General features: G+C 59.4%; 52 protein-coding genes, 1 tRNA gene and 1 pseudogene (2 of these 54 only partly in view). 24 read left to right on the top strand and 30 right to left on the bottom strand.

What is annotated here, in order from left to right:
* The 13 genes and pseudogenes from ACN0TS_RS08815 to ACN0TS_RS08755 form a co-directional block, all read left to right on the top strand.
* Window positions 1–447: the end of a sensor histidine kinase gene (locus ACN0TS_RS08815; RefSeq protein WP_417258979.1), read on the top strand. Its footprint begins 1,368 nt before the window's first position; 447 of the gene's 1,815 nt are visible here — the last part of the coding sequence; the start codon falls outside the window, past its left edge; the stop codon is at window positions 445–447.
* Between the two features lie 50 nt (window positions 448–497).
* Window positions 498–1,835 carry a sigma-54-dependent transcriptional regulator gene (locus ACN0TS_RS08810; RefSeq protein ID WP_417258978.1) on the top strand — a complete coding sequence of 446 codons (1,338 nt, stop codon included), beginning with the start codon at window positions 498–500 and terminating at the stop codon, window positions 1,833–1,835.
* 588 nt (window positions 1,836–2,423) lie between these two features.
* Complete coding sequence (locus ACN0TS_RS08805; protein WP_417258977.1) at window positions 2,424–5,396, top strand: Rne/Rng family ribonuclease; 2,973 nt, start codon at window positions 2,424–2,426, stop codon at window positions 5,394–5,396.
* 150 nt (window positions 5,397–5,546) lie between these two features.
* Window positions 5,547–6,296, top strand: coding sequence for a cytochrome c biogenesis CcdA family protein (locus tag ACN0TS_RS08800; protein WP_417258976.1), 750 nt, complete (start codon window positions 5,547–5,549; stop codon window positions 6,294–6,296).
* A 72-nt stretch (window positions 6,297–6,368) separates the two neighbouring features.
* Entirely contained in the window at window positions 6,369–7,637 is a 1,269-nt protein-coding gene (locus ACN0TS_RS08795; protein ID WP_417258975.1) for a hypothetical protein, read from the top strand.
* A 14-nt stretch (window positions 7,638–7,651) separates the two neighbouring features.
* Window positions 7,652–9,025: a cytochrome P450 gene (locus tag ACN0TS_RS08790; RefSeq protein WP_417259090.1), complete on the top strand. Its 1,374-nt coding sequence runs from the start codon at window positions 7,652–7,654 to the stop codon at window positions 9,023–9,025.
* A 123-nt stretch (window positions 9,026–9,148) separates the two neighbouring features.
* Window positions 9,149–10,180 (top strand): cysteine synthase A, encoded by a 1,032-nt coding sequence (locus ACN0TS_RS08785; RefSeq protein ID WP_417258974.1) that lies wholly within the window; start codon window positions 9,149–9,151, stop codon window positions 10,178–10,180.
* Window positions 10,180–12,663: a DUF3772 domain-containing protein gene (locus tag ACN0TS_RS08780; RefSeq protein ID WP_417258973.1), complete on the top strand. Its 2,484-nt coding sequence runs from the start codon at window positions 10,180–10,182 to the stop codon at window positions 12,661–12,663. Before ACN0TS_RS08785 ends, ACN0TS_RS08780 begins: the two co-directional genes overlap by 1 nt.
* Window positions 12,663–13,382, top strand: a complete 720-nt coding sequence (locus ACN0TS_RS08775) for an alanyl-tRNA editing protein (protein WP_417258972.1) — start codon at window positions 12,663–12,665, stop codon at window positions 13,380–13,382. Before ACN0TS_RS08780 ends, ACN0TS_RS08775 begins: the two co-directional genes overlap by 1 nt.
* Window positions 13,383–13,490: 108 nt before the next feature.
* Window positions 13,491–13,580, top strand: a tRNA-Ser gene (locus ACN0TS_RS08770).
* 260 nt (window positions 13,581–13,840) lie between these two features.
* A pseudogene (locus ACN0TS_RS08765) lies at window positions 13,841–14,513 on the top strand (ZinT family metal-binding protein).
* A gap of 77 nt (window positions 14,514–14,590) precedes the next feature.
* On the top strand, window positions 14,591–15,811 hold the full coding sequence (locus tag ACN0TS_RS08760; protein WP_417258971.1) for a GTP-binding protein: 1,221 nt from the start codon (window positions 14,591–14,593) through the stop codon (window positions 15,809–15,811).
* Window positions 15,811–16,104, top strand: a complete 294-nt coding sequence (locus ACN0TS_RS08755) for a DUF6525 family protein (protein WP_417258970.1) — start codon at window positions 15,811–15,813, stop codon at window positions 16,102–16,104. The genes ACN0TS_RS08760 and ACN0TS_RS08755 overlap by 1 nt, the downstream gene beginning before the upstream one ends.
* 34 nt (window positions 16,105–16,138) lie before the next feature.
* On the opposite strand, the gene ACN0TS_RS08750 is transcribed toward ACN0TS_RS08755, so the two are convergent.
* The 7 genes from ACN0TS_RS08750 to ACN0TS_RS08720 form a co-directional block, all read right to left on the bottom strand.
* Entirely contained in the window at window positions 16,139–16,639 is a 501-nt protein-coding gene (locus ACN0TS_RS08750) for a DUF3299 domain-containing protein (protein ID WP_417258969.1), read from the bottom strand.
* 21 nt (window positions 16,640–16,660) lie between these two features.
* The gene (locus tag ACN0TS_RS08745) at window positions 16,661–17,911 is read right to left on the bottom strand and encodes an ABC transporter permease (RefSeq protein ID WP_417258968.1); all 1,251 of its coding nucleotides are present in this window, start codon (window positions 17,909–17,911) and stop codon (window positions 16,661–16,663) included.
* A complete protein-coding gene (locus ACN0TS_RS08740; protein ID WP_417258967.1) occupies window positions 17,908–18,603 on the bottom strand; it encodes an ABC transporter ATP-binding protein in 696 nt (231 codons plus the stop codon). Before ACN0TS_RS08740 ends, ACN0TS_RS08745 begins: the two co-directional genes overlap by 4 nt.
* 6 nt (window positions 18,604–18,609) lie before the next feature.
* Window positions 18,610–19,272, bottom strand: a complete 663-nt coding sequence (gene zrgA / locus ACN0TS_RS08735) for a zinc uptake protein ZrgA (RefSeq protein WP_417258966.1) — start codon at window positions 19,270–19,272, stop codon at window positions 18,610–18,612.
* 35 nt (window positions 19,273–19,307) lie between these two features.
* Window positions 19,308–19,694 carry a Fur family transcriptional regulator gene (locus ACN0TS_RS08730; RefSeq protein WP_417258965.1) on the bottom strand — a complete coding sequence of 129 codons (387 nt, stop codon included), beginning with the start codon at window positions 19,692–19,694 and terminating at the stop codon, window positions 19,308–19,310.
* 216 nt (window positions 19,695–19,910) lie between these two features.
* The gene (locus ACN0TS_RS08725; RefSeq protein ID WP_417258964.1) at window positions 19,911–21,425 is read right to left on the bottom strand and encodes an acetyl-CoA hydrolase/transferase family protein; all 1,515 of its coding nucleotides are present in this window, start codon (window positions 21,423–21,425) and stop codon (window positions 19,911–19,913) included.
* Window positions 21,426–21,576: 151 nt separating this feature from the next.
* The gene (locus ACN0TS_RS08720; protein WP_417258963.1) at window positions 21,577–22,431 is read right to left on the bottom strand and encodes a 3-hydroxyacyl-CoA dehydrogenase; all 855 of its coding nucleotides are present in this window, start codon (window positions 22,429–22,431) and stop codon (window positions 21,577–21,579) included.
* A 380-nt stretch (window positions 22,432–22,811) separates the two neighbouring features.
* On the opposite strand from ACN0TS_RS08720, the gene ACN0TS_RS08715 reads away from it, so the two are divergent.
* From ACN0TS_RS08715 to ACN0TS_RS08700, 4 genes are all read left to right on the top strand, one after another.
* Window positions 22,812–23,954: a N(5)-(carboxyethyl)ornithine synthase gene (locus ACN0TS_RS08715; RefSeq protein WP_417258962.1), complete on the top strand. Its 1,143-nt coding sequence runs from the start codon at window positions 22,812–22,814 to the stop codon at window positions 23,952–23,954.
* Window positions 23,955–24,152: 198 nt separating this feature from the next.
* Window positions 24,153–24,701 carry a YaeQ family protein gene (locus ACN0TS_RS08710; RefSeq protein WP_417258961.1) on the top strand — a complete coding sequence of 183 codons (549 nt, stop codon included), beginning with the start codon at window positions 24,153–24,155 and terminating at the stop codon, window positions 24,699–24,701.
* Window positions 24,702–25,018: 317 nt separating this feature from the next.
* Entirely contained in the window at window positions 25,019–26,152 is a 1,134-nt protein-coding gene (locus ACN0TS_RS08705; RefSeq protein ID WP_417258960.1) for an efflux RND transporter periplasmic adaptor subunit, read from the top strand.
* Window positions 26,149–29,238: an efflux RND transporter permease subunit gene (locus ACN0TS_RS08700; protein ID WP_417258959.1), complete on the top strand. Its 3,090-nt coding sequence runs from the start codon at window positions 26,149–26,151 to the stop codon at window positions 29,236–29,238. Before ACN0TS_RS08705 ends, ACN0TS_RS08700 begins: the two co-directional genes overlap by 4 nt.
* A gap of 36 nt (window positions 29,239–29,274) precedes the next feature.
* Here ACN0TS_RS08700 and ACN0TS_RS08695 read toward each other — a convergent pair whose 3' ends face one another.
* From ACN0TS_RS08695 to ACN0TS_RS08675, 5 genes are read right to left on the bottom strand one after another with little or no spacing between them, the layout of a single operon-like run.
* Window positions 29,275–30,165, bottom strand: a complete 891-nt coding sequence (locus ACN0TS_RS08695; RefSeq protein WP_417258958.1) for a TonB family protein — start codon at window positions 30,163–30,165, stop codon at window positions 29,275–29,277.
* Window positions 30,162–30,545, bottom strand: coding sequence for an ExbD/TolR family protein (locus ACN0TS_RS08690; RefSeq protein ID WP_417258957.1), 384 nt, complete (start codon window positions 30,543–30,545; stop codon window positions 30,162–30,164). Before ACN0TS_RS08690 ends, ACN0TS_RS08695 begins: the two co-directional genes overlap by 4 nt.
* On the bottom strand, window positions 30,542–30,928 hold the full coding sequence (locus tag ACN0TS_RS08685) for an ExbD/TolR family protein (protein ID WP_417258956.1): 387 nt from the start codon (window positions 30,926–30,928) through the stop codon (window positions 30,542–30,544). Before ACN0TS_RS08685 ends, ACN0TS_RS08690 begins: the two co-directional genes overlap by 4 nt.
* A complete protein-coding gene (locus ACN0TS_RS08680) occupies window positions 30,921–31,544 on the bottom strand; it encodes a MotA/TolQ/ExbB proton channel family protein (protein ID WP_417258955.1) in 624 nt (207 codons plus the stop codon). Before ACN0TS_RS08680 ends, ACN0TS_RS08685 begins: the two co-directional genes overlap by 8 nt.
* A complete protein-coding gene (locus ACN0TS_RS08675) occupies window positions 31,541–31,957 on the bottom strand; it encodes a hypothetical protein (RefSeq protein WP_417258954.1) in 417 nt (138 codons plus the stop codon). Before ACN0TS_RS08675 ends, ACN0TS_RS08680 begins: the two co-directional genes overlap by 4 nt.
* Window positions 31,958–32,200: 243 nt before the next feature.
* On the opposite strand from ACN0TS_RS08675, the gene ACN0TS_RS08670 reads away from it, so the two are divergent.
* Window positions 32,201–32,368, top strand: a complete 168-nt coding sequence (locus ACN0TS_RS08670) for a hypothetical protein (RefSeq protein WP_417258953.1) — start codon at window positions 32,201–32,203, stop codon at window positions 32,366–32,368.
* A complete protein-coding gene (locus ACN0TS_RS08665) occupies window positions 32,365–32,523 on the top strand; it encodes a hemin uptake protein HemP (RefSeq protein WP_417258952.1) in 159 nt (52 codons plus the stop codon). Before ACN0TS_RS08670 ends, ACN0TS_RS08665 begins: the two co-directional genes overlap by 4 nt.
* 82 nt (window positions 32,524–32,605) lie before the next feature.
* On the opposite strand, the gene ACN0TS_RS08660 is transcribed toward ACN0TS_RS08665, so the two are convergent.
* The 5 genes from ACN0TS_RS08660 to ACN0TS_RS08640 all read right to left on the bottom strand — a co-directional run bounded on the left by ACN0TS_RS08660 (window position 32,606) and on the right by ACN0TS_RS08640 (window position 38,509).
* Entirely contained in the window at window positions 32,606–33,409 is an 804-nt protein-coding gene (locus ACN0TS_RS08660) for a heme ABC transporter ATP-binding protein (RefSeq protein WP_417258951.1), read from the bottom strand.
* Between the two features lie 2 nt (window positions 33,410–33,411).
* Window positions 33,412–34,494 carry a FecCD family ABC transporter permease gene (locus ACN0TS_RS08655; protein WP_417258950.1) on the bottom strand — a complete coding sequence of 361 codons (1,083 nt, stop codon included), beginning with the start codon at window positions 34,492–34,494 and terminating at the stop codon, window positions 33,412–33,414.
* Between the two features lie 2 nt (window positions 34,495–34,496).
* Window positions 34,497–35,354, bottom strand: coding sequence for a heme/hemin ABC transporter substrate-binding protein (locus ACN0TS_RS08650; protein WP_417258949.1), 858 nt, complete (start codon window positions 35,352–35,354; stop codon window positions 34,497–34,499).
* Window positions 35,351–36,397, bottom strand: coding sequence for a hemin-degrading factor (locus ACN0TS_RS08645; RefSeq protein ID WP_417258948.1), 1,047 nt, complete (start codon window positions 36,395–36,397; stop codon window positions 35,351–35,353). Before ACN0TS_RS08645 ends, ACN0TS_RS08650 begins: the two co-directional genes overlap by 4 nt.
* 72 nt (window positions 36,398–36,469) lie before the next feature.
* Window positions 36,470–38,509, bottom strand: coding sequence for a TonB-dependent receptor domain-containing protein (locus ACN0TS_RS08640; RefSeq protein ID WP_417258947.1), 2,040 nt, complete (start codon window positions 38,507–38,509; stop codon window positions 36,470–36,472).
* A 600-nt stretch (window positions 38,510–39,109) separates the two neighbouring features.
* On the opposite strand from ACN0TS_RS08640, the gene urtA reads away from it, so the two are divergent.
* The 5 genes from urtA (at window position 39,110) to urtE (ending at window position 45,042) form a co-directional block, all read left to right on the top strand.
* On the top strand, window positions 39,110–40,438 hold the full coding sequence (urtA, locus tag ACN0TS_RS08635; RefSeq protein WP_417259089.1) for an urea ABC transporter substrate-binding protein: 1,329 nt from the start codon (window positions 39,110–39,112) through the stop codon (window positions 40,436–40,438).
* A 64-nt stretch (window positions 40,439–40,502) separates the two neighbouring features.
* Entirely contained in the window at window positions 40,503–42,428 is a 1,926-nt protein-coding gene (urtB, locus tag ACN0TS_RS08630) for an urea ABC transporter permease subunit UrtB (protein ID WP_417258946.1), read from the top strand.
* A 2-nt stretch (window positions 42,429–42,430) separates the two neighbouring features.
* The gene (gene urtC, locus ACN0TS_RS08625) at window positions 42,431–43,606 is read left to right on the top strand and encodes an urea ABC transporter permease subunit UrtC (RefSeq protein ID WP_417258945.1); all 1,176 of its coding nucleotides are present in this window, start codon (window positions 42,431–42,433) and stop codon (window positions 43,604–43,606) included.
* Window positions 43,603–44,343 (top strand): urea ABC transporter ATP-binding protein UrtD, encoded by a 741-nt coding sequence (urtD, locus tag ACN0TS_RS08620; RefSeq protein WP_417258944.1) that lies wholly within the window; start codon window positions 43,603–43,605, stop codon window positions 44,341–44,343. The genes urtC and urtD overlap by 4 nt, the downstream gene beginning before the upstream one ends.
* A gap of 3 nt (window positions 44,344–44,346) precedes the next feature.
* Window positions 44,347–45,042 carry an urea ABC transporter ATP-binding subunit UrtE gene (gene urtE, locus ACN0TS_RS08615; RefSeq protein ID WP_417258943.1) on the top strand — a complete coding sequence of 232 codons (696 nt, stop codon included), beginning with the start codon at window positions 44,347–44,349 and terminating at the stop codon, window positions 45,040–45,042.
* A gap of 12 nt (window positions 45,043–45,054) precedes the next feature.
* On the opposite strand, the gene ureG is transcribed toward urtE, so the two are convergent.
* From ureG to trhA, 13 genes are all read right to left on the bottom strand, one after another.
* Window positions 45,055–45,681, bottom strand: coding sequence for an urease accessory protein UreG (ureG, locus tag ACN0TS_RS08610; protein ID WP_417258942.1), 627 nt, complete (start codon window positions 45,679–45,681; stop codon window positions 45,055–45,057).
* 11 nt (window positions 45,682–45,692) lie between these two features.
* The gene (locus ACN0TS_RS08605) at window positions 45,693–46,373 is read right to left on the bottom strand and encodes an urease accessory protein UreF (protein ID WP_417258941.1); all 681 of its coding nucleotides are present in this window, start codon (window positions 46,371–46,373) and stop codon (window positions 45,693–45,695) included.
* Complete coding sequence (locus ACN0TS_RS08600) at window positions 46,321–46,830, bottom strand: urease accessory protein UreE (protein WP_417258940.1); 510 nt, start codon at window positions 46,828–46,830, stop codon at window positions 46,321–46,323. Before ACN0TS_RS08600 ends, ACN0TS_RS08605 begins: the two co-directional genes overlap by 53 nt.
* On the bottom strand, window positions 46,830–48,569 hold the full coding sequence (gene ureC, locus ACN0TS_RS08595; protein WP_417258939.1) for an urease subunit alpha: 1,740 nt from the start codon (window positions 48,567–48,569) through the stop codon (window positions 46,830–46,832). Before ureC ends, ACN0TS_RS08600 begins: the two co-directional genes overlap by 1 nt.
* The gene (locus ACN0TS_RS08590) at window positions 48,569–48,874 is read right to left on the bottom strand and encodes an urease subunit beta (RefSeq protein WP_417258938.1); all 306 of its coding nucleotides are present in this window, start codon (window positions 48,872–48,874) and stop codon (window positions 48,569–48,571) included. The genes ureC and ACN0TS_RS08590 overlap by 1 nt, the downstream gene beginning before the upstream one ends.
* A gap of 11 nt (window positions 48,875–48,885) precedes the next feature.
* Entirely contained in the window at window positions 48,886–49,188 is a 303-nt protein-coding gene (locus ACN0TS_RS08585) for an urease subunit gamma (RefSeq protein ID WP_417258937.1), read from the bottom strand.
* A gap of 3 nt (window positions 49,189–49,191) precedes the next feature.
* A complete protein-coding gene (locus tag ACN0TS_RS08580; RefSeq protein ID WP_417258936.1) occupies window positions 49,192–50,025 on the bottom strand; it encodes an urease accessory protein UreD in 834 nt (277 codons plus the stop codon).
* A gap of 199 nt (window positions 50,026–50,224) precedes the next feature.
* The gene (locus ACN0TS_RS08575; protein ID WP_417258935.1) at window positions 50,225–50,803 is read right to left on the bottom strand and encodes a DUF1190 domain-containing protein; all 579 of its coding nucleotides are present in this window, start codon (window positions 50,801–50,803) and stop codon (window positions 50,225–50,227) included.
* A 36-nt stretch (window positions 50,804–50,839) separates the two neighbouring features.
* Window positions 50,840–52,069 carry a glutathionylspermidine synthase family protein gene (locus ACN0TS_RS08570; RefSeq protein WP_417258934.1) on the bottom strand — a complete coding sequence of 410 codons (1,230 nt, stop codon included), beginning with the start codon at window positions 52,067–52,069 and terminating at the stop codon, window positions 50,840–50,842.
* A 70-nt stretch (window positions 52,070–52,139) separates the two neighbouring features.
* Window positions 52,140–53,372 carry an efflux RND transporter periplasmic adaptor subunit gene (locus tag ACN0TS_RS08565; RefSeq protein WP_417258933.1) on the bottom strand — a complete coding sequence of 411 codons (1,233 nt, stop codon included), beginning with the start codon at window positions 53,370–53,372 and terminating at the stop codon, window positions 52,140–52,142.
* 5 nt (window positions 53,373–53,377) lie between these two features.
* Window positions 53,378–55,744, bottom strand: a complete 2,367-nt coding sequence (locus ACN0TS_RS08560) for an ABC transporter permease (protein ID WP_417258932.1) — start codon at window positions 55,742–55,744, stop codon at window positions 53,378–53,380.
* Complete coding sequence (locus ACN0TS_RS08555) at window positions 55,738–56,445, bottom strand: ABC transporter ATP-binding protein (protein WP_417258931.1); 708 nt, start codon at window positions 56,443–56,445, stop codon at window positions 55,738–55,740. Before ACN0TS_RS08555 ends, ACN0TS_RS08560 begins: the two co-directional genes overlap by 7 nt.
* Window positions 56,446–56,563: 118 nt before the next feature.
* Window positions 56,564–56,979, bottom strand: partial view of a PAQR family membrane homeostasis protein TrhA gene (gene trhA / locus ACN0TS_RS08550; RefSeq protein WP_417258930.1) — the 3' portion only. 232 nt of this gene lie beyond the right edge of the window; the window shows 416 of its 648 coding nt (coding positions 233–648); its start codon lies beyond the right edge, outside the window; it ends in the stop codon at window positions 56,564–56,566.

Raw genomic sequence — 56,979 nt, 5'->3', positions numbered from 1 at the left:
ATGCGTCAACGCGCAGTCGAGATCACCCGCACCCTGCCGCCCGAGCCGGTCTATGTGGACGGGGACCGGGTGCGGTTGGAGCAGGTGCTTGTGAACTTGTTGCGCAACGCCTTTGATGCGGGCAAGAATGCCCCTGACCCACAGATTGACATCATTGTTGCAGGCGGCGCTCATGCCTCTGTGTCGGTGCGCGATAACGGGACGGGCATCGAAGACCTCGATACGTTGTTCGAGCCGTTCTACACCACCAAAGCGCCGGGAGATGGGGTGGGGCTTGGCCTCGCGATCTCCTCGGGGATCGTCACCGAGCTTGGCGGACGTCTTACCGCGCACAACCGACCGTCGGGCGGGGCGGTGTTTGAAATGATCCTGCCGTTGTCACGGATACACGAAGAAGACCGTAAAGACGACGATGTGGGTGACACAGATATTCGTGCGGCGGAATAATCCGCTGCGTACCTTATAAAAGACCAAAGACCTCAAAGAGGAAGTGACCAATGGCCAGTGCTATGAAAATTGCAATCGTGGATGACGAGCAGGACATGCGTCAGTCGATCAGCCAATGGCTCGCCCTGTCGGGGTTCGACACCGAGACCTTTGCCAGCGCAGAAGATGCGATCAAGGGGCTTGGACCCGACTATCCGGGGGCGGTGATCACCGACATCAAAATGCCGGGGATGGACGGGATGCAGTTCCTCAAGAAGCTGATGAGCGTCGATAGCGGCTTGCCCGTTATTATGATCACGGGGCACGGCGATGTGCCGATGGCGGTGGAGGCTATGCGGATTGGCGCATTCGATTTCCTCGAAAAACCGTTTAACCCTGACCGCATGACCGAACTGGCCAAAAAGGCCACGAATGCACGGCGTCTGACGCTTGATAACCGCGCGTTGCGGCGTGAATTGTCGGGGGGTACGGGCATTATGAACAAGCTCATCGGCGCGTCCGATGTGATGGAGCGGCTGCGCGAGGATATTCTCGATCTGGGCCAAGCCGACAGCCATGTGTTGATCGACGGCGAGACGGGCACGGGCAAGACACTTGTGGCACATGCGCTGCACGCAGTCGGTGCACGGGCCTCGAAGAAGTTCGTGACCTTTTCCTGTGCGGGGCGCGAGGAGGCGGAATTGTCCAAGCGTCTGTTCGGACCTGACCCTGATGGAGCGGCGCAACCGCTCATTGAAGAGGCCCGTGGTGGCACTTTGGTGATCGAGGATATAGAAGCGCTGTCCGGAGGCTTGCAAGCGCGTTTGCTGACGTGGATCAACGAACAGGGCACGCCGCCCGAAACCCGTGTGATCGCGATTTGTAACCTCCAAGAGCAGGGGCGGACCTGCGAGAGCGCGCTGCGGCCCGATCTCTATTTCCGTCTCGCCGCGATGAAGATCACCACGCCGCCATTGCGCGCGCGCGGTGAGGACATCCTGTCGCTGTTCACGCAGCTCAGCCAGCAATTCGCCGAGGAATATGGCTGTGAGGCGCCCGAGATCGCCGCACAGGAGGCCGCGCAACTGCTGCAAGCGCCTTGGCCCGGTAATATCCGTCAGTTGATCAATGTGGCCGAGCGGGCCGTGCTACAAAGCCGTCGCGGATCGGGGTCGATTGCTTCGCTGCTTCTGGCCGAGGACGACTCGCCCGAGGCACAAACCATGACCACGGACGGCAAGCCGCTCAAGGAATATGTCGAGGCGTTCGAGCGGATGTTGATCGACAACACCATGCGTCGCCATAAGGGGTCGATTGTGTCGGTGATGGACGAATTATGCCTGCCGCGGCGCACCCTGAACGAGAAAATGGCCAAATACGGCCTGCAACGTTCTGACTATTTGGGCTAAAACTGTGTTCTGAATGTTTGATGAGGGCTCCCGTTCGGGGGCCCTTTTGTATGTCGGGACGGGGATGTTTTGTGCCTCTCTCGCATCAATTTCGCCACCGTGCCGCTGTGGATAAATGCGGGCGAATTCAATTTGCGTGTTGTGTTTGAGGGAACGGATCACTACTGATGAAGGACGCAGGTCTCGAATGAGCGCCACTACACGGTGCATTTTTTGGGAAACCGCGACGACAGATTCGCTGCTTACGTGTGCAGGAAGTGGCCTCGACCCGTGAACGAACGGGAAGGCCAGCCGCCCGTACCGCAGACCGATACCGCCACATGGCATGACAAAACCGTATGGCAATGAACGCCCTGACTCGATTTTTTAAACGGGAAGGGGATCTTAAACTGGGCGACGGATGACTTTGTGTCGACGATCGCCGGAGAAAAACGCGATGCAACGCGCAGAGGCAAATACAGAGCATATGACGGGCGCTTGCGCCTGCGCGCTCTCGCCCGCGCTGTTACTCGCCCCTAACAAACACCTGAGATCCGATCCGATTGCGCTCGCGCAAAACGGTCCCGTTTTGGGTGCCGAAAGACAACAATGGCTAAGAAAATGCTTATCGACGCCACCCACGCGGAAGAAACCCGCGTTGTGGTGGTTGACGGAAATAAGGTCGAGGAATTCGACTTTGAATCAGAAAATAAACGCCAGCTCGCTGGCAACATCTATCTCGCAAAAGTAACACGGGTCGAGCCGTCGCTTCAGGCGGCGTTTATCGACTATGGCGGAAATCGCCATGGTTTCCTCGCCTTCTCCGAGATTCACCCCGATTATTACCAGATCCCTGTGGCCGACCGTGAGGCGCTGCTTGCAGAGGAAATGGAATACGCCAAACAACAAGAGGAAGAAGAAGAGCGCGAGAAGCCAAAGCGGTCTCGTCGTCGTCGGTCTTCCTCGTCCCGCTCGCGCAGTCAGTCTGTCGCGGCAGATGCCACGTCGGATGACGCCGTAGAGACCAAAGAGGTCGATCCAGCAGCTCCGGAAGCCTCCGATGATGCCGCCGCAGGTGTCAGCGGTATGGATGTGGTCGAGCCCGAAGCTTCTGAGGCGGATGATTTGATCGCTGAGGGTCATGCCCCCGTGGAAGAGGGCACATCGCCCGCCTTCACCGTTGCTGAGACCCCAGTTGAGGAGCCTGCTGAGGACGAGGCGTCTGATGATGCAGACAACGCCGAGACTGACGCTGATGCGTCTGATGAGGACTCTAGCGAGGATGACGCCGACCAAGACAATGCGGATGATGACGACGGCGACGATGCCGAAACCGCATCCGAAAAAGACGACAGCATCGAAAGCGTTGCTGACGATGATACCGTTGAAGAGGTCCGTCCGCGCCGCAAACCGCGTCCGCGTCGCTACAAAATCCAAGAGGTGATCAAGGTCCGCCAGATCCTTCTGGTGCAGGTCGTTAAAGAAGAGCGCGGCAACAAAGGCGCGGCTCTCACCACCTACCTTTCGCTTGCAGGGCGCTACTGTGTCTTGATGCCAAATACGGCCCGTGGGGGCGGCATTTCGCGCAAGATCACCAACGCTGCCGACCGCAAGAAACTCAAAGAGATTGCCCAAGAGATCGACGTGCCACAGGGCGCAGGCCTGATTGTGCGCACCGCAGGGGCGCAGCGCACCAAGACCGAGATCAAACGTGACTATGACTATCTCAAACGGTTGTGGGAACAGATCCGTGCCTTGACGCTCAAATCCACGGCACCTGCGAAAATTTACGAAGAGGGCGACCTCATCAAACGCTCCATCCGTGATCTCTATTCCAAAGAGATCGACGAGGTGATTGTCGAGGGCGAGGGCGGATACCGCATTGCCAAAGACTTTATGCGGATGATCATGCCGACCCACGCCAAAAACGTGGTTCACTACAAAGAGCAACTGCCGCTCTTTGCGCGCTATCAGGTCGAAACCTACCTCGGGTCGATGTTCAATCCGACCGTTCAGTTGAAGTCCGGTGGTTACATCGTCATCGACTGGACCGAGGCGCTTGTCGCCGTGGACGTCAACTCGGGTCGGGCGACCAAAGAAGGCTCGATTGAGGAAACCGCGCTCAAGACCAACTTGGAAGCCGCAGAAGAAGTGGCCCGTCAGGCTCGTCTGCGTGACCTTGCTGGCCTGATCGTGATCGACTTCATCGACATGGAAGAACGCCGCAATAACGCCGCTGTCGAGAAACGCCTCAAGGACAAGCTGAAAACCGACCGCGCCCGCATTCAGGTGGGTCGCATTTCGGGCTTTGGTCTGTTGGAGATGAGCCGTCAGCGTCTGCGTCCTGGCATGTTGGAAGCCACCACACAGCCGTGCCCGCATTGTCACGGCACGGGTTTGATCCGCTCCGACGACAACATGGCGCTCACGATCCTGCGCCAGCTCGAAGAAGAGGGCACCCGCAAACGTTCGCGTGAAGTGCTGCTCAAAGCGCCAGTTGCGGTGATCAACTACCTCGTGAACTACAAACGCGAAGCCATTGCGCTGATCGAGAGCCGTTACGGTATGGCCGTGCGTCTTGAGGCCGATCCCTTCATGATCTCGCCTGACTTCACGGTGGAGAAATTCAAAACCGCGACCCGCGTGATCAAGCCTGAGACGAGTAATGTGATCTCTGCCTCGTCCGCGCTGATGTCCGAGATTGACGACGAAGCTGATGCGATTGAGGACGTGGCCGAAGTCGAAGACGCACAGGTTGAGGCCGTTGCCACCGATGAAAACGGTGAAGACGAGCAAAAACCGAAAAAACGTCGTCGTCGCCGTCGTCGTCGTCGGAAATCTGGCGATGAAGATGAGAACGGGACAAACAACGAGTCCGGTACAGAGGTCACTCAAGGCGACAGCCAGAACGCGGCTCCGAGCGAGGGTGACGCCGATCAGGCAACGTCTTCTGATGAGGCAACCACTGACGAGACGCCCAAGCCGAAGCGCAAGCGCACACGGTCGCGCACCCGCAAACCCGCCACAGCCGTTGATGCCGTGAGCGAAGATGCGACAGCAACGGCAGAGGCCTCAACGGAGGCGCAAGCCGAAGCGCCTGCCGAGGCAGCCGCAGAGACACCTGCCGAGACTGAGGAAAAGGCCGAGAAGCCCAAGCGCACACGGACGCGCTCGCGCAGCAAGAAAGCCGATACCGTAGCGGTTGAGGCGGCTCCCGAGGTGGCAGAGACTGTCACCGAAGAGGCTCCGAAGCCGAAGCGCAAACGCCGCACCAAGGCCGAGATCGAAGCTGCAAAGGCCGCGAAAGAGGCTGAAAAGGCGGCTGCGGCGGACGCACCCAAGCCGAAGCGCAAGCGCCGCACCAAGGCCGAGATCGAAGCTGACAAGGCTGCGAAAGAAGCGGCAAAGGCCGCGCCTGCACAGGTTGAGACGGTTGTCGAGACGGCTCCCGAAGCGCCCACGCCAAAGGTCGAAGAGACCGTCGTGGTCGCTGACCCTGCGCCAACGCAAGAGCCTGCACCTGCCGCTGAGGCAGAGGCCAAGCCAAAATCAAAGCGCAAGGGATGGTGGAGCCTCGGCTAAACCGACTGCGCGTAAAGACATCAGACGGCTCGCCCTTCGGAGCGGGCCGTTTTCTTTTGCGGGTAGGCGGTGCGGAAACATACGAGAATGTGACCTGCCGCGACATATCCGACACTTTGATTTCCCCGCGATCCGTGGCATGAGCAATTCATGTTTGGAATTGATCTCTTTGACGCCTCGATGCTGCCCGCGATTTTCGTCGCTCTGGCTGCTGGTATCGCATCCTTCGTGAGCCCCTGTGTGCTTCCCATCGTGCCGCCGTATCTGGCGTATATGTCGGGGATTTCTATGGGCGAAATGCAAGAGGGCAAAGCGGCGCGCAAGGCCATCGGTCCCGCGATCATGTTCGTGCTTGGCCTGTCGACGGTGTTTTTGTTTCTTGGGTTCACGGCGTCGGTCTTCGGGGCGTTTTTCCTGCAAAATCAGGTGCTTTTCGGACGCATTTCAGGTGTCGTGATCATCATTCTTGGCCTGCATTTCCTCTCCGTGTTCCGCATTCCCATCCTTGATCGCGAGGCACGTCTGGATGCGGGCGACCGTGGGGGCACCGCACTTGGGGCTTACGTGCTGGGTCTTGCCTTTGCCTTTGGCTGGACGCCCTGCATCGGTCCGCAACTGGGCGCGATCCTGTCGATTGCCGCACAAGAGGGGTCTCTGACCCGTGGCACCACGCTGTTGGCGGTCTATGCCTTCGGGCTTGGGGTGCCGTTCTTGTTGTCGGCGCTGTTTATCACCCGTGCGATGACGGTGATGAACCGTCTCAAGCGCCACATGGGCCTGATCGAAAAGGTCATGGGGCTGATGCTTGTAGTCGTCGGGTTGATGCTGCTCACTGGTGCGTTTTCGCGCCTGTCCTACTGGCTGTTGGAAACCTTCCCCGCACTGGCCACCATCGGCTAGACAGGGCTCAAATTCCGCTTAATCTCGCCCGCGATCTGGTTTAACGTGACCCAAACGGGCAGGGCCATAGGTATGAGTGAACATGGGCGACAAGAGGTCAAGCGGCGGCGGATGTTCTACATCTCCGGCTATGATCCCATTCCGCCCCGTCGCTACCGCGAGCTTTACCGCACCGAGAGCGCCAAACAGGCCGCTATTTCCGATTACACCATTTCCATAGCCCCCAAGTCGGGAGAGCGGTTCGGGTGGTCGGTGGACAGCGCCATCGAGGGCGGCGAGGTCCATACCGAGATCGACGTTCTCGTCTGGTCCGACATCGTGCAAGACAGCATGGATGCGGGCATTTTGCGTACCTACGGCGTGCTTGCGCGCACCGCATGGATTTACATCTCCACAGGGGCTCTGTTTCGATTGATGCGCTTGCGCAAAGGCCCCGTGATTGCGGCGCTTTACCCTGTCGGCGCGTTGCTCGTGCAATTGTTGATCGCCATTGCCGTGGTCTATGGCGTCAGTATGGCGCTGATGGGATTGAGCGAGCGCCTCTTGGAAGCGTTGAAAGGTCCGCGCCTGTTTCAGCCGTGGATGGTTGCGCGGATGTGGGGTTCTGTGGCTCTGGGTCTTGTGGCGGGCGTGGCGCTCTTGCGGTGGTTCAAGAAGATGGACGGCAAGTTCTTCGCCTATTACCTGATGCACGACTACGGGTTTTCGGCGCGGTGGCGCGGGGCCGATCCGCCGCAACTGACCGAACGGATGGCCGAGTTTCGCGCCGCGATTGCGCAGGCGCTCACCGAGGATTGGGATGAGGTTCTGGTCGTTGGCCATTCGTCAGGGGCGCATTTGGGCATTTCGGTTCTGGCCGATCTGATCCGCGCGGGCGAGGTGCCCGAGGATGGACCTGCGTTGTCGTTTCTGTCGCTTGGCCAAGTGGTGCCGATGGTGTCGTTCCTGCCCGAGGCAAAGGTGCTGCGCCGCGATCTGGCCTATCTGTCGGCCACGGACGCGTTGTTCTGGCTCGATGTCACGGCACCGGGGGATGGCTGCGCCTTTGCGCTGTGCGATCCGGCGGGGGTGACTGGCGTGGCACCAGAGGCGCAAACGGGACCGCTTGTGATCTCAGCGGCCTTTACGCAAAGCCTCAAGCCCGAGACATGGAAAGCCCTGAGGTGGCGGTTCTTTCGTCTGCATTTTCAGTATCTTTGCGCCTTTGATGCGCCGCAAAGCTACGACTATTTCAAAATAACGGCAGGGCCACAAACGCTCGCCACTCGTTACAAAACGCACGCAGCTTCGCCAAGTCAGATCACCGATGCGGCCAATCGTTTTACGGAGATAGCCTCGTGACCGAGCGTGCCAAAATGATCCCGCCAAAACCCAAAGCGCGACCTGACAAAACAAGCCTGCGCAATTACCTGCGCCTGTTTCGCAAGGATATCCTGTCGGCGCAGCCCGCCAAACTGTACCGCGCGTGGATGGCCGAGTTTAAGACGCCGTTCTTTCGCTCCTTTCTCGTCAATCAACCCGATCTGGTGAAAACGGTGCTGAACGAGCGTCCGATGGATTTTCCAAAGTCCAACCGCATCGCCGAAGGCTTGCGGCCCTTGCTCGGCAATTCGGTGTTTTTGACCAATGGCGAGACATGGCAACGACAGCGACGGATCATTGATCCTGCGTTCGAAGGCGGGCGGCTCAAGGATACATTCCCCGCCATGCTTGCCGCAGGGCAGGATGTAGTGGCGCGGCTTGGCGCGATTGAGGGCGCGTTTGACGTTGAGCCCCATACATCGCATGTCGCCGCCGATGTGATTTTCCGCACGTTGTTTTCGATCCCGATCACTCACGAAACCGCCACGGCGGTGTTCTCGGAATTCCAAGCGCACCAACGGGCGCAGCCGATCCTCAATCTTGCCGCCTTTATCCCGCTGCCCAAATGGGTGCCGCGGTTCCATTCGCGCGAGACAAAGCGCACGGCGAAAGTGATCCGTGGCCTGATCACCCAGTTAACGACCGAGCGCATGGCGCAGATCGAGGCAGGCACAGCGCCCGACGATTTGGCGACCAAGATCATGACCACGGCTGATCCGCAGACGGGCGAGCGGTTTGATACGGACGAAATGGTCGATCAGGTCGCGATCTTTTTCCTCGCAGGGCACGAGACCTCGGCCTCGGCGCTCGCGTGGGCGTTGTGGCTACTGGCGGCCAATCCCGAGGTGGCAGATAAGGTGGCCGCGGAGGGCACGGCCTTGGGGGCGGCGCCGCAGTTTTCCGACCTTTCCAAGCTGCGCTATACCAAGGACGTTTTTCGCGAGGCGTTGCGGCTCTATCCGCCTGTGCCGATGATGGTGCGCGAGGCCTCTTGCCCCGAACACTTCCGCGACCGCGATGTGTCCAAGGGCAGCCAGATCGTATTGAGCCCGTGGCATTTGCAGCGCCATGAGCTGTTCTGGGACGATCCCGACGCATTTGATCCAAGCCGCTTCAAGACCGAGAATGGCAAGCAATGCTTGCGCGATGCCTTTATCCCGTTTTCGGGCGGGCCACGGGTCTGCACGGGGGCAGGGTTCGCTATGGTCGAGGGGCCATTGGTGCTTGCCCTGATCGCGCGGGCGTTTCGACTGAGCCCTGTCGAGGACAGGACCCCTGTGCCTGTGGCGCATCTGACGGTGCGGGCGCAAAATGGCATTTGGATAAAGCTGGACAAACGCGACACGAGTGCAACCCCTTCCGCGTAAACGCATGTTCTATGGCGTCGGCGTTTTGCGGAATGCCGTCCTTGACTGGCAAGCGGCGGCTTGAGTTCCCGAAACAGGCGTCCTACATATTTTAAGAGTGCCATATGAAAAGGACCGCAGCCCATGCGTGTGAATAAAGACCTCATCGACACAATCGGGAACACCCCTTTGATCCGTTTGAACGGACCATCGGAGGCCACGGGCTGTGAGATTCTCGGCAAAGCAGAATTTCTCAACCCCGGTCAGTCGGTCAAGGACCGCGCGGCGCTCTACATCATCAAAGATGCGGTGGAGAAGGGCCTGTTGAAGCCCGGCGGCACGATTGTTGAAGGTACGGCGGGTAACACCGGTATCGGTCTTGCGCTTGTGGGCGCGTCCTTGGGCTTCAAGACCGTGATCGTGATCCCCGAGACGCAATCGCAAGAAAAGAAAGACATGATCCGTCTGGCAGGGGCCGAGTTGGTCCAAGTGCCTGCGGCCCCGTATAAAAATCCGAACAACTATGTGCGCTATTCCGAGCGTTTGGCGCAGGCCTTGGCTCGCACCACCAACGAGGGTGTGATCTGGGCCAACCAGTTTGACAACGTCGCCAACCGTCAGGCCCATATCGAGACCACAGGTCCGGAGATTTGGGAGCAAACCGATGGCAAGGTGGACGGCTTTATCTGTGCGGTGGGCTCGGGCGGCACGCTCGCAGGTGTCGGCATGGCGCTTCAGCCCAAGGGCGTGAAGATCGGTCTGGCCGACCCGATGGGTGCAGCACTCCATAGCTATTACACCACGGGTGAATTGAAATCCGAAGGCAGTTCGATCACCGAAGGCATCGGCCAAGGGCGCATCACCGCCAACCTCGACGGGTTCACCCCCGATTATTCGTATCAGGTCACGGACAAGGAAGCCTTGCCCGTTGTGTTTGATCTGCTGCGCGACGAAGGTTTGTGCGTTGGCGGCTCATCTGGCATCAACGTGGCCGGAGCGATGAAAATGGCACGTGACATGGGGCCGGGGAAACGTATTGTGACTGTATTGTGCGACTACGGAACGCGCTATCAGTCGAAATTGTTTAACCCCGAGTTTTTGCAAGAAAAGGGGCTGCCGGTCCCACAATGGTTGGCCCGCGCCCCGCAAAATCTCCCAGACGTCTACGAGGGCTAATGCGCCACGCCATCACCCGCTTGATTCTGATCATCGCGCTGTGTCTGCCGCTTTCGGCAGTGGCACAGGACATCGTCGCCCCTGACTATGACGCATGGGCGCAGGTGGCTAATGAGGCGGAGACGGCGGTTGAAAGTGGCACGGCGGATGATGCCACCCTTGAGGCTTTACGCACGGAGCTGTCCACATGGCGTGGGCAGTTTCTAAGCGCCGAAGAGACCAATGCCGCACGGATTGCGACGCTGCGCGCCCAGATCGCGACGCTTGGTGATCCCCCCGCCGAAGGGGCGGAAGAGCCTGCGGATGTGGCGGCGCGGCGCAAGGAGCTCAACGAGCAACTCGACCGTGCCCTCGCGCCTGTCCGCAATGCCGAGGAAGCCTATACCCGTGCGGACGGTCTTATTGGTGAGATCGACGATGTGCTAGTCTCGCGCCAGACCGACGCACTGATGGAATTGGGGCCAACCCCGCTCAATCCCGTCAACTGGCCCAATGCCCTGACCGACCTGACCACGACTGCCCTGACCGCATGGACCCGCGTTGTGGACAATGCCGGATCGGCGCGAGGCCTGTCGGCGTTGAAGTCCAATGCGGCTACGATCATCTTCTTTACTGTTGCGGGTTTTGTGTTGATCCTGCGTGGCCGTGCCTGGTCGGTGCGGGCCTCCGAAAAGGTTCAAAGCTATGTCACGGGCAATGCGGGGCGCGGCGTGTCGGGCTTTGTCGGATCGCTTGGTTTGGTTGTCCTGCCTGTGGCAGGGCTATTTGCCCTCTCGCAAGCGGCGCAGTTTACGGGGCTTCTAGGGGCTCGCGGGGAGGCGGTGTTCGACGCGCTGCCTCTGATCGGTCTGTTCTATTTCACCGCGCGGTGGTTGGCGGGGCGGGTCTTGGTGGCCACCGAGACCTCCGAGCCGCTGTTCGATCTGACCCCGCAGCAAACGCGCGAAGCCTCGGGGCATTTGTCCGTGATGGGTGTGATGTACGGGGTGAACCTGTTGCTTGTGGCGTTGGCCGAGATCGACGCCTATACGCCTGCGACTTTCAACGTGCTGAGTTTCCCGCTCGTGGTGCTGACGGCCTTGTCGTTGTTCCGCTTTGGTCAGATCCTTGCGGCTTCGGGGCGACGTCAACGCGAGGCTGTAGAGGCTGAGGACAGTGACGTGCCCTCGACGCAGGGCTTTGTCGCCTTGGTCAGCAGCACCGCAGCGCGGGTCATTCGTCCGGGTGCCAGTCTCGCCATTCTTTTGGGGGCTGTGGGCTATATGTCAGCGGCCAAGGGATTGGTCTTTCCTGCCGTTTTGACCCTCGCGCTTTTGGGAGCCTTGCTCGTGGTGTCGCGGGTGATTGCCGATGCCTATGTGGTGGTGACGCGTCGTCCCGACGGGGCGGGAGAGGGGCTTGTCCCCGTCATGGTCTCAACCGTGTTTTTGGTTTTGTCCTTGCCCATCTTCGCGCTGATTTGGGGGGCGCGCCGCGATCAGCTGTGGGAAATCTGGGCGCGGATGAAGGAAGGGGTCTCTTTGGGAGAGGCCCAAATATCTATCACCGATTTTCTGACCTTCGCCATCGTGTTTGCCGTCGGCTTTGGTCTGACGCGCTTGGTCAAGGCGGCGCTGTCCTCCTCCATTCTGCCCAAAACCAATCTCGACAAGGGGGGCCAGAACGCCATCGTCGCGGGCACGGGTTATCTGGGGATTTTCCTTGCCGCGATCATTGCCATCACGGCGGCGGGTATCGACCTGTCGGCTTTGGCCATTGTCGCAGGGGCGCTTTCCGTGGGGATCGGTTTTGGTCTGCAAAACATCGTGCAGAACTTTGTCTCGGGGATCATCCTGCTCATCGAGCGGCCTGTGTCCGAAGGTGATTGGATCGAAGTGGGCGGACAGATGGGCTATGTGCGCTCCATCTCCGTGCGCTCGACGCGGGTTGAAACCTTTGACCGTACCGATGTGATCGTGCCTAACGCCGATCTGATTTCCAATTCCGTGACCAACTACACCCGTGGCAACCTCATCGGTCGTGTAACGATCAAAGTGGGCGTGGCCTATGGCACCGATACGCGCCGCGTCGAGGCGATTTTGCGCGAGATTGTCGAGGCGCAGCCAATGGTTCTCCTGAACCCTGGTCCACAGGTGTTGTTCATGGGCTTTGGTGCCGATGCGCTTGATTTCGAAGTGCGGGCAATCTTGCGTGATGTGACCTCGATCATGACTGTGACCAATGATGTGAACCACGAGATTGCCAAGCGGTTTGGCGAAGAGGGCATTGAAATTCCCTTCGCACAGCGCGATATCTGGTTGCGCAACCCCGAAGCCCTCACAGGACGCACGCCGCCCCCCGCAGCGCAAAGCTCCGAGGCGCAAGAGTCCAAGCGTGCGCCGGCCAAAGAGAAGGTGCGAAAGGTGGAGCCCCCCATTGAGGCGGATACCGCTCCTGACTGGAGTGACCCTGACGGAAGCGGCGAGAGTGACGGAGAGAGTTAATGGCCACGACTGCCCTGTTTCGCGATGATGCCTACCTTGCCGAGCATTCGGCAGAGGTGACTGCCCTGACCCAAGAGGGCGGGATCATTTGCGATGCTTCGGTGTTCTACCCGACCGGTGGCGGGCAACCTGGCGATAGCGGGTTGCTCGAATGGGACGGTGGTGCAATTGCGATTGCCACGGCGATCAAAGGCGATGAGGGCGCGATTGTCCTCGTGCCCGCCACACCCGTGGAATTGCCCCCCGTGGGCACCCGCGTCACACAACGTCTCGACTGGGCGCTGCGCCACCGTCACATGCGCGTGCACACCGCGCTGCACCTGCTGTCTGTGGTGATCCCTTTGCCCGTCACGGGCGGGTCGATTGGCGCGGAAAAGGGGCGGTTGGATTTCAATATGGCCGAGCCGCCCGAAGACAAGCAAGAGATCGAAGACAGTCTTAACGCCTTGATCGAACAGGATTTGAAGGTCAGTGATGACTGGATCAGCGATGACGAGCTTCTGGCCAATCCATCGCTCGTCAAAACCATGTCCGTTATGCCGCCAATGGGGCAAAGGCGTGTGCGCCTTGTGCGTATCGGTGATGGCGACGCCCAAGTGGACTTGCAACCCTGCGGCGGCACCCATGTGGCGCGCACGGCAGAAATCGGACGTGTTCGCATTGGTAAAATCGAGAAGAAAGGCCGTCAGAACAGACGTGTTTACCTCCACCTCGATTGAGTGTTGGGGCGCGGAAACGACCGTGGTGTGGTTTGCAGTCAAAAAACTACAAAAACCGCAAAGAGAGGGGTTGCACACCCCGCATATTCTCAAATATAGACGCCCCACGGACAGGTGGCCGAGTGGTCGAAGGCGCACGCCTGGAAAGTGTGTAGGCGGGAGACCGTCTCCAGGGTTCGAATCCCTGTCTGTCCGCCACTACCTCTTTTGTACGCTTTGAATAGGTCGCCTCGAGCGGCCTTTTTCTTTGTTTGATTGGCCAATGCTGTCGGGCATCAGTTCGTTGTTTTGTCCGAGCGTAGTCACGGCCACGCGCCCCATATTCCAATAAATCAGGCAATAATTTTGCTGCCACAGCTCTTTGCCAAAACCGTGTTGCGCAGGTGTGGGGACTTGGCTACATACTTCAAACGTTATGATATAACATAACGAATCGAGCAACCGTTGACTTCAATATGATGGAGATCCCTATGTCCCGCACCGCAGTTCCTCACATCACTGCAATCGCCACCTGCGCTCTCTTGGCCATGAGTGCCCCTGTGATCGCTGAGACGACCCATTCCCATGACGAGACCCATGCTCATGCCCATGGGGATGACGATATCTACAAGGGCTATTTCGACGACGACCAGATCGAGCCGCGCGACCTGTCTGATTGGGAAGGCGACTGGCAATCTGTCTATCCCTTCCTTCAGGACGGCACCTTGGACGTGGTGATGGAGCACAAGGCCGAAGCGGGCGAGAAAAGCGCAGCCGACTACAAGGCCTATTACGAAACGGGCTATGCCACCGATGTGAATCGTATCCTGTTCGAGGGCAGTACAGTCACCTTCTTTGGTGCGGGCACGCCGCTTCAGGCCGAGTATAAAAACGACGGGTTTGAGATACTGACCTATGAGAAGGGCAATCGTGGTGTGCGCTATGTCTTTGCCAAGGAGCACGGCGATGCGGATGCCCCTGCGTTCATCCAGTTTAGTGACCACCGCATTGCGCCTGCGAAAGCGGATCACTTCCACCTCTATTGGGGCAATGACCGCGACGGCCTTGCTCGAGGAAGTCACCAACTGGCCGACTTACTATCCGTCAAATTTGAGCGGTGACGAGATCGTTGAACAGATGCTTGCACACTGAGTGCAGGCCAAAGGCATGCCGTCACTCCCTTCGGCATGCCGCTATTTCCCCTTTATGACAACAAGCGAAGACAGAGTATGACCTTGCAAGATTCACGCCTCCCCGTCACCGTCCTCTCCGGCTTTCTCGGGGCCGGAAAAACAACGCTGCTCAATGCCGTTCTCAACAATCGGGACGGGCGGCGCGTGGCCGTGATCGTGAACGATATGTCCGAGGTGAATATCGACGCGGACCTCATCCGCGAAGGCGGCGCAGACCTGAGCCAAACCGAAGAAACCTTGGTCGAAATGTCCAACGGCTGCATCTGCTGCACGCTGCGCGACGACCTTTTGCTTGAGGTGCGCAGGCTCGCAGAGGCGGGTCGGTTCGACTACTTGCTGATCGAATCTTCGGGGGTCTCCGAACCCTTGCCCGTGGCGGCCACGTTCGAGTTTCGCGACGAGCTTGGCCAAAGCCTGTCCGACATTGCGCGGCTCGACACGATGGTCACGGTTGTCGACACCATGAGCCTGCTCAACGATTACGGCAGCCATGAATTTCTCAAGGACCGCGGGCAGGAGATCGGGGAGGAGGACGAGCGCACGCTTGTCGATCTGCTCGTGGACCAGATCGAATTTGCCGATGTTGTTGTCCTCAACAAGATCAGTCTTGCGGGCCCAGAAAAGCGGGATGCGGCGCGAAAGATCGTCACTGCCCTGAACCCCGATGCGCAGATCATCGAAACCGATTTCGGCGCCGTGCCACAGGACAGGATTTTCGACACGGGGCTGTTTGATTTCGCAACGGCTCATGAACATCCGCTTTGGGCAAAGGAGCTTTACGGGTTTGCCGATCACGTGCCTGAAACCGAGGAATATGGCGTGTCGTCTTTCGTCTACCGTGCACGCAGGCCGTTTCATCCGAAGAAGGTCTATGATGTTCTCAACGGACCACTTGAGGGTGTGTTGAGGGCCAAGGGACATTTCTGGTTTGCAACCCGTCCTGACTGGGTGGCGGAATTCTCTCTTGCGGGCGCTATCAGCACGGTTCGTCCTCTTGGACGTTGGTGGGCGAGCATCCCCGAAGACAAGCTCCCGGACTCGCCACAGATGGCCGCCTATATGAACGAACATTGGCAAGAGCCCTATGGAGATCGTCGGCAGGAATTGGTCTTTATCGGTTCAGGGATGAACAAGGCAGAGATTACTGCCGCCCTCGATGCGGCCTTGCTCGATAGTGATCTTCTTGCGCGCCGTGAGGCGTGGATACATCTGAGCGATCCGTTCCCCGAAGGGCGCGACGCCGCACAGGTGGCCTGATGCGGTCTGTGCAGCGACAGACGAACGTTCGCAGCGGTTTGAGACGCCGCAAACGGCGCGGCGATGCGATGGCGGCCTATGACAGGCTGCCATCGGAGTTGCGGGCGTGGTTGATGCAGGCGGTGTTGCCGTGGTCCGCCCATTCGGCCTTGCGGGCGTGGCATAAATCCCTGCGAGCCTGTGGGGGCGATGCCGAGGAGGCGAAGCGCCATCTGACACGTCTCGAACAAAAGACGCTCCAACGGGATCGTGCTTACACATCCGTCGATTGCCCGCCGCCGAACATGACCTGACCCCGATGGCGCATGGCCACGGGGCAGGGACGTCTCACCACTCGTAGAGTTCCATTTTGGCACGCGAGATGGAATAGCCTGTTTGACCGAGGCTCGTGTCCTGCAAATGCGTATTCAAGGTGCCCGTGACCCAGACCGCATCCCACAGCTTGTCACGCGGCCACGGTTCCGAGGCCGAAACCAGAACGAGTTGGTTGGCTGGGGGAGGCGGCGTGTGGATGCAGGCACCGACATAGGGCACGAGCATGAAGTTGCTCACGCCGTCCGATCCCATGTCAAAGGGGATGATATAGCCCGGCATCTTGATATAGGCTCCGTCAAGCTCTTCGTTCAGCTTGGTCGCATTCTCGTCGAAAATGGGCGCCCACGTGTCATTGGCCTCATCCATCTCGCCCTCACCGATGATCTCGGCATAGGGCACGCCCGGCGGAAGCAGATCGTCCCATGTGATTTCACGGGCCGTCGCGGCCAAGGCCACGCGCGGCGCGATGAGCGAACCGGATAAGAGCATCAATGTCGTTCTACGATTTACCATGCGGTCATCTCACTCTTCGCGTTAGGTTTTCACCATCATACCATCTGCAACGGACATTCTGTAAGCCCGTATCGCGGGAACGAGGCTCACAATTGCGCCAGCGCAGATAACACCGACAAGCACCCAAACCTCTCGCATGCTCGGCGCTTCGATCGGCAACCATAGGCCAAAGGCACTGTCGAGGATCGGTTGGGCGATCACCAGACCGACATAGAGCAACGCCACGCCCAGAGCAGCCCCCACAGCGGCCATGAGCATGGCCTCCAATATGAGCATACTCAGGATGGTGACAGGGCGTGCGCCCATAGCCCGAAAGATTGCCATCTCGCGGCGGCGCTCGTTGAGGCTTGAAAAGATCGTGGCCATCATACCGATGAGGGCGGTGACAACGACCATGGCCGACACGGCGAGCAGGGCGGTTTCGGCAATGCCGACAATGCCCCAAAGCTCTTGCAAGGCCACGCCGGGCAAAATAGCGAGCAGGGGTTCTTCGTTGTATTCATTGATGGCGCGTTGAAGGGCGAAGGTCTGTAACGGGCTTTCGACCCCGACAAGCGCGGCGGTGATCGAATTGGGTGTAAGGTCCATACCGCGAATGACGTCCACGGGAGTTGATTGACCGGGACGCCGCGCCCCGCTTTTCCAGTCCACATGGATCGCTTCAATTGCTTCCATGCTGACGATCACGGTGCGATCCACGGGCGTGCCCGTTTTTTCCAGAATGCCCGACACGCGGAAGGGCTGATCCTTGTGTTCGGTGAACGACGCAATGCCGTGGGCGACGATGATGGGATCTCCAACCTGATACCCCAAAGCCGCGGCCACATCGGCCCCGATGACCGTATCAAACAGATCGTCCATGAGAGCGCCCTCAGAGAGGGCCAGTGATCTGCCTTGTCTGTATTTGTAATGCTCGAAAAAGGCGGTGCTCGTGCCCATCACGCGAAACTGGCGGTGGCTGTCGCCCAATGAGATCGGCACGATCCAATCCACTTCGGGGCGGGCTTCGATGTCCTGATAGCTTTCCCAAGTTACGTTGTTGGTCGCATTGCCGATGCGGAACACGGAATAGAGCAGCAATTGCACCGACCCCGACCGCGCGCCCACGATCAGGTCTGTGCCCGAAATCGTATCGGCAAAGCTGGCCTTGGCCCCCGTGCGCACCTTTTCCACGCCGAGAAACAGCGCCACCGAGAGAGCAATGGCGAGGATGGTCATGGCAACGGTCAAGGCGCGAGCGGCAAGCGAGCCGATGGCAAGGCGCAAGATCATAGGGTGGCCCTCTCGATATGTGCGATCTCGTCCATGCGGATCACCCGATCAAAGCGGTCCCCGAGGCGAGGATCATGGCTGACCATCAGGAGCGAGGTGTCATGTGCGGCGGTTTGGGCAAAGAGCAGATCGAGAAATGCGGTCTGGCTGTTTGCGTCGAGCGCCGAGGTGGGTTCATCCGCGATGATAAGCGGCGGGTGCCCGATCAGGGCGCGGGCCACGGCGACGCGCTGTTGTTGGCCTACACTGAGAGCGGTGGCTTTGGCCTGTGTCACACCCTCAGGCAGGCCAAGGGCCGTGCAAAGCTGCGTGGCTTGCGCGGCTGCGTCGCCCGTCCGTTTGCGCCGCGCGGGCGCAAAGCGGAGCGGCAGCAGGATGTTGTCGAGAACAGAGCCAAAGGGCAGGAGGTTAAACTGTTGAAAAATAACACCGATATACTCCGCCCGCAGCTTGTCACGCGCCCCGCCGGACAGCGCGGAAATGTCTGTGCCTGCGATGTCGATCCGTCCCTGATCGGGTTGGATCGTGCCGCAAATCAGCGACAGGAGCGTTGATTTTCCCGACCCGCTTTCGCCAAGCAACAGCACGGACTCGCACTTTGCCACGCAGAGGTCGGGGACGGACAGGGAAAACCCCTTCCGTCCCGCCCAACGATAGGCAACATCCGAGAGAGTGAGGATCGCGTCAGCCACGGACAATCACTGCTCCAGTTTCAAAACGGGTGCGTCACGGTGAACGTCAAAGGCCTGTGCGCCTGCGCCTGTGATCATCTGGACCTTGACCTCTTGCGCATTCTCGAAGCGGTCGAAGTAGGCAAAATTGATCTCGGTGAGCGCCTCAGGGGCATCGCAGGTAAGTTCATATTCTGCATGAAACGCGCTGTGGGTTGCGCCGTGGTCGTGGTCATCATGATCCTCGTCATGCGCGTGTTCATCGTGGTCATGGTCGTTGTGATCTTCGTCATGCGCGTGTTCATCGTGGTCATGGTCGTCATGGTCGTCATGATCCTCGTCATGCGCGTGTTCGTCATGATCATGATCGTCATGCGCTTCGCTTTCAAGCTCGGCCTTCGCGGATACGACAGAACACCCTGCTGCTTCAGGCAGTCCAAAGAGGTCAAGCGGCGCGGACAGCGTGGCCAACGCCGTCTCAATCGCGGCGCGATCCTCGTCTGCTTTGGCCTCATACTCGAACCCGACAATGTCGGCGCCAGGTGTTTCAAGCGTCATCGCGACGGTTGTGCCGTCGATGGCGATGTCGAGTGATCCGACGCCATGCACGTGGGCGTCCATATGGCGGGTTTCCTCGGCAACTGCGGGCAGGGCGGCAACGAGGGCAAAAAGGGAGAGGGAGTATTTCATGGGAATGTCCTATGTGGTGGTGGCGTATTCGGGGGTCAGGACGCGCAGCTGACGCAATGTCCGTGAATTTCAACAATATGCCGCTCCGCCCGAAAGGCGTTTTGCGCGGTCAATGCGGTGAGTTTGGGGAGCAGGTCGCTGCCGTCATGTTCCTCGACCGAACCGCAGTCGTCGCAAATGGCCAGAACGGGCACGCTTTCGGCGTGATTGCAGCGGCAGGGGACGAAGGCTTTGAGAGATTCAAGACGGTGCGCGCGCCCTTGTTCGGTCAGGGCCGATAGTGTGCGGTAGACGGTTGGCGGCGCAATGTCTGGTTCGCTGGCTTGAAGACGTTCCAGAATTTGATAGGCCGTCATCGGCCTGTCGCATGATTGCAAGACACTCAGAACATCGGTTTGCCGTGCGGCCGCGCGTTTTCTCATGGGCTCATCTCCCTGTTTGCGGATTTATTATTTTATAAAGTAATAAACTGCAACAGAGCGATTTCAATGGGCATCTATCCGCCGTTGTCCCGCGTTAAATGGCAGTCGGCCCAACTCCAACGGAGATGGGCCGACATTTGTTTTTGTGTGTCGCTGTAGACGTTGAAAGCTGCCGAGAGCATTAAAATGCGCGCGCAACCTGATGATAATGCGCGGTTATTTCATTGATCCCGTTTCGACATAGCGTTGGTGCCAACTCAGCGCTTCGGAGAGGATATTGGGCGCATGTTGTCCGAAGGAGCTGTGCTGGGCGCGCGCAAAATAGTCGTGCAGGGCGTCGCGGTAGTCAGGGTGCGAACAGTTGTCGATGATCAATGCCGCCTTTTGTTTCGGCGCAAGGCCACGCAAATCCGCGAGCCCCTGTTCAGTGACAATCACCTGCACGTCTTGCGAGATATGATCGACGTGGCTTGCCATCGGAACAATGGCCGAAATCTTGCCTTTCTTGGCCGTTGAAGGCGTCATGAAGATCGACAGATAGGCATTTCGTGCAAAGTCACCCGACCCGCCGATCCCGTTTTGAATCCGTGAGCCCATGACGTGGGTGGAGTTTACATTGCCGAATATATCCGCCTCGATCAGCCCGTTCATGGCCACACAGCCAAGCCGGCGGATCAGTTCGGGATGGTTGGAAATTTCCTGCGGGCGCAGGATCAGCTTGTCACGGTAACGCTGCGCGTCGGCATTGAATTTGTGCGCCGCGTCAGGGCTCAGCGAAAAGGCGGTGGCTGAGGCCATACGCAGTTTGCCCGCGTCCAGAAGGTCCAACATGCCGTCCTGAATAACTTCGGTGAAGGCCGTCATGTTTTCAAAGGGGCTATCGAGAAGGCCAGACAGAACCGCGTTCGTCACGTTGCCCACGCCCGATTGCAGCGGCAACATAGAGGCAGGTAAGCGGCCGACTTTAACCTCGTGCTTGAGGAAGTCGAGCAAATGCCCCGCGATGGCTTCGGCGGTGTCATCAGGTTCGGCAAAGGGCGCATTGCGGTCGGGCGTATCCGTTTCAACAATCGCAACGATTTTGCTGGGGTCGACTTTGAAATGGGCTTGGCCGATGCGGTCATCGGGTTTGACCAGCGGGATCGGGACGCGGTTGGGCGGCAGGTCGGTGCCATAATAGATGTCGTGCATCCCGTCCAAGGCCTCGCTTTGCCAGCGGTTGACCTCCAGAATGATCTTGTCGGCCTGATCCAGCCACGTTTTGTTGTTGCCCACGGAGGAGGAGGGGATGAGGTCGCCCTCTGGGGTGAAGCCGGAAATTTCGATCACGGCGGTATCGAGATGGCCGAGAAACCCTTGCCATGCCAAGGGGGCGACTTGGCTCAGGTGCATGTCGAAATAATTCATCTCGCCCGCGTTGATCTTTTTGCGGGCAATCGGATCGGAGTTGTAGGGCAGGCGGAAATCAATGCCATCGGCCTTGGCCAATGCGCCGTCCAGCTCCGGTCCCGTGGACGCCCCCGACCAGATTTTCACCCGAAAGGGTTTCCCCTGCGCATGTTGCTGTTCGATCTGTGCGGCCAGTGCGAGCGGGACTTCCTTGGGGTAGCCCGAACCTGTGAAGCCACTCATCCCGACGACCGCGCCGTTGTGAATGAGAGAGGCTGCATCATCGGCACTCATAATCTTGGATGCGAGGGACTCTGGGGCGATGCGATTGGATCGCGTCATGGGAAACTCCATTTTGTCTAACGGCGCAATGCGAATGTGATTGGTAGGGGTTATGTGCAATATCGATGGACAATGCGTGTAACGATTTAGGCTATATCCCAATCTCTACCGTTCGGACCAGAGTGGCCCGAACGTAAAGACAGTCGTTATTCTAGCTTTGGTAGGTGTAGAACCCTTCGCCCGTGGCGCGGCCCAGTTTCCCTTTGTCGATGTAATGCTCCTTGATATAGGCGGCGAACTCTTTTTGTGTGTCGTCGCCCGTCATGGCCACGTTATAGGCCGTGTTCAGGCCAACCGTGTCGTAGATTTCAAACGGGCCTGCGGGGGCGCCAGTGCCGATTTTCCACGTCTTGTCGATATCCTCGGCGCTTGCAATGCCCTTGACCAAGAGGCCGGAGGCGGCGCGAAGGAACGGGACGAGCAGCGAATTGAGCACATAGCCGGGTTGTTCTTTTTTGACTTCAATTGGCACCATGCCGATCTCTTTGGCAAAGCCCACAATCTCGTCAAAGATGGCCGGATCGGTTTTCGCGTGTCCCATAACCTCGGCGGTGTTGTGCAGCCAGATGTTATTGGCAAAGTGCAACGCCAAGAAACGCTCTGGTCGCCCAGTTGCCGCGGCCATATCGGACGGGAGCAGGGTTGAGGAATTGGTGGCAAAAATCGTCTCGCTCGGGGCGACGCGGCCAAGCTCGGCATAGACCTTGTTCTTGAGGTCAAGGATTTCCGGAATGGCTTCGATCACCAGATCGGCCTGCTTCACCGCCTGTGCCAAGTCGGTGGCATAGCTGATGCGGGCAGTTGTTTCGGTAATCCTGTCCGCTGTCGCGTCGGGCAGATCATTGAGATAGGCCTGACCTAGTTTTTCCATCGTTTTGCGGGCTGAGGCGATCTTGTCATCGTCAATGTCGTAAGCGGTGATATCAAATCCGCTATAGGCTGTCTGAAAGGCGATTTGGGCGCCCAAAACGCCAGTGCCGAGTACCGTAACCTTACGAATAGACATGATTTTTCCTTTATGTGTTTATTGGGACCTCTTTATACCTAAGCCCTTTCAAACCCGCTTCAATTCCCCTCCGCCCTGCCAAAACGTCGCAGGATCGGACGTGCGCCTCGGTCTGCCTTGTCTGTGATGCAGCCCTACAGGAAAACCGTGGGCATCTCGGAAATCTGTCCCAGTTTGCTATTTGCAACGCAATCGCCTATTGCATGGACCTATAGCCAACATTGCAAGATTGCGTGCATCCTTCGAGGGCATCTTTACGGGTGCGTCGTATTTGGTCGCGCGGGGTGTCAAAGGATAACGCCCTTCCATCGTTGGCTACGATCATCGTCGAAAAAAATGCGATGACTTCAGGGGGAAAGCCCCCAGATTTGGACTACAATATGAACGAACTTACCTTTGGCGTCATTGGGACGTCCAAGAAGGAGGATGAACGGCGCGTGCCAATTCATCCCGATCACCTGCGCCGCCTGTCAGAAAACTGCCGTAAAAAGCTGATTTTTGAAGAGGGATATGGCGAGCCATTTGGTCTGTCAGATGCCGAGATTTCCGCTCAAACAGGCGGTGTCGCACCGCGCAGTGCGCTTTTGTCTGAAATTGGCAATGTTATCGTCGCCAAACCTACGTTGAGCGATCTGCAAGAGATCAAAGAGGGTGGCATCCTTTGGGGCTATCCCCATTGCGCCCAACAGCGCGCCATCACGCAGGTCGCGATTGACCGCAAGCTAACCCTGATTGCGTTTGAAGACATGTTCGTGTGGAGCCCCACGGGCCAAGTCGGACGGCACACGTTCTATAAGAACAACGAAATGGCGGGCTATTGCGCGATTTTGCATGCGCTGCGTCTCAGGGGCATTGATGGCCATTATGGCAATCAACGCAAGACCATTATCTTTAGCTTTGGCGCGGTCAGCCGCGGGGCGATTTATGCGCTCAAAGCTCACGGGTTTCGCGATATTACCATTTGTATTCAACGCCCTGACCATGAGGTGCGCGAGGAGGTTCTGGACTGTGAATATGTCCGCATTCGCGAAGGTGGCGCGGGAGAACCACGTATGCTGGTCGTCGAACATGACGGCTCCGAGCGCCCCCTGACGGACTTGATTTCCGAGGCGGATATTATCGTCAACGGCACCTATCAGGATACAGATCATCCGTTGGATTTCGTCATGGAAGATGAAAAATCCTGCCTGAAAGCCGGTGGTTTGATCGTGGATGTGAGTTGTGACGAGGGTATGGGCTTTTATTTTGCCAAGCCTACAACCTTTAAAGCGCCCATGTTTAAGGTCGGGAAAACAGACTATTATGCTGTCGACCACACGCCCAACTACCTGTGGGAAAGCGCGTCACGTTCAATCTCTGCGGCGCTCATTGTGTATCTGCAGACGATGATCGACGGGCGCAGCGCGTGGAGCGGAAACGAGACAATTCGCCGTGCGATGAATGTCGATGCGGGCGTCGTCGTGAAGCCGAGCGTTCTGTCCTTCCAAAACCGACAGTTGGACTACCCACACTTGCCACTTTAGTGATGAAATACTGCCCGCCAACGCACTATCATTAAGAGGCGTTGGTGGGGCGGATATGGCCTGCCGGCTCGTCGCAGGCCTTATTCGCACCGGATCTGTTTGCTCTTGCGGGGCGTTCCCCGTGCTTTGGGCTTTCCTGCTTTCACAACGCGATCAGACCCATTAGGCAGGGCTGTATTCGTTAGTCAGGAAAACATCATGGCGCAAAAAGCCACTATTTATAAAGTTGAACTGTCCGTCTCCGATATGGACCGTCACTATTACGAGACCCATAAACTGACCGTTGCCAAGCATCCGTCCGAGACGGATGAGCGGTTGATGGTGCGTCTGCTCGCCTTTGCGCTCAATGCTCATGAGCATCTGGAAATGACCAAGGGGCTGTCTACGGATGACGAGCCAGACATCTGGCAGAAAAGCCTGAGCGACGAGTTGGAGCTTTGGGTGGCCTTGGGGCAGCCGAGCGAGAAACTCGTGCGCCAGTCTTGTGGCAAGGCCAATGCGGTGGCTGTCTACAGCTACGGCGGCAAGACCGCCGAGATGTGGTGGGAGAAGATCAAGAACAGCACCACGCGGTTTGACAATCTTCAGGTCACAAATTTCTCACAGACCGACACAGAGGCCCTTGCGGCATTGGCGCACCGCTCGATGCAGTTGCAGGTCAATATTCAGGACGGCGACGTGATGGTCAGCGCGGGGGACGGCATCGTCTATGTGACCCCGATCACATGGAAAGAGGCTACGCGCTAAACGCCCGCTTTGTGCTGACGCAAGCCGCGCGGGACAAGGGCGAACAGCCGCGCGGCGCTTGCCCGAAAAAAGTTACGATCCCTGCGACGGAACCCTGAGCCGCATGCGTATAAAGACGAATACGCACAACAGGCAGATTTTCGTCATGATCCATATCCCAGCTAGATATGCCGCCACCGCAAGGGCACCCCGACACGTGCTTTTTGCCACGCGGCTTGGACGTTTGGACCGATGATCTGTTGCAACATATCATAAAATGACAGACGTTTCGCGGACCTGTCCTTCGGGACTGCGCGGCTACAGGAGCTAGGAAGAATTTGAAAAAGTTAATTGTCGTCATCCTTTCGGTGGGTGTTCTTGCGGGCGCTTACGTGATTGCATTTGGAGTGCCCGCTCAGGTCGCACAGATGTTGGGCAGCGCCTCTGAAGAGGCAGCCGCCACGCCGCGGGGTGGACCTGGCGGGGCAGGTGGTCCGCGCGGGCAGGGGCGTACGACAACTGTTGTTCTCGCGCCGCTTGAGGAACGCAATTACACGCTCGTTTTGCGCACTATCGGTGGCGCAGAGTCCCTGCGCAGCGCCGATGTCGTCGCAACGGAAACGGGAGAGGTCGTTGAATCGTTCTTGCGGGCCAACAAGATGGTCGAAAAGGGCGAGGTTCTTCTCCGCCTTGATGATCGGACCGAACGACTGTCGCTCGAGATTGCACAAGCCAACCGCGATCAGGCGCAGGCCACGGTCACGCGCTACGATGGGCTGCGCAAGAATGGCAACACCGTCGTCACGGATGTGGCCTATTCCGAGGCCGAAGTGGCGCTACGACTGGCCGAAGCAAATGTGGGTCTGGCCGAGGTTGCGTTTTCTGACCGGACCATTGTTGCGCCGATCTCGGGCCATCTCGGGTTGAGCGACGTGAATGTCGGTGACCGCCTGTCCAACGGCGACACCATTGTGACGATTGATGACTCAACAACACTTTTGGCGACCTTCGAGGTGCCAGAGCGCTCCATCGGCCTGTTGTCCGAGGGCAAGCCCGTGTTCGTGACAACCCCCACCTACACAGGTCGCGTGTTCGAAGGGAAGATCACCGCCTTCGACAGTCGCCTTGATAGCGTCACCCGCAGCGCCACGGTGCAGGCCGAGATCGACAATTCCGAGGGTGTGCTGCTGTCTGGCATGACCTTTGCGATCCGCATGACCGAAGAAACCGACCCCTTGCCCGTTGTGCCGTCCACCGCGATCACATGGGACCGCTCAGGCGCGGGGATCTGGGTGGCCGAGGAGGGGCGTGCGCGTCGTGTTCCCGTCACCATCCGCTACCGCGACGGCGATCAGGTCTGGATCGAAACGGAGGTTCCTGTGGGGACGCAAGTTGTGACCGAGGGCGCCGCAAAACTGCGGGATGGGGCGCAAGTCACCTCGGCAGATTCCAATGAGGGTCGTGGCGCATGAGTATCGAAAAGCGGGCGCACAAAGCCGGTTTCGCAGACACTTTTGTCGCGCGGCCGATCCTTGGCATTGTTCTGAACCTTCTTGTTATCATCGCGGGTCTGGCGGCGCTGACCAGTGTCGATATTCGCGAAATGCCCGACGTAGACCGCCCTGTGCTGTCCGTGCGGACCAACTATGACGGGGCTGTGCCCTCGACGGTGGACACGGAAGTGACCCAAGTCCTTGAGGATGCGCTCAGCGCTCTCGAAGGCATGTCCTATATCGAGTCGACCTCCAGCACGGGATCAAGCCGTATCACTATTGACCTGTCCGATGGCACCGATGTGGATGTGGCCGCTAACGAGGCGCGTGAAATTGTCTCCAACACCCTACGGGCCTTGCCCGACGATATTGACGACCCGAGCGTGAGCAAGGCCGATAGCAATGCCGACGCGATTATCCGTCTTGCCCTGTTGGGGGATGCCAGCTTTGACGAGTTGACCCAGATTGCCGAAGGCGCGGTTTACGAGCGCCTGTCCCTGATCGACGGGATTGCCGAAGTCACCGTGCGCGGCAACCGTGCCAACGAGTTCCGTGTGGCAGTAAACATGCCCTCGCTTCTCAGTCGTGGCCTGACCATTTTTGACGTCTCTTCGGCCTTGGCGCAGCTGCGCGATGATACCGCCTTGGGCTCTCTGTCCTCGGACTCACAAACCCTGTCTTTGCGGGTCGGGAACGAAGAGGTCACCGTTGACGCAATCAATCAACTGCCTATCAACGACACGACCCAAGTGGCCGATGTGGCTTTTGTCCAACTGATCCCCGAGGACGCGAGTGTCTACACCCGCGTGAACGGCGAGACGGCCGTGAGCCTTGATATTACCCGCCAATCCGTTGGCAACACGCTCGAAATCTCGCGCGATGTTGGCGTTGCTGTTGAAGAATTGCGCAGTCAGTTGCCGGAGGGTGTGCAGCTTTTGGTGACGTCGGATGACGGCATCTTTATCGAAGGGTCGATCAACGAGGTGGTGAAATCCATCCTGTTGGCCACCGTGATCGTGGTGGCGGTGATCTTTTTGTTCCTGCGCTCTCCACGTGCCACACTGATCCCTGCGGTCACGATCCCCGTGGCCTTGATCGGCACGCTTGCGGCGATCTGGATCACGGGCTTTTCCGTCAATACAATCAGCCTCTTGGCGCTTGTTCTTGCGACGGGGATGGTGGTGGATGACGCCATCGTGGTGATCGAGAATATCGTGCGTAAACGCAAGGAGGGCATGGGGGCCTTTGCCGCTGCCGCTGCGGGCACGAACGAGGTGTTTTTTGCCGTGATTTCCACCACGGCCACGCTTGCCGCTGTGTTTATCCCGATCTCCTTCCTCCCCGGTCAGGCGGGGGGCGTGTTCTCCGAATTCGGCTTTGTTCTGGCCTTCGCGGTCACTTTGTCGTCGATCACGGCGCTGACGCTCGCGCCTGTTCTGGCGGCTTTGCTCGATCCGGGAAAGACGCAGGCCGATAAAAAGGAGGCCAAACCAAGCGCCCTGTCACGGGCTTTTGACCGCGTGATGGATTTTGCCATCCGCACACCGCTTCTCGTCCTGTCCGTGGCGCTCGGCTTTGCCCTGATCGCAGGGGGCGCGGCGATGAAACTGCCCTCGACGGTGACACCCACCGAGGACCGTGGCTTCTTCCTCATCTTTGCGCGCGGTGCGTCGGACACGACCGTGGACTATCTCGACACACAAGTCATGCAGGTCGAGGAGATCCTTGATCCCTACATCGAAAACGGCCAGATCGCGGCGGTGCAAAGCATCATCGGTGTCGGCGGTGGCACCAGTGCCTTCATCGTTGTGCGTCTGCCCGATTGGGCCGAACGCGACTTTACCCAACAGGAGTTGATCTCCCAGATCAGCGGCCAACTGTCCTCCGTTCCAGGCATCCAGGTCAGCGCCCGTTCGACCAACAGCCTCAACATTCGCGGCGCGGGCAACGGACTTGGCTTTGCCATCACGGGCACGAACCTTGCCAATATGACCGAGGCGGGTGAAACCCTCGTCGCGGCCATGGCCCAAGACGACATTTTCCTCAACCCGCAACTGTCCAACGACAGCGTCGATGCGCAACTCGAAGTGACCGTCGACGCCGCTGCGGCACGCGATATGGGGCTCGACAGCTCGAACGTGACCAGTCTCGTGCGCGCCTTGGTGCAGGGTACTGTCGCGGTCAGCGTCTTTTCCGATGATGTCGAAGTGGACGTCAACGTGGTCCCCGGTGGTCCGCCCATTGACGACCCCTCCGATATTGCCTCCATGTCGATCCGTCTGGACAGCGGTGCCTATATCCCGCTCTCCGCCGTGGCCTCGCTCGAAACCGTGGTCAGCGATGCGCAAATCCTGCGCTTGGGCGGGGCAATGGCGGTGTCGATGCAGGCCAACCTCGGCGAAGGGGTCGATCTGTCAACCGCAATGAACCGCCTGTTGGAGATCGCGGAGGAGGTCTTGCCCGATGGTATGAGCATCACCTTCACCGGTGAGGCCGCGACCTTGGATGACACGGCGGCGGGCATGTATGCCGTCTTTGGCGTGGCGTTGCTCGTGGTTCTCTTGGTCCTTGCCGCGCAGTTCGAGAGCTTCGCCAGTGCGGTGGTCATCATGCTGACGGTGCCTTTCGGGCTTGCCGCTGCCCTCTTGGCGATTTCGATCACAGGCGGATCGCTCAACTACTATAGTCAGATCGGTCTTGTGATGCTGATCGGGGTGATGGCGAAAAACGGCATCCTGATTGTGGAGTTTGCCAACCAGTTGCGCGAGGCGGGCGAGGACATCGACACCGCCATCCGCAATGCCCTGCGTCTGCGTATCCGTCCCGTGATGATGACGATGGTCTCGACCGTCTTTGGCGGCTTGCCCTTGATCCTGACCTCTGGGGCAGGGGCCGAGGCTCGCATCGCTGTGGGCTGGGTGATCGTTGGCGGTCTCGGCTTTGCCACCGTGTTCACCCTGTTCCTCACGCCGATCTTCTACCGCTGGATCGCCGTGTGGGGCTCCGCACCTGGGGCCGCATCCAAGCGGCTCCACGCCGAGGTGACGGACCCCGCGGGGGCTTAACGGGCAACGATGTGTCAAAGGCCGCGAGCGTCGCGCTTAGCGGCCTTTGATCTCAATGGAGAAGGAGCGTCTTGCGCCAGAAGGTGGCGCGGGGAATGGGGCGGCGCGTTGCACGACTTTGAGCGCGGCGCGGTCCAGTTCTGCGGAGCCTGAGCTGCGGCTGAGAGAGACGGCTGCGAGGCCGCCGTTCGCGGCCACTTTAAAGGACACCACGGCCACGCCTTTCGTCGAGACACGCGGGCGCGACACCCGCGACAGTTTGCGCATGACCAATCCGGGATAGTTCGAGGCAGCGGCATTGCCGGTCTCTTTTGTTCTGCCACCCGAGCCTTTGGAGGCGGTCTTTGCCGCCTGTGTCCCGTCCGTCTGTCCCGCGCGGGCCGAGGTTTTCGCATTGCCGCGCGGGGCGGCTGTGGCCTTGGGTTCGGGTGGTGTTTTGACCGCCTTCTTCGGCGTCTTTTTCGCCACGGCCTTGGGTGCGGGACGCGGAGCGGGCATGTGCTTTTTGAGGGCTTGCGCCTCGGGGTCCGGCGTTGCCGTGATTGTCGTTGTGACGCTTTGCGGCGTCAGGGTCGCTGTGGTCTGTGGCGTAACCGTCGACACCGTCGCAGGTGGCGTGCTTGCGATCGGGGGGGCGGTGGTCGTGAGCGGCTCTGTGGGCGTGAGCGGCTTGGTGGGCATCCCCTCCGCAGGGGTCACAGGGGGCTGTTCCGGCGGCGTGATCGCGCGGTTCTCCGTGGGGGTGGCGCTGATCGTGCCCGCACTCATATCAGCAAAGGCCGTGCCGATCTGCGCCTCAAGCCCGCCCGTTTGGCCCTCCATCTCGACGGGGGCATGGGGCGGCATGAGCGCAATCGCGACGGCCCCGTGGATGCAAATGGCCGTGGTCGCGGCGACGAGTGTTATAGGGCGGAAGGTCTGTTTCATTGGGTGTCCCTTTTGGTCACAATCATCACCCGCTGCGCTCCGCCGTTTTTCAGCGCGGCACCGACCTCGATCAGGCGGGTGGCGGCAAGGTCGCGGTCGGGGACGATCTGGATCACATCGGAGGTCGGGCGGTCCTCTTGGGCGAGATAGGCGGCCACATCGGCCATCGGTCGCCCGCGAAAGCTCAACACGCCATCGGCTCCGATCACAAGCGCATCTGGCGGTGAGGCTGGGTCCAGATCAGCCGTGCGCACCAAGGTCAGGTCGCGGTCAAGCGGTTGGGCAATGGTGCCCGCCACGAGAAAGAAGATCAGCATTAAAAAGACCACATTGATCAGCGCAATCGTGGGCTCTGGTTTTTCACGGACACGACGGGTCATGACGTCCCCAAGATGACAGGTCGCACGCCTTCGACCTGCCTCATGGAGACAAGCGCATCGGTCAGGCGCTGCGCTGTGACCTCGCCCTTGAGCGCGAGGATGACGGTGACGGGGTCGTCTGATGCACGATCCGCCTGCAAGCGCAGAGGCAGGGTTTCAAGTGTTGTGGCGCGGGCGTTGACAAAGAGGGCGTCGGGCGTGAGTTGCACAAAGATAGGCGGGGTTTGCGACGCCTGCGTCGCTCCCGATGTGCCCGAGGACACCAATTCGACCTGCGAGAATTTCGAAAAGGTTGAGGTCAGCATAAAGAACAGCAGCAGCAAAAAGATGACGTCGATCAGCGAGGTCATCGATAGGCGTCTGCGGCGGCGCGCGCTACGCATTTCGGGGAGGCTCCGTGGGGGAGAGAACCGTGTGGATTGCCCGTTCGGCAAAGGTGCGTTCCTTATCCATACGGGTCTCAAACCAACTCAGCACAAGCGAGGTCGGCATGGCCACGGCCAGCCCGACGGCGGTGGTCAGAAGCGCGATCCAGATCCCGCCCGCGAGGATTGACGGATCCACATGCGATCCTGCGTCTTGCAGCGATTGAAAGGCAGAGATCATGCCGAGCACCGTGCCGAACAGGCCCAGAAGCGGGGCCATTTGCGCCACGCTATCCAGCAGACGGAACCCGCTTTCGAGGCGGGCGAAACGGGTTTCGGCCTCGGCGTTGAGGCGAGCGCTTTCGGTTTGGCCCGACATGGCGTGATCCAGAACATCGCGCAAATAGCTGCGCGAGCGGGACAGATGGGCGCGTGCGGCGTCGTGGTCGCCTGCATCCCATGCGGTGATGGCCGCACCAAGCTCTTTGTGGCTGCCGACACGAGCCTGTTTGAACTGCCACAGTTTGATCAGCACAACGGTGGTGGCCAAAATGGAGGCGGCGATCAGGATCAACACCACGGGACCGCCAAGGTCCGCAATCCGTGAAAGGGCGTCTAAAATCCGGTCGATCATCGTGTCACCTCTATATCCGTACGGCTCGACACCGTGAGGGCGGCGTCACAACTGGCGGGGGAGGCCTGAGCGCCGTCACAGGTCTGCACCCCGTTGAACAACAGCTTGCCGATCTGGTCGCACGGGGCGTTGGGCAGGGCAAACTGGCGCACGCGGGAGCGGCCCGAGGGCAGGGCGGAAAAGTCGAGCATCGTCATCAGCGACACCTGACCGGAGGTGTCGAACAGCACGGTTTCAAGAACGAGCGCATCGACATCATCGGGCAGGGTGCTCTGAGCGACAAAGGTCAGGCTGCACCCCGTTTCGGTCGGTGTGGCGGTGTTGAGTTCGAGGGCCAAGGTGGCGGACGGGTCTTGGGCGAGACTGGCTTGGCCGCTGGCCAAAATCAGCCCTAGCACAACAGGAAGGCGCACGACGTATCTCCTACATATTTGTGAGGTCTGTCTGGCGAAAAGCGGGTGCTTTTTTGCTGGATCAATGGCGGTGTTCGACCATATTTCGGGTGAATTGGCAATAGGTGACAAAAATAATAAGAAATATTTGCGCGATCCTGCGTGGGATGGATTGAATCCATACTATTTTTATCGGATACTGCGGGCATAAGCCATATCACCCTCGCGAAATGCGAGTCGCAGACAACTGTATGCAGGACAAAAATGGACAAACACGCACAGAAACAAAAATCACCTCGGGCCGGTGTCGACTGGGACGCTGCGACCGAAGCGCTCTCTTTGGCCTTTGAAAACGGCTGGCCGACATCGCGCTTGCTCGATCACTGGTTGGACGGGGACGCCACACAGCCAATGACGGGGAGAGAGCGATGACATCGACCGCAACATCCAAAGACGCCACGAAGGATATTCCCGAACATGTGGCCGAACGGCTCACCAATGCGGGCGGTCTGGCCCATATCGTTCATGAGGGGCAGGTCTATACCCTGCGGATCACCCGAATGAACAAACTGATCCTGACCAAGTAAATGAAAACGCGGCCCACATTGTGCGGGCCGCGTTTGTTTTGTGTCGTTTGGGCGGCGATGGCGTGAGGCTGACGCAGAGGCGTTAGCCATGCCCCGCCCGCAAAGCGGCTTGCGGGAGAATCCACGGGCGTCCTGTGGTCGGCGCGGTATTGGTACGCAGCGGACATCCGTAACAGGTCGAGAGGGCATGATCGGTCAGCACATCTTCGGGCGTCCCGCTGGCCCGCACATGTCCATCGCCCAAAAGCGTCACCTGATCGGCAAACATCGACGTGAGGTTGAGGTCGTGCATGATCGCTATCACGCCGCCACCCGCCTCGGCATAGTCCCGCGCAAGGTGCATGATCATCAACTGATGACCGATATCGAGCGCCGAGACAGGTTCATCAAGGAACAAAAAGCGCGGTTGTCCCTCGAACGCAGGCTCCCAGATTTGCACCAGAACGCGCGCCAATTGGGCGCGTTGCCGCTCGCCGCCTGACAGTTCTTGCACAAGCCGCCCGCCATAGCCCTCCAAACCGACCCGTGCCAGAGCTTGGGCAGGGCGGCGGTCGCGCTCTTCGGGCGTGTCACCGTTCAGCCCCGCAACCAGTCCGAGGCGCACCAGTTCAAGGACGGTAAAGGGAAAGGCAATATTCGCCGCTTGGGGGAGAACCGCGCGACGGGCCGCGAGGTCAAGCGGGGAGAGCCTGTCGAGAGGCTTGCCGCCAAAGGTGATCTCGCCCCGATAGCTCTGCTCGCCCGTCAAGGCACGCAACAGCGTGGTCTTGCCCGAGCCGTTGGGCCCGACAATCGCGGTGAGTTGCCCTGCCTGCGCTTGGAAATTCACCCCGTCGAGGATGGTCTTGCGCCCGAGGTCGACGCAGATATCCGTGCCACTGATCATGTTCAGGCCTCCAGAAGAGAACGGTTTTTGAGAAGGATCCAAAGGAAGAACGGCCCGCCAAGACAGGCGGTGACGATCCCGATGGGGAGTTCGGCAGGGGCGACCACAACGCGGCTCACCATATCGGCAAGCAGAACCACCACCGCGCCAAGAAGGGCGGCATTGGGCAAAAGGTTGCGGTGTTCCGGCCCTTGCAAGAGGCGCAGCAGATGCGGGACGACGATGCCCACAAAGCCGATCCCGCCCGTGATCGCCACGGAAGCCCCCACTGAGGCGGCGACGGAAATGATGGCGATCCGCTTCATCTTCTGGGTGTCGATGCCCATGTGGTGCGCCACAGGTTCGCCAAGGGCAAGCGCGTCGAGACTGCGGGCCAGAAATGGCGCGGTAAAGAGCGTGAGCGCAATGATCGGCCCCGCGATCATGATCTTGTGCCATGTCGCCCCTGCGACCGATCCCATGCCCCAAAAGGTCAGATCACGCAATTGGCTGTCGTCCGCTTTGTAGACAATCAGTCCTGTGAGCGCCCCCGTGAGTGCGCCCATTGCGATCCCTGCGAGCAGCATAGTGGCGACCGATGTCTGGCCGCCGCGTGTGGCGATGCGGTAGAGAATGAGGGTGGAGGCCCACCCGCCTAGAAAGGCCGCGAAGGGCACGAGATAGATGCTTGTCATGGAGGCCACAGCAGCGGGCAGAAATCCCCCCAAGACGATGGCGGCCACGGCACCGAACCCCGCGCCCGCGCTGACGCCGACCAGTCCCGGATCAGCGAGCGGGTTGCGAAACAGGCCCTGCATGACCGCGCCCGACACCGCGAGGGCGGCGCCGACGAGGGTCGCGGTCAGCACGCGCGGCATACGGATGTCCCACACGATGGTCATATCGCGCAGCGAGGCCTCGCTCCATCCCAGACCCGCCGCCAAAGCGCCGAGAACATCGGTGTCTCCCGCAGCGCCCCATCCCAACCCGAGCAGGATGGCGAGCGCGAGCCCTGCGATCAGGACCACGCGCACAAGGGCGGCGCGGGCGCGACGGTCGCCCTCTTGGATCGGATGGGTCTGGGACAGGTGATGCAGGGCAACCATGATCAATTCCCGACCGCAGCGATCAGATCGTCACGCAGATTAGAGACCAACTGTGCCGTGCGCGGGCCAAAGCCCAAGGCCGCAGGATCGACAAGCACGAAGGCCTCGTTTTGTCCCGCAGGGGTTTGGGCGATGGCATGGAGCGCAAGGGTATCCTCGCGGCGCACGTCATGTTCGTCCTCGCCTGTCGGGGCCAACATCACGATCACATCGGGGGCGGCGGCGATGATGGCCTCGTCGGAGGCGATTTTGTAGCCGTCAAACTCTGAGGCAAAGACGTTCTCGGCCCCTGCCAGTTCAAAGACTCCATTGGCGCCCGTGCCGCCACCTGACACGTTCAGGCGTCCGCCTTGGTTGGACAGAATGAACATGGCACGGGGCTTTGGTCCCGTATCGACGCGGGCCGCGAGGGCTGCGAACTCCGCTTCGATACTGGCGACCAAAGCATCCGTTTTATCCTTCACCGCGAGGGCGTCGCCAATCGTGCGCACGGCTTGCGACACGGACTCGGCGGTAAAGGCATCCTTGACCTCGACCATCGGAACAGAGGCGGTGCGCAACTGGTCCAGCACTTCGGGCGGTCCCGCCGTGTCACGGGTGATGATCAGATCGGGACCAAGGGACAGCACCCCCTCGGCGGAGAGTTGGCGCATATAGCCCACATCGGGCAGGGCGTTCACCTCCTCGGGGTAAAGCGACGTAGTGTCCCGCGCCACCACACGGTCGCCTTCGCCCAAGGCAAAGACGGTCTCGGTGACGGGGCCGCCGATGGTGATGATGCTGTGCGCCTTAGGGTAGCTTTCTGCCGCAAGGCTCAGCGGGGCGCAGGCCAGCGCCGCAGCGAGAATGAGTGGTCTCATGCAACCTCCTCCTGAAGCGAGGGCAGGGCGTCCAGAATTCTGTGCCATGTGTCGAGCGTGTCATCGTCGTTTTCGCGCTGTCCGAAGCATTGGAAGATCAACCCGCCCTCGACATCGAAGGCCTCGATGGAAATGGCCGCGCCGCGTTTGGTGGGTTTGTCCACGACATAGACCTCCGCGATGTGATCCGTGCGCAGGTGCAGGTTGAAACTCGGGTCGAGCACATTGAGCCACGGTCCCATCGTCTTGATGGTGTCGAGCGTGCCCCAATGGATCTGGATATTGCCGCGATTGCCGACAAACAGGATGACCTTCTGACGCTTTTGGCTGACGCTTTCCATCCACTGCGTGATCGCCGTGGGCTCAATGCGACGCACAAAGGGCGAGCCTGCAAGGCGGTAGGCCCCGAGACGGTTCATGCCGAGCTTGGATGTGAACAGGTTGAACTGGTGCGTGTCGGTCATTCGTTTCCACTTTTCGACCAAAACATCGCGTTTGGACGCATCCATTTTCGCCCGCTCGGTCGGCATCCGCGGCTCGACCGTGATGCTGTCGGACTGGTCGTCGATTTTTAGCGCCTCAACGAGAGGGGCCCATGCGTCGTGATTGGAAGTCTCGCGCAAGAATATCTTTTGCAGCGCATCGCCTGCCGCATCAAAGAACTGAAGCGTGCGGCGCACACCCGCATCGGTTTGCGTTTCGATGGCGAAGCCATAGGTCCAATGCTTAGGGAAAATGCGTGTGTCGATGTCAGGGCCAAGCACCATCGCGGCATGTTTGCCAGACTGGTATTTCTCAAAGGTGCCGACGCGCTCATGCACACAGCTTTGGTTGCGGGTCAGGGCCATGACCTCGCCCAATGCGGTGATTTTGGGCATGACGTCATCGGGATGGGCGCCAATGCGGGTGGCCCCGTGACCGACATGAGCGGCGACAAGTTCGGCTTCCGAGATGCCAAGCTGATCGGCCAGATCGCGGTCGCGTTTCTTCGGATCAGCCAGTTTCGCGGCGCGGATCTCTTGGGGGGAAAGGGTCTGTGTCATAAATATCTCCGTGGGTTGGTGCGGCGCAGGCTCGAAGGGACAGCTTCTCCTGCGCCGCAAACGCGATTGCGTTCAGAACGTTTTCGCGATTGTGAGTTTGAGGTTGCGGCCCGATGCGTTGCGCGTGCTGAGATAGGGGCGATAGGTCTCGTCGGTGAGGTTCTCGATCGTCGCGCGGAATTCCACACCTTCGGCCCAACCGCTGTTGGGTTTGTAGGCGGCGGACAGCGCGAGGGTGGTGTAGGCGTCTGATGGCACCGTGCCGGGGTAGTAGGCGGCATTGGTGTCAGGCGTACGGGTTTGCGCCCATGCATGCTTGGCCTCAACCGACAGGTCGAATTGCTCGTCCCAGAAGGTTTTGCCCAAGGTCAGTTGAACACTATCGGCGGGAGCCCATTTGTAATCGTCATCCGTGCCGTTGATCGTACCGCGCATCATTGCGGCGTTGAAATCGGCGTAGAAGGCGGGATGCACATAGGAGAGTTCAAGCTCTACCCCTTCGAGATCGGTGGTCGAAACACCCGAATAGGTGGTCCCGTCCCAGATGTGGGTCTTGAACCCCGTCAGCTTGGCCTGAAGGTGGTCGCCTTGGGTAAAGGCATCGAGCGTATCATAGGAGAAGCCAAGCTCGATGGTGCGGCCTTTCTCCGAGGTTTCGCGCACTGTCGGCACGCGCAGATCGTCGAGGATCGGCAGGTTTTCGTTATAGGCGAGCGTGCCGAAGACTGCGAAATCGGATGTGACGGCGTAACGGGCCGAAAGCGCGCCTGTGAAGGCACTCGAGCTAAAGCTCGTCCCATCGGCCACAGCGGGCAGGGTGGAGAAGCTCACATAGTCAAAGTCATTGCCTTGGGAGGTCAGGGTCTGATGCTCGAAGCGCAACTGTGGCGTCAGGGTCAACTTGTCGCCCACCTCCATCTTGTCGGCGACATAGACCGAGATGCTTCTGTCGGTGCCGCCCGGTGCGGAGCCGTCATTGAGACCCGCGTAGGGGCCTGCGAGTTGCGACGACTTGCGGGTGCGCTCGCTGGCCTCGATCCCTGCGGTCAGGGTGTGGTCAACGATCCCAGTGGAGAAGAGCGCCTCGTTCTCGATCCGCAGCGCGATGGTGGAGGTGTCGTGATCGGCGTTGTAGATCGTGTTCGTTCCCGCACCGGCGACCTGTTGGATGAACATCTTTTCCTGTTTGTAGGTCAGGCGGGCCTCAAGGTTGATGAGGTCGTTGTCGACGGGGTTGTAACGGTAGGACAGGTAGCTCGTGCGATCCTCGGTGTTGCGGTCCACAAGCGCATCACTCCAGCTCGGGAGATAGGCGTTATAGGGCACGTCGAACTCGGGGATCTTGTTGTAGGCGTAGCCAAAGGTAAATGTGCTGTCTTCGGTCGGGCGGTAGGTCGCTTTGAGCAGGGCGGAGGGTTGGTCAAACCCCGTTGCGGCCTGAACCGTGCCGTCGCCATCTTTCCTGTCGCCCACAGTGCGGTAGCCCGCAAAGGCCAGAAGGTCGAATTTGTCGTCGGGAGCAAAGGCAAGGATGGTCGTCGCGGTGTAGCCATCGCCATTGCTTTCATAGCCGAGTTTCTGGCGCAGCGCGAAGGTATCGCCATCCTCAAGGAAGTCAGCGGCCTCTTTGGTCTGGGCCTCGACGGTGCCGCCGATCGCGCCGGAGGTATAGCGGAAGCTCTCCGCAGGGCCGCGTGTCACGGTCACATTGCGGAACAGTTCGGGCTCAAGGGCAAACATCGACCCGTTGCGGTAGATTTCCTCCGCGCCGCTTGTGACGCCATCAATCACCACGGCGATTTTACCGTCTGTCCCGTAGGTGCCCGATTGTGTGCCAAGCCCGCGGATCGAGATCGCCGCCCCTTGGGGCGAGCCGCCATTTACCAAGGCGACGTTTGGAATACTGTCGAGCAGTTCGGTCATCGAGGAGGCCTGACGGGCATCCAGCTCGTCTTGGTCAATGACCGTGGTGGATTTGGCAGTGTCCGTTTGCAGGCTGCGTTGGCTCTCGCCAAGTTCGATGGTTCCCAAAAGCAGGTCTTGTGCGGAAAGGTGGGCGGGCAATACGGCGCAAATCGCCGCTCCCGCCAAAAGGTGAGCGCGTGTTTTCATGGTGTCCCCAAAGGTCGTCAGTGCGTGTCTCTAGCTGGCTACCGTGGGGGGTGCTTGCTCATTCGGTCGTGCTGATAACTTGCCTTAGTATTTTTGTAAAGTATTAAGAGTCACGTTGAGAGATGTTCCTGACTTTGCGGTTGGAGAGGGCAGGAAGGCGCGGTTTTGCGTGGGGGACGCGGTTGAGTGGGGGCGAAAAAGGTCCGACAAAAGTCCGACGGATGCCCGACAGCTATCCGACCGTCCTTGAATGCCTCAAAAGAGCAGGGCGCGGGGACGCAGATATGGGCAAATTTTGCGCGTGCAGGCGGGCGGATTTGCGTTGCCCCCGTCCGCATTCGCTTCCCCTGCGTCAGCCTGTCGCATGTTTTTTGAGCGTTGAACGTCAGGGTGGCGAAAAATTAGGCAGTGCGCCCAATCTTCATGCTGCAATCCCTGTGATCGCTTCCCCTGTGGCCGCCGTTGTTCAAGGCTCTGATGGCCCGATACGGGCACTTCAATGCCACGCGAGGGTGCAATCCTGGCAGATAACGACCCTCGCATGGCCGCAACATAGAGCTGCGTATTTTTGATAGCATTGTGATCGGGCCTTGCCCAGTGATGCAGTCGGGGGCGCAGCGAACTTTAGGGGGCTTTCCTTTGACTATTCGTACCACTTTGCTGTCCACACTGAGCGTGAGCGTACTGTCCGTAGCAGGCTCCGCCGCCTTTGCCGATTGCGCCGAACCCATCAAAATCGGTGTGCTTCATTCGCTGTCTGGCACAATGGCAATTTCCGAGACCACACTCAAAGACACGATGTTGATGCTGATCGACCAACAAAACGCCAAGGGCGGCGTTCTGGGCTGTGAGTTGGAAGCCGTCGTCGTTGATCCCGCATCCGATTGGCCGCTGTTCGCGGAAAAAGCCCGTGAATTGCTGACCGTGCATGAGGTTGATGTCATCTTTGGCAACTGGACCTCCGTGTCGCGTAAATCCGTTCTTCCCGTGATCGAAGAGCTGAACGGCTTGCTGTTCTACCCCGTGCAATACGAGGGCGAAGAAAGCTCCAAGAACGTCTTCTACACAGGTGCCGCGCCGAACCAACAGGCCATCCCTGCAACCGACTATTTCCTTGACGAACTGGGCGTCGAGAAATTCGCGCTGCTCGGAACGGACTATGTCTATCCGCGCACCACGAACAACATCCTTGAAAGCTATCTCAAGAGCAAAGGCATTGCCGAAGAAGATATCTTTGTGAACTACACCCCCTTCGGTCATTCCGACTGGGCCACCATCGTGGGGGATGTCGTTGCCTTGGGCGAAGATGGCAAGCAGGTCGGTGTGATCTCCACCATCAACGGTGACGCCAATATCGGTTTCTACAAAGAGCTTGCTGCGGCAGGGATCTCCGCTGATGATATCCCCGTTGTTGCCTTCTCTGTGGGTGAGGAAGAACTGTCCGGTCTGGACACATCCAACCTCGTCGGTCACTTGGCCGCGTGGAACTATTTTCAGTCGGCAGACACCCCCGCCAATGCGGAATTCATCAAAGCATGGAAAGCCTATGCGGGTGAAGAGCGCGTGACCAACGACCCGATGGAGGCCCATTATATCGGCTTCAACATGTGGGTAAACGCGGCTGAAGCCGCAGGGACCACTGACGTCGATGCTGTGCGCACCGCGATGTACGGCCAAGAGTTCCCGAACCTGACGGGCGGCACTGCCGTGATGTTGCCGAACCACCATTTGGCCAAGCCTGTTCTCATCGGTGAAATCACCGCAGATGGCCAGTTCGACATCATCAGCCAGACCACTGAAGTTCCTGGCGATGCATGGACTGACTTCCTGCCAGCCTCTGCGGTCCTGAAGTCGGATTGGAAAGACCTTGGTTGCGGGATGTATAACACCGAGACCGAGACCTGCGTTCAGTTGACGTCAAACTACTAAACGCCTGACAGGCGCAGGGGCTATCCTTGCCTGCGCCTGTCATTCTCCAAATTGAAAGCCCATCATGCGTAACATTGTTCTGACTGTGATCCTCTTGGTGTGCAGCCTGTCTGGCGCCTATGCCCAAACGCTCCAGCCGATCTTGCAAGATCATGCCGCCGAAATCGCAAAGCCATCACGCACCTCTATTGGCGAAACTCTGGATGACATTGCGGCCTCAGGTCTGCCGCAAGCCACGGATTTCCTTGAGCAATGGTCAGATAAGAATATCTGGCAAAATGCCGATGGCAGTTTCTTTATCGGGTCTTTGAGCGGCGATAGCGTGGTGTTGCGCGACATTGATACGGGCGCAGAGATCACCGTGCCAAAGGGCGATGTGACACAGTTGAAACCCAATGGCGGGGTGCGTCGGTTGATCGGCACCGCCTTGGTACAATTCCAGTTGTTGGACCCCGATTTGAGCCGCCGCGAAACCGCCGTGGCCTCCATCGCACGGCGTCCCGAGGCCGCACAACTCGCGCCGCTTCTGGCCTCTATCGACGGGGAAGTTGATCCCGCTCTCAAAGCCCGCAAGGTCCAACTCGCCAACTTCCTCTCCGCACGCTTCGCCGCCGATCCTGCCGACCGGATTGCCGCAATCAACAGCCTGTCGTCGGATACCTCGGTTGAGGCCCGTGCGGTGCTGAACCAGATTTTGAGCAAGTCCACGGGCGTGGCGACAAGTATGCCCGAGGGCAATGTCGCGGCGATCCTTGATCCGCTGGTCGCGCCCGAGCAATCATACGAGGCCCTTGTCGACGCGGGTCTGGCCGCGCCACGACAAACGCCAGCTGATATAAAAGCCGCACTTGAGGCCAATATCAAAGAGGGCCGCATTGGCGGCTTCCCCTTGGCGCAGATGGATGATCCCGCCACCCGCGAGGCCGCCTATACCGTCTTGGCAAGCGAAGGTCTCGTGCCTGTGTTGATCACAGAAGAGGTGCGTGACGCGGTTCTAAAAACACATGTTTTCTATGAGGTATACGATGAAGCGAATGTCGGCATAACCAATGCAGCATTGGCGGCGCAGGCGGATGTCGATATTCGCGTGGCGACAGCACAGGTGGCGGATTTGACGCTTGATGCCTTGTCTCTGGCGTCGATCTTTTTCCTTGCGGCCATCGGGCTTGCCATCACCTTCGGCGTTATGGGCGTGATCAACATGGCCCATGGCGAGTTTATCATGATGGGCGCCTACACGGGGTATGTTGTGCAACAGATCATCCCCAATTACACCGTGTCGATCTTTGTCGCACTGCCCTTGGCCTTTGCTGTGACTTTCGGCGCGGGGGTGGTGATGGAGCGCTTGGTGATCCGTCGGCTTTACCATCGCCCACTTGAGACGCTTTTGGCGACCTTCGGGATTTCGATTGCGCTGCAACAGGTGGCCAAGAACATCTTTGGCACACAGGCCCGTCCGCTGACCTCTCCCGATTGGTTGGCAGGGGCATGGGTGCTCAATGATGTGATCCAGATCAGCTACATCCGTATCGCCATCTTTGTCATGGCGCTGATGTTCTTGGGGCTGATCCTCTTTATCCTGAAGCGCACCCGACTTGGCCTTGAGGTCCGCGCTGTCACGCAAAACCCAGGCATGGCCTCCTCAATGGGGATCAACCCCGACCGCATCAATATGATGACCTTTGGCTTGGGCTCAGGCATCGCAGGGATCGCAGGCGTGGCCATCGGGCTCTATGCCAAGGTCACATCGGAAATGGGGTCCGACTATATCGTGCAGAGCTTTATGACCGTGGTCGTTGGCGGCGTGGGCAATGTCTGGGGCACTTTGGCAGGGGCGGCGATGATCGGCTTTGGCCAAAAGGGCATCGAATGGCTGAACCCGTCCAATACCTTGGCCGCGCAAACCTACATGATCCTGTTCGTCATCTTGTTCATTCAATTCCGACCCAAGGGCATCGTCGCCCTCAAAGGTCGCGCAGCAGGAGAATGACCATGAAACGGTCCTTTATCGCGCAAAACCCCTCCGTCTTGTGGTTCCTCTTGGCCCTGTCGGTGTTTACCATCGGTGTCACGATCCTGAGCGAAGCCGCAGGGCTCGATCTGATTTCCACCTCCTTTCTCAAAACGCTGGGCAAGACGCTTTGCCTGTGCCTCGTCGCCGTGGCGATGGATGTGGTCTGGGGATATTGCGGCATCCTGAGCCTTGGCCATTTCGCGTTTTTCGGGATCGGCGGCTACGCAATTGGCATGTGGTTGATGTATGCCCGCACCAAGGACATCGTGATCTCTTCGTTCGACAACAACGTGCTGCCCGCAACGCCCGACGAGATCACTCATGCGATCGGGTCACAGATTTTCGGTGTGGTCGGCAGTGCCGATTTCCCGTTGATCTGGGCGTTCTCGCACTCACTGACATTGCAACTCATGGCCGTTGTTTTGGTGCCGGGGGTGTTGGCCTTGGTCTTTGGCTGGCTTGCCTTTCGTAGCCGCGTGGCAGGGGTCTATCTGTCGATCCTGACCCAAGCCATGACCTTGGCGCTGTCGCTCTATTTCTTTCAAAACGATACGGGTCTGCGCGGCAACAACGGCCTGTCGGGTCTGCAAAACATCCCCGGTCTTGAGGCCGTCTCGCAGGCGACAGTCTCGCTTTGGTTCTTCTGGGCCTCTGCGGGCGCACTTGGCGCGGGATATGTCCTGTTCGCATGGATGGTTTCGGGCAAATTCGGTTCGGTCATTCGCGCCATTCGCGACAATGAGGCGCGGGTGAGGTTCATGGGCTATCACGTTGAAAGTTATAAACTCTTCATCTTCACTGTCACAGCAATGATCGCAGGTGTCGCGGGGGCGCTCTACTACCCGCAGGCAGGCATCATCAACCCCGCCGAGATCGCACCTATTGCTTCGATCTATCTGGCGGTCTGGGTGGCCATTGGCGGGCGTGGACGGCTCTACGGCGCGGTGATCGGCGCGGCTGTGGTCTCGCTTATGTCCTCATGGTTCACGGGTGGCAGCGCCCCCGATATCAACCTCGGCGTCTATGTCGTAAAATGGACCGACTGGTGGTTGGTCTTACTGGGGTTGAGCTTTGTCTGTGTTACGCTGTTCTTCCCTAAAGGCATCGGCGGGCTGTTCGATCTGATCTCAAACCGCAAAGGAGACCGCGCATGAGTACGCTGCTGGAAGTGTCGGGCGTCAGTGTCAGCTTTGACGGATTTCGCGCCATCAATAACCTGTCGATCCAGATCGGTGAGCCGGAGTTGCGGGCCATTATCGGACCCAACGGCGCGGGCAAAACCACCTTTATGGATATTGTTACGGGCAAGACTAAACCCGATGAGGGCTACGTTATCTGGGGCGAGAAATCCGTTTCCTTGCTTGATATGAATGAAAGCCAGATTGCGCAGGCGGGGATTGGTCGCAAATTCCAAAAACCCACAGTCTTTGAGGCGCAAACCGTGCGTGAAAACATCGCAATGGCGCTTAAAAATCCGCGCCGTCCGTTTGATCTGCTGTTTGGCCGCGCGGCCAGTGATACCGAGGACCGTGTGCGCGGTGTGAGTGACGAGATCGGCCTCACAGACGCCTTGGATCAAATTTCTGGCACGCTCAGCCACGGGCAAAAGCAGTGGTTGGAGATCGGCATGTTGCTCGCCCAAGACCCGCGTTTGTTACTGGTCGATGAACCCGCGGCGGGCATGTCGCTGACCGAGCGCGAACACACCACGGAGCTGTTGGTGCGTGCCGCCAAAACCCGCGCCGTGGTGGTCGTCGAGCATGACATGGATTTCGTACGCCGCCTGAACTGCAAGGTCACAGTGCTGCACCAAGGGTCGGTTTTGGCCGAGGGCTCATTGGATCATGTCACAAAAAACCAAGACGTTGTTGACGTCTATCTGGGGCGCTAAGTTATGTTGGATATTCAAAACCTCACGCTGAAATATGGCCAGAGTCAAATCCTGAACGGGGTGTCTTTGACCGCGCGGGCGGGCGAGGTCACGGCGGTGATGGGCACCAACGGTGTGGGAAAAACAAGCCTGCTCAAAGCCATTGCGGGCCGTCACCCCTATGCTGATGGCGAGATCGTTCTGGACGGAGCGACGATCAGCCATTTGAGCGCCTTTGACGCCGCCAAAGCGGGGATCGCCTATGTGCCGCAGGGCCGCGAGGTGTTTCCACTGATGACCGTGGTGGAAAATTTGCAGACGGGATTTGCCTGTCTTGATCGGGCCGATCACGTCATACCCGACCACATCTATGATCTGTTCCCCGTGTTGCACGATATGGCTGACAGGCGTGGCGGTGATCTGTCGGGCGGACAGCAGCAACAGCTTGCCATCGCCCGCGCCCTGATCACGCGGCCCAAGGTGTTATTGCTCGACGAGCCGACCGAGGGCATTCAGCCCAACATCATTCAGCAGATCGGTGATGTGATCCGCATTCTGTGCGATCAGGGGGAGATGGCGATTGTTCTGGTCGAGCAGTTCTTTGATTTTGCCTTCGAGCTTGGCGACGAGTTCACGGTGATGAAGCGCGGCGAAGTGTCGTTCAACCGCCGCGCCGACGATCTGGACCGTCAAATGCTCTATGACAACGTGATGGTGTAGCGGCGCGATGCTCTAGCGGGTAGGGGCGTCGAAGCCGCCAATGCCAGTCAGCAGTGCGAGCACATCTTGCGCCCCCGTGCCGTTGCGCAGGCTTGTAAACACGAACGGTTTGTCGCCGCGCATCCGCGCCGCATCGCGCTCCATGACCTCAAGCGAGGCGCCGACGTGGGGCGCCAGATCGGTTTTGTTGATCACCAGAATGTCCGACTTGGTGATTGCAGGCCCGCCTTTGCGCGGGATTTCCTCGCCTGCGGCCACGTCAATCACGTAGACGGTGACATCGGCCAGTTCGGGACTAAAGGTCGCCGACAGGTTGTCGCCGCCGCTCTCGATCAGGACAATCTCGACCTCGGGGTGACGGGTGCGCATCTGGGCGATGGCCGACAGGTTGATCGAGGCATCTTCGCGGATCGCGGTGTGCGGGCAGCCGCCCGTTTCAACGCCGATCACGCGGTCTTGCGGCAGGATTTGCATCCGCATCAGCGCCTCGGCGTCCTCTTGGGTGTAGATGTCATTGGTGATGACCCCGATGGAGATTTGCGGGTGCAACAGCTTTGCAAGGGCGGCGGTCAGGGTGGTTTTTCCTGCCCCGACGGGGCCGCCGATCCCGATCCGTAAAGGTCCGTTTTGAGACGTCATGGCTAGTCCTTTTACGTGCGAAAGACGCGTGAATACTGGGTTTCGTGGCGCATGGCGGCGATATCCGAGAGCCACGCGCAGTTGTGCAGATCGTCTGTGGTGGCCCCGCGCAACTGTGCGGCGAGGGCGACACAGGCGGGTTTGAGCGCGGCTTGGGTCTTTTGCCCGTCGACTTGTCCCAATGGCACCAACCGCATGGCCGCAGCGCACAGATTGCCGATAAAGGCCTGTAGATAGAGCGCGGTGGTCAGTTCCACGTCGAGGTCCAGTTTGGCGGCCGCGTGGCCCACGGCGACGGGATAACACAATTGACCTAGGTCCAAATCCCAAACGGCGCGGACCGTGTCGCAAAAAGCTGCCCCTTGCAGGTCGGTTTCCATGAGGCGCTCGGCAGAGGCGGAAAAGGCGCGGGCCTGCGCGTCGATCCGCGAAAGCTCCGCAGGATCAGCGCCATAGGCGGCGTTGAGCAACACCGCATCCGAACGCGTCCCGCCAAAATCAAGCAGGTCCGACAGCCACGCCTGTAACGTTGTCGCCGATGTGATCGCACCGTCGTGGATGGCGCTTTCCAGCCCGTGCGAATAGGCAAAGGCCCCCACGGGAAAGGCGGGCGACAGCAGTTGTGACAGGGTCAAAACGTCAATGGTCATGGCTGTGGTCGTGCGTGTGAGCGCCGTGGTCATGGGGCGCATGGGCCGTTGCGCCGTGGGCATGGGCGTGCGTGCGCCCGTGGCCATAGGCACCGCCCTCGGGTGTGAAGGGGGCGGTGACAGGGGTCACTGTCGCGCCGAGATGTTCGAGCATATGGCCAATGACGGGATCATTCTGGATCAAAAGCCGCGTGGGTTCGATCTGACATGGCGTGTGGCGATTGCCGATGTGCCACGCCAGTTGCACCAGATTGCCTGTGATTTCCAATAGCGGCTCATCTGCCGCGATTACTTCGATCACCTGTCCGTCGGACACTTCGAAGGCGTCGCCATGATCCAGTGAGGTGGTGTGCGCAAGATCGACGAGGAGAGACTTGCCGTTCGCCGCCGTGAGAACTTTGCGGCGCAAAAAGCGGTCCTCGTAGCTCAAGACGCAGTGGGTGAGCGCATCGCTCCAGTCACCCGCCTTGCGGATGGTGTGGGATGTAAAATCAGCCATTAGAACAAGAAATACCGTTGGGCCATCGGAAGCTCCGTGGCAGGTTCACAGGTCAGAAGCTCGCCGTCTGCGCGCACTTCGTAGGTTTCGGGGTTCACCTCCATATGCGGGGTAGCGGTGTTGAGCATCAGGTCGGACTTGCCGATGTTGCGGGTGTTTTCCACCGCGACGGTTTGTTTGGCCAATCCGAGCGTGTCGCGGATGCCGTCGGCTTGGGCCGCCCCGGAGACAAAGCACACAGCGGAGTGTTCGACGGAGCGCCCGTAAGCGCCAAACATCGGGCGCGAATAGACGGGTTGCGGCGTCGGGATCGAGGCATTGGGGTCGCCCATTTGAGCGCAGACAATCGTGCCCGCCATCAGGACCATTTCGGGTTTCACGCCAAAGAACGCGGGGTTCCAAAGCACCAGATCGGCGCGTTTGCCTTCCTCGATCGAGCCAATCTCACGGCTGATGCCATGCGCAATCGCGGGGTTGATGGTATATTTTGCGATGTAGCGGCGCACGCGGAAATTGTCGTTGTCGCCCGTCTCCTCCGACAGTCGCCCGCGTTGTTTCTTCATCTTATCAGCGGTTTGCCATGTGCGGATCAAGACTTCGCCCACACGCCCCATGGCCTGACTGTCCGAGGCAATGATCGAAAACGCGCCCATGTCGTGGAGAATGTCCTCGGCGGCAATCGTTTCGCGACGAATGCGACTCTCGGCAAATGCCACGTCCTCTGGAATGGATTTGTCGAGGTGGTGACAAACCATCAACATGTCGAGGTGTTCTTCGAGCGTGTTGACGGTATAGGGGCGTGTCGGGTTGGTGGAGGAGGGCAGGACATGCTCCTCGCCACAGATTTTAATGATGTCGGGGGCGTGCCCGCCGCCTGCGCCTTCGGTGTGAAAGGCGTGGATCGTGCGGCCCTTCATCGCAGCGACGGTGGTTTCAACAAATCCTGACTCGTTGAGCGTGTCGGTATGGATCATCACCTGCACGTCCATGTCGTCGGCCACCGAGAGACAGCAATCAATCGCGGCAGGGGTGGTGCCCCAATCCTCGTGCAGTTTGAGCGCACAGGCGCCGCCTTTGACCATCTCGACCAAGGCTTCGGGCTGACTGGCATTGCCCTTGCCCGCGAAGGCGAGGTTCATCGGAAAGGCATCCGCTGCCTGTAGCATCCGTCCGATGTGCCACGGACCGGGGGTGCAGGTGGTGGCCAATGTGCCGTGCGCGGGACCTGTGCCGCCGCCAAGCATAGTGGTCAGGCCGGAATGCAGCGCGTCCTCGATCTGTTGCGGACAGATGAAGTGGATATGGCTGTCAAAGCCGCCTGCGGTCAGGATACGCCCTTCGCCCGCGATGGCCTCCGTGCCGGGGCCGACGATGATATCCACGCCGGGTTGGGTGTCGGGATTGCCCGCTTTGCCGATCTTGTGGATGCGCCCGCCGCGCAGGCCCACGTCCGCCTTGTAGATGCCCGTATGATCGACGATCAGCGCGTTGGTGATGACGGTGTCCACGGCCCCTTGGGCGCGGGTGGCTTGGGACTGGCCCATCCCGTCGCGGATCACCTTGCCACCGCCGAATTTGACCTCTTCGCCGTAGGATAGGCCCGCGTCACCGCCCGCACGTTCGGCGGTCAGATCGCGCTCGACCTCGATGATGAGGTCGGTGTCTGCGAGACGGAGTTTGTCGCCGACCGTGGGGCCGAACATGGCCGCGTAATCGGCCCGACTGATTGAAGCGGCCATCAGAGGTCTCCCATGACTGTGTTGTTAAACCCGAAAATGCGACGTGCGCCCGATATTTCGATCAGGTTCACTTCGCGGCGCTGTCCCGGTTCAAACCGAACGGCGGTGCCCGGCGCGATATCGAGACGGCGGCCATAGGCGGCCGCGCGGTCAAAATCCAAAGCGGCGTTGCTTTCGGCAAAATGGTAGTGGCTGCCCACCTGCACGGGGCGGTCACCGGTGTTGGCGACCATAATTGTGATGGCCTCGCGGCCTGCGTTGAGGGTTAGCTCACCTGCGGCGGGAAACAATTCTCCAGGGATCATGGCGGGCTCCTTTAGCGGATCGGGTTGTGAACGGTGACGAGCTTGGTGCCGTCGGGAAAGGTGGCCTCGACCTGCACGTCGTGGATCATCTCGGGGATGCCTTCCATGCATTGGTCGCGGGTGATGACGTGAGCGCCGGCCTCCATCATATCGGCGACGGAGCGGCCATCGCGGGCACCCTCGACCACTGCGTCTGCGATCAGCGCCATAGCCTCGGGGTAGTTGAGTTTCACGCCACGCGCCAAGCGTTTTCGGGCCACTTCGGCGGCCATAGCAACGAGCAGTTTGTCTTTTTCGCGGGGGGTCAGTTGCATGGGTCAAAGCCTCCAATTCTTTGGAACAGTCGCATGGGTGAGGTGAGTGAGGATCGGCAGTATGGATTGGCGCAGCACAAAGCTGTCGCGGGCCAGAACGCGGATCACGAGGGTGGTCTCGGACAACAGGCTCGCGCCGGCTGTCGTGGGCAGTAACGCCCGTACCGCATCGCACAGGAGCGCGGCTTGGGGGGAGACAAGCACGATATTGGCCACTGCGCGCGCGCCGCTGGCCAAGGCGCTGCGCTCCAAGGTCGCGGTGATGTCGCCGTCGAGCGTGATGGCATCGAGATAGACAGGACGCCCGCCCGAAGTGATCGACACGCGGTCCGTCAGCGCCCCCGAGCGCAGGATCTCGCCCGATGCATCTCGCCCGAACACCAAAGGCTCAAGCATTAAAAATGTCGCGTTTTCATTGAGTTCAACGTCGATCTTGCGGCGAAGCCTCGCGCCGTCAAACAGGATGGTCTCTTGGGGCAGCCAATAGAGCTGCGCGCCATCTTCGACTGTCAGTTTGGTTTTGATCGTGCCCGCGGTTGCATTAGAGGCGCGGTAAATGCGCTCGGCGGCTTGGGTCGTAACGCTGAGTTTGGCACGTTCATGGGCGGTGATCGTGGTGGAGAACTGGTCGCCGCCCGTGACGCCGCCTGCCGTGTTGATGATGACCATCTCGATGGAGTCGTTTGTCGGGCGCGGGAAAATGGCGCGGAAAGATCCCTGTTGGCGCAGGTTTTTCAAGCGGGTTATGTCGCCTGCCGCCCGCACCGCGCTGACGTCCAATGTGCCGCGGGCGCGTTGGAAAACAGCGTTGGTTTCCAGAGGAAGGTCTGCGATCACGGGAGCCTCATTTGTCTTGAATAGTCAAGCCGTGACGAGGATTGCCGAAGGGGGCAAGGATCAGAACTGCAAACGCCAAAAATTTTGGCGTTTTGCGAAGTATGCCCAAAAATAAGCCTGAGTTGATTGAAATATGTGCGATTTGAAAACGGCGTGGCAGGTGGAGGTCCTACGCTATTGGGCGCAATCGCGGCGGGTCTTAGCCGCCAATGCCACGCCCTGTGCCGCTCTTGCCAAATCCGCCTCGTGAGGCGGCCGTGGCGCGGGTCATTGGCGCTTTTCCGACGGTGGGCGCGGGGCGGTTGAACTGTGAGGTGCTCAACTTTGTTGCGCCAGAGTTCCCAGAGAACGTGCTTGTACGGGCGGCGTTGGTGTATTGGCCGCCTTTGGTCTTATAGAGCGGCTGACCCGCTGACATGCCCGCGCGGTTGCTCAACATGCTGCCGATCAGATAGCCGGAGAGCAGCGGCATAAAGATGCTGCCTGATCCGCCCTGAGTGGCTCCGGCTTCCGAGCCACAGGCCCCTTCGCCGTGTTGCTCTTCGCAGACTTCGAGACTGTCATAGCGCGGTGCGGCCTCAAGGTGCAGCGTCTCGGCCTCAGCCACGGCGATTTCGCAATCCTGTACGGAGAACATGCCACCCTGTGTCGCCTGATCCGTGCAGCTTTGCAGATCGGGAAAGGCTTGGGCGTCCACTTGCTCTTCCTGACACCCCGCGAGGGTGAAAGCGGTGGCACCAAGAATGGCGATGGCGACGCGTTTTGAACGTTTGGTCATGACAGTCCTGTCTTTAGGTCGGGGTCGTAGGGGCGATTATTCGGGTGTGATGAAGTGCGGTTTGAACCGCGAGAGGTCTTGCGTGATGCGCGATTGATCCTCACGGATGCCAATGCCCGCACAAGTCTCTCCGACGATCCATGCGCCAATCACGGGGCGAAACCCGTCAAACTGGGGCAGGGGCGCGTAGGCTTGGAGCACGCGGGGATGTTCGGCGTAGTCGGTGTTTTGCGCTTGCTCTATGACCTTGCCCGCTTTGAGGATCGACACCGATGCGCCTTCGCGTGACAGGATCGGTTTGCGCACATGCCCCGCGTGAAGCGCATCTGCAGCGCGCACAAAGGCCTCGGTCACGTGATCCGCCGCGGCACCATGGCCCGCTATTGCGTCGCGCACATCGGCCTCAAAAAAGGCGGGCAGCAGGTTCGGGTGGCCTTCGAACATCTGCCACAACACAGGCAACAGCCCCTTGTTGGACAAAAGCGCCTTCCATGCGGGCTCTACGAACAGGCATTGAGATGACGCGATATGATCGGCGTAATCGTCGCGCAACAGGTCTTCCCACGGGTAGAGTTTGAACAGGGTGCCGATCACGCGGTCCTCGTCGTCCAAAAACTGTCCCTCGTCGCTCAGAGCGATTTTTTCAAGGTCGCAGTAATGCGCGCCCAAGCCGGCCTCGCGGGCGGCCCAGCCCAAGGCCTCTACGGTGGCGTAATCCTCGGGATTGCCGCTGACTGCGGTGAAATGCAATTGGGTTTCGGGGGCAAACATCGTGCCAAACCGCGCGACAAGCGCCTCGTGGATGCCGTTGAACTGATCAGAGCCCTCGGGCAAGACGCCTGCGGCCAGTTGGTCCTCAAACCATTGCCACTGAAACGACGCGCTTTCATAGAGCGAGGTCGGCGTGTCGGCATTGTATTCCAACAGTTTCGCGGGGCCGTTGCCGTCATAGGCAAAGTCGAACCGCCCGTAGAGTTCGGGATCGTCGCGACGCCAGCTTTCCGCCACCAGATCGCGGTGCGCTTCGGGAATGGCCAGACGGTCGAGCAATTCCTCGCTGTTCAGGATATGGCCCACGGCCTCGCGGCACATGGTGTGCAGAGCGGTGGCGGGATCTTCGATATCCGTTTCGATCTGTTCAAGCGACAGCGCATAGGCCGAGGTTTCGTCCCAATAGGGTTCTCCGTGCATATCGGCAAAGGTAAAACCCACCTCTTGTGCGTGTTCGCGCCAGTTCGGTCGTTCGGGCAAAGTGATTTTGTGCAACGGGTGTCTCCTCATCCTCTCCCGACATGTAGGCGGTTTGGCGCAGGGATGCCAGAGGAGAGGCGCGGGCTTAGTTGATGACGCGCTCGATAACGCGCGTGCCATCGCTCACGCCAGAGGAGGGGTACAGGATAACGCGGTCGCCTTCGGACAGGCCGCTGAGAACCTGCGCCTGAACGCCGTTATTGGGTCCGATCTCAACTGGGCGTAATTGTGCGGTGCCTTCATTCACCGCAAACGCCACCCATTCGTCGTCGTGCCGAAACAGCGCACTTGCCGGAACGGTCAACGTGTCCTCGGCCTGCCAGACGATGATCTGCGCCTCGACGCGAAACCCGTGGCCGAGGCCCGCATAATCTTCGGGTGGGCTGACGAGCGAGATCACTGTATCGACACGCTGCTCTTGGACGCCAAGCGCCGAAAACTGGGTGATGCCAAAGGGATCGACGCGGGTGACGGTGCCGTGCAGGTCTGTTTGGCCGCCCCAGTCGACAATGTCCACGGGATCGCCCACAGAGACCTGAACTGCATCTGTCGACAAAAGTTTAACAACAACCTCCAAGTCATTGGTAATATTTCCGATCTCCATGATTGGTGCGCCTGCGGGGAGCGAGGTTTCGCTTTGTTGTATGACGCGCAGGATGCGTCCGTCCGTTGGGGCATAGAGCGGAATGTCGTCGGAGTGTGTCCCGATGGCAGCGGCAAGGCCGTGATCGTCAAAGTCGATCAACTGTGCTTGCGCATTGGCGAGTTCAGCCTCGCGCATGGAGATCGCAGCCTGTGCGGTATCGACGTTGGCTTGGGCCACGCGGGCGGTCTGGCGGGCGCGGTCCAGGGCGGCATCGCTCGAAATCCCGCGTTCGAACAGTTGTTCGGTGCGGGCCAGTTCGGTGTCGGCCAGATCGCGGTTCGCCAAAGCGGCATTCAGGTCGGCGCGGGCGACACGCAAAGCGGCCTGTGATGCATTGACGGCGGCAAGCGCCTGCTCGCGGGTGCGCACATCAAGGGCGGCGGGATTGGCGGGACGCATATGCGCCACGATTGTCTCGCCTTGGGTCACGGGATCGCCGGGTTTGACGCTAACGCGCTGCAACTGTCCTGCCACGGGGGTGGAGACGACATAGGCGTCGCGCACGCGGGTGCGGCCTTCCTCATCAATGGTCAATCGCATGGTCGTGCGGGTGACAACTCCCATATCGACCATCGTTGGTTTCGGCCAAAACGCCGTCGCCAACGCCCCTGCTATCAAGAGCACGGTGACGGTTGTCAGGATCAGGCGAGATCGTTTTTGCGCTTTAGCCATAATAGTTACTCTCTCGTTTTTAGTGCCGAAATCAAGTCGGCACGGTCGATATCGCGTTTGACCAACCATCCGGAGGCCACCGCGGCGCCAATGACTACCACAGCGGCGAACCCGTAGCTTTCAGCATCGAACATGGCGGGGATCTGGTAGAGTTCGCTTGAAAACCCCGCCGCGATCCCGAAGGACAGATAGTAGCCCATAAGGGCACCGACGGGCAGGGCCACGAGTGTCACAATCGCCAATTCGCCCAAGAGGACAAAAGCAGCTTCGCCCTTGGTAAATCCAATGACGCGCAGACTGGCCAGATCGCGGGCCCGTTCGGCGTAGGCAATCCGTGCGGCGTTATAGACGATGCCAAATGTGATGATGAAGGCAATGGCCCCCATGACATAGCGCATGGCCCCTGTGCCCGTGTCCATCATGGTATGAAAGGCTTCTTCGGTTTGTGATTTCACGCTAACGCCCGCGACGGTGGGCATGTCTTGTAGGGCATCGTAGAGGGGTTGGGCCTGTGCCGTATCAATGGTGAGATAGGCTCCCGAGACGCGGTTTGGTTCGCGCAGGGCGCGGTTGAGGGCGTCGCGCTCCATATAGGCGGGCGCTCCGAGCAGGCTTTCGGCCACGCCTGCGACGGGAAGCTGAAGCACAGGTTGGCGGCCTTCGCGCACCTCGACGGTCAACATATCGCCGGCGCGGATGTTCAGGATATCGGCGAGCGCGGTGGAGAGAACGATTCCGTTATGGGGCAGGGGAATAGTGTCCAAATTGGCGTCAAGTGCACGTGCGAGCCGCGCGTCTTTGTCTAGCCCCGTGATGACGCCGCGGTGCGTCAGACGACCGTTGCGCAAGACTGCAGGGACATAGCGGACGGGTTCGACGTAGATGACGCCAGACATGCGTGTCAGTTCGAAAATGGTCGTCTCAGAGACCGCATGGGTAAAGCTGACCGCTACATCGCTGCGATCCATCACGTTGAAGGTCAGATCAAGGGTGCGGTCAAACCCCGCGTAGATGGTGATCATCGACACGGTTAGCGCCATGCCACAGGCGATGCCGATCATGGCACCTGCCATCCGCGCAGGCTGTCGGGTGATGCGGCGCAGCACCATACGCGAAGGCTGATCCAGCCATCTGTTGAGCGCATGGCCCAATCGTCCTGTGCGGCTGTAATCGGCGGGTGCAGGCGCACGCATGGCGGTCGCAGGGGTGAGGGCAAAGACACTGCGCAGCACCAACAGGCCGCCCACGGAAGCCGCAGCAATACTGACACTGACCCCGATGACAAAGGAGGCGGGGTCGAGTTGAAACACCAGAAACGGGAATTTGAAGTAGGTGATATAGACTTGGATCAATGCCCGTCCGCCCGCGATACCCATGAGACACCCCGCCAGAGCGCCGCCAACGGCTATGGCCATCACGAGCTTGAAATAATGCGCACCGACCTCGGTGTTGGTGTAGCCAAAGGCCTTCATCAGGCCAATCTCTTCGCGCTCCGACTGCACCATGCGGTTGATGACGATGTAGAGCAGGAAGGCCGCCACACCGAGAAAGATCGGCGGCACACCTGCGCTTGTGGCCTCAAGACCGGAAATCTCTTCGCTCACAATCATGTTGGAGGTCTGATTGGCGAGCGGATAGGCACCCGTGCCGCCATAGGGGGCCAGAATGCGGTCGGCAGCGTCAAGAACGGCGCGCTCATTGGCTCCGCGCGACAGCGACAACAGTGCCTCGTTAAATGCGCCTTGCATGTCATAGGTCGCGGACAGCGCCGAGCGGCTCATCCAGATGACACCAAAGCGGGCATCATCGGCAATCAATTCGCCGGGGGCCGTGACGTAGAGATATTCAGGGCTTTGCGCGAGGCCGACGATATTAAAGCTGCGCCTCGCGCCATTCATCGTGGCGTGAAGCTGATCTCCCGGACGCAGCCCGTGGGCCTTGGCAAAGGAGTGCAGCAACAGGATTTCGTCGCTGTGATCGCTGTCGATCATCCGCCCGTCGGTCAGATACACATCGTTGAGACGCGGGCTGCGCAGATCGGGTAGGGAGACGGCTTGGGCCTGCACGGGCAGGTTGCGATCAGGCAAGTCAATCAAGGCCCCGCCCGTCACACGTGGCTCAACGGCGCTGACGCCCGTAATGTCGGCCAACCGCTCCGCTATATGGTCAGGGGCGCGGGTGACGGGCGCGAAAATATCGGCCAAACGGTAGCGCTCATAATAGGCGGCGCGGGTCTCATTGAGCGAGGTCACAAGCCCCGTCATCATCACCAACATGCCGACGCCAACGGCAATCACCACGCCAATGGCGAGGGCCTGACCTTTCATCCGCCACAGGTCTCGCAGCAATTTATGATCAAGCGGGCTCACCATTCAATCTCGTCTGGAGGGCGTTTGTCGTGATTGACCTCGACGCGGCGAATGTCCCCGTCGGCAAAATGGATCACACGGTCGGCCATTGCGGCCTGACTGGCGGCATGGGTGACAATTAGAACCGTTGCGCCCAGCGTTTCATTCACGTCCTTAAGGACATTGAGAACGGCCCGCCCCGTGGTGCTGTCCAGCGCCCCTGTCGGTTCATCGCAAAATAACACCGTCGGACGTTTGGCCACGGCGCGAGCAATGGCCACGCGTTGTTGTTCGCCGCCAGAGAGTTGCGCGGGAAAGTGATCCATCCGCTCGCGCAGCCCCACCAAAGCGAGAGCGTCGTCGGGGTCCATCGGATCGCGGGCAATCTCGGTGACAAGCTCGACATTCTCCCGCGCTGTCAGGCTTGGCATCAGGTTGTAGAATTGAAAGACAAAGCCGACATGATCGCGTCTGTAACGGGTCAGTTGTTTGTCCGTCATCTCGGAGAGGTTCTGATCTTGGAAAAAAGCCGTGCCTTGTGTGGCACGGTCAAGTCCGCCGATGATGTTGAGCAGCGTGGATTTGCCACTGCCCGAGGGACCGAGCAACACAACGATCTCGCCCTCTGGGATATCCAGATCAACCCCGCGCAGGGCATGGACCTGCGAGCGTCCTTCCCCATAGACTTTGGTTAGGCCTTTGGTTGAAAAGGTATTTTGTGTCATAGGCTCTTTACCGGCATCACATACACTCGCGGCCGACCTTGCGCGAACGCTAAGGGGCAAAGGGGCGCGGTGTCAACGGTAGGTAAGGGGCGCGGGGAGATGCGCGGATCGTCGCAGCTTAGGCGAAGAGTGCCAACCAGATGCCCGCGAACATCGCGATCCCGCCGAGATTGACCCAGATATGCCAGATAGCATAACGGAACGGCATGGTTTTGCGGACGTAGAAACTCGTGCCGATGACATAGCAGACGGCTCCGCCAAGGATGCACCAAATGGTGGCCGCAGGGACGCCGTGCAAGTCAGGAACAGCGCAAAGACCAATGGCCCCAAGCCCAAGGTAAGAGGCGGTTGACCACTTTGATTTCACCGCCGCGCTTGTCACTTTTTTCCAGATGGCAAGTGCGCTCAGTCCCCAACATAGCCACATTAGAGACAGGGACCATGTGGTGCCTGCTTGCACGAAAAAGACGGTAAATGTCCCTGTAATACTTGGATAAATTGCCGAGTGATCAATGCGCCGCAACAGTTTTCGGT

The organism is Celeribacter sp. (assembly GCF_048266405.1).
Lineage (GTDB): Bacteria > Pseudomonadota > Alphaproteobacteria > Rhodobacterales > Rhodobacteraceae > Celeribacter.
This window is presented reverse-complemented; position numbering and strand designations above follow the sequence as displayed.

What these genes read in the sequence shown, in the direction of transcription:
- ACN0TS_RS08810 (WP_417258978.1), top strand. Translation starts at nt 498, where the DNA reads ATGGCCAGTGCTATGAAAATTGCAATCGTGGATGACGAGCAGGACATG.
- ACN0TS_RS08805 (WP_417258977.1), top strand. Translation starts at nt 2,424, where the DNA reads ATGGCTAAGAAAATGCTTATCGACGCCACCCACGCGGAAGAAACCCGC.
- ACN0TS_RS08800 (WP_417258976.1), top strand. Translation starts at nt 5,547, where the DNA reads ATGTTTGGAATTGATCTCTTTGACGCCTCGATGCTGCCCGCGATTTTC.
- ACN0TS_RS08795 (WP_417258975.1), top strand. Translation starts at nt 6,369, where the DNA reads ATGAGTGAACATGGGCGACAAGAGGTCAAGCGGCGGCGGATGTTCTAC.
- ACN0TS_RS08790 (WP_417259090.1), top strand. Translation starts at nt 7,652, where the DNA reads ATGATCCCGCCAAAACCCAAAGCGCGACCTGACAAAACAAGCCTGCGC.
- ACN0TS_RS08785 (WP_417258974.1), top strand. Translation starts at nt 9,149, where the DNA reads ATGCGTGTGAATAAAGACCTCATCGACACAATCGGGAACACCCCTTTG.
- ACN0TS_RS08780 (WP_417258973.1), top strand. Translation starts at nt 10,180, where the DNA reads ATGCGCCACGCCATCACCCGCTTGATTCTGATCATCGCGCTGTGTCTG.
- ACN0TS_RS08775 (WP_417258972.1), top strand. Translation starts at nt 12,663, where the DNA reads ATGGCCACGACTGCCCTGTTTCGCGATGATGCCTACCTTGCCGAGCAT.
- ACN0TS_RS08760 (WP_417258971.1), top strand. Translation starts at nt 14,591, where the DNA reads ATGACCTTGCAAGATTCACGCCTCCCCGTCACCGTCCTCTCCGGCTTT.
- ACN0TS_RS08755 (WP_417258970.1), top strand. Translation starts at nt 15,811, where the DNA reads ATGCGGTCTGTGCAGCGACAGACGAACGTTCGCAGCGGTTTGAGACGC.
- ACN0TS_RS08750 (WP_417258969.1), bottom strand. Translation starts at nt 16,639, where the DNA reads ATGGTAAATCGTAGAACGACATTGATGCTCTTATCCGGTTCGCTCATC.
- ACN0TS_RS08745 (WP_417258968.1), bottom strand. Translation starts at nt 17,911, where the DNA reads ATGATCTTGCGCCTTGCCATCGGCTCGCTTGCCGCTCGCGCCTTGACC.
- zrgA (WP_417258966.1), bottom strand. Translation starts at nt 19,272, where the DNA reads ATGAAATACTCCCTCTCCCTTTTTGCCCTCGTTGCCGCCCTGCCCGCA.
- ACN0TS_RS08730 (WP_417258965.1), bottom strand. Translation starts at nt 19,694, where the DNA reads ATGAGAAAACGCGCGGCCGCACGGCAAACCGATGTTCTGAGTGTCTTG.
- ACN0TS_RS08725 (WP_417258964.1), bottom strand. Translation starts at nt 21,425, where the DNA reads ATGACGCGATCCAATCGCATCGCCCCAGAGTCCCTCGCATCCAAGATT.
- ACN0TS_RS08720 (WP_417258963.1), bottom strand. Translation starts at nt 22,431, where the DNA reads ATGTCTATTCGTAAGGTTACGGTACTCGGCACTGGCGTTTTGGGCGCC.
- ACN0TS_RS08715 (WP_417258962.1), top strand. Translation starts at nt 22,812, where the DNA reads ATGAACGAACTTACCTTTGGCGTCATTGGGACGTCCAAGAAGGAGGAT.
- ACN0TS_RS08710 (WP_417258961.1), top strand. Translation starts at nt 24,153, where the DNA reads ATGGCGCAAAAAGCCACTATTTATAAAGTTGAACTGTCCGTCTCCGAT.
- ACN0TS_RS08700 (WP_417258959.1), top strand. Translation starts at nt 26,149, where the DNA reads ATGAGTATCGAAAAGCGGGCGCACAAAGCCGGTTTCGCAGACACTTTT.
- ACN0TS_RS08695 (WP_417258958.1), bottom strand. Translation starts at nt 30,165, where the DNA reads ATGAAACAGACCTTCCGCCCTATAACACTCGTCGCCGCGACCACGGCC.
- ACN0TS_RS08690 (WP_417258957.1), bottom strand. Translation starts at nt 30,545, where the DNA reads ATGACCCGTCGTGTCCGTGAAAAACCAGAGCCCACGATTGCGCTGATC.
- ACN0TS_RS08685 (WP_417258956.1), bottom strand. Translation starts at nt 30,928, where the DNA reads ATGCGTAGCGCGCGCCGCCGCAGACGCCTATCGATGACCTCGCTGATC.
- ACN0TS_RS08680 (WP_417258955.1), bottom strand. Translation starts at nt 31,544, where the DNA reads ATGATCGACCGGATTTTAGACGCCCTTTCACGGATTGCGGACCTTGGC.
- ACN0TS_RS08670 (WP_417258953.1), top strand. Translation starts at nt 32,201, where the DNA reads ATGGACAAACACGCACAGAAACAAAAATCACCTCGGGCCGGTGTCGAC.
- ACN0TS_RS08665 (WP_417258952.1), top strand. Translation starts at nt 32,365, where the DNA reads ATGACATCGACCGCAACATCCAAAGACGCCACGAAGGATATTCCCGAA.
- ACN0TS_RS08660 (WP_417258951.1), bottom strand. Translation starts at nt 33,409, where the DNA reads ATGATCAGTGGCACGGATATCTGCGTCGACCTCGGGCGCAAGACCATC.
- ACN0TS_RS08655 (WP_417258950.1), bottom strand. Translation starts at nt 34,494, where the DNA reads ATGGTTGCCCTGCATCACCTGTCCCAGACCCATCCGATCCAAGAGGGC.
- ACN0TS_RS08650 (WP_417258949.1), bottom strand. Translation starts at nt 35,354, where the DNA reads ATGAGACCACTCATTCTCGCTGCGGCGCTGGCCTGCGCCCCGCTGAGC.
- ACN0TS_RS08645 (WP_417258948.1), bottom strand. Translation starts at nt 36,397, where the DNA reads ATGACACAGACCCTTTCCCCCCAAGAGATCCGCGCCGCGAAACTGGCT.
- ACN0TS_RS08640 (WP_417258947.1), bottom strand. Translation starts at nt 38,509, where the DNA reads ATGAAAACACGCGCTCACCTTTTGGCGGGAGCGGCGATTTGCGCCGTA.
- urtA (WP_417259089.1), top strand. Translation starts at nt 39,110, where the DNA reads ATGCAGTCGGGGGCGCAGCGAACTTTAGGGGGCTTTCCTTTGACTATT.
- urtB (WP_417258946.1), top strand. Translation starts at nt 40,503, where the DNA reads ATGCGTAACATTGTTCTGACTGTGATCCTCTTGGTGTGCAGCCTGTCT.
- urtC (WP_417258945.1), top strand. Translation starts at nt 42,431, where the DNA reads ATGAAACGGTCCTTTATCGCGCAAAACCCCTCCGTCTTGTGGTTCCTC.
- urtD (WP_417258944.1), top strand. Translation starts at nt 43,603, where the DNA reads ATGAGTACGCTGCTGGAAGTGTCGGGCGTCAGTGTCAGCTTTGACGGA.
- urtE (WP_417258943.1), top strand. Translation starts at nt 44,347, where the DNA reads ATGTTGGATATTCAAAACCTCACGCTGAAATATGGCCAGAGTCAAATC.
- ureG (WP_417258942.1), bottom strand. Translation starts at nt 45,681, where the DNA reads ATGACGTCTCAAAACGGACCTTTACGGATCGGGATCGGCGGCCCCGTC.
- ACN0TS_RS08605 (WP_417258941.1), bottom strand. Translation starts at nt 46,373, where the DNA reads ATGCGCCCCATGACCACGGCGCTCACACGCACGACCACAGCCATGACC.
- ACN0TS_RS08600 (WP_417258940.1), bottom strand. Translation starts at nt 46,830, where the DNA reads ATGGCTGATTTTACATCCCACACCATCCGCAAGGCGGGTGACTGGAGC.
- ureC (WP_417258939.1), bottom strand. Translation starts at nt 48,569, where the DNA reads ATGGCCGCTTCAATCAGTCGGGCCGATTACGCGGCCATGTTCGGCCCC.
- ACN0TS_RS08590 (WP_417258938.1), bottom strand. Translation starts at nt 48,874, where the DNA reads ATGATCCCTGGAGAATTGTTTCCCGCCGCAGGTGAGCTAACCCTCAAC.
- ACN0TS_RS08585 (WP_417258937.1), bottom strand. Translation starts at nt 49,188, where the DNA reads ATGCAACTGACCCCCCGCGAAAAAGACAAACTGCTCGTTGCTATGGCC.
- ACN0TS_RS08575 (WP_417258935.1), bottom strand. Translation starts at nt 50,803, where the DNA reads ATGACCAAACGTTCAAAACGCGTCGCCATCGCCATTCTTGGTGCCACC.
- ACN0TS_RS08565 (WP_417258933.1), bottom strand. Translation starts at nt 53,372, where the DNA reads ATGGCTAAAGCGCAAAAACGATCTCGCCTGATCCTGACAACCGTCACC.
- ACN0TS_RS08560 (WP_417258932.1), bottom strand. Translation starts at nt 55,744, where the DNA reads ATGGTGAGCCCGCTTGATCATAAATTGCTGCGAGACCTGTGGCGGATG.
- ACN0TS_RS08555 (WP_417258931.1), bottom strand. Translation starts at nt 56,445, where the DNA reads ATGACACAAAATACCTTTTCAACCAAAGGCCTAACCAAAGTCTATGGG.